55 protein-coding genes and 1 tRNA gene (2 of these 56 running past the window's edge) are annotated in these 55,463 nt (G+C 65.6%); 38 read left to right on the top strand and 18 right to left on the bottom strand.

Annotated elements, in window-relative coordinates; translation table 11 throughout:
- From IFT67_RS09850 to IFT67_RS09835, 4 genes are all read left to right on the top strand, one after another.
- Positions 1-239 carry the 3' portion of a DUF3572 domain-containing protein gene (locus IFT67_RS09850; RefSeq protein WP_192146899.1) on the top strand. It extends 46 nt beyond the left edge of the window, so only the last 239 of its 285 coding nucleotides appear in the window; its start codon lies off the left edge, out of view; the stop codon is at positions 237-239.
- A complete protein-coding gene (locus tag IFT67_RS09845; RefSeq protein ID WP_192146897.1) occupies positions 236-862 on the top strand; it encodes an HAD family hydrolase in 627 nt (208 codons plus the stop codon). The genes IFT67_RS09850 and IFT67_RS09845 overlap by 4 nt, the downstream gene beginning before the upstream one ends.
- A gap of 308 nt (positions 863-1,170) precedes the next feature.
- A complete protein-coding gene (locus IFT67_RS09840) occupies positions 1,171-1,635 on the top strand; it encodes a RidA family protein (RefSeq protein ID WP_192146895.1) in 465 nt (154 codons plus the stop codon).
- Positions 1,636-1,677: 42 nt separating this feature from the next.
- The gene (locus IFT67_RS09835; RefSeq protein WP_192146893.1) at positions 1,678-2,823 is read left to right on the top strand and encodes a GNAT family N-acetyltransferase; all 1,146 of its coding nucleotides are present in this window, start codon (positions 1,678-1,680) and stop codon (positions 2,821-2,823) included.
- On the opposite strand, the gene IFT67_RS09830 is transcribed toward IFT67_RS09835, so the two are convergent.
- Together IFT67_RS09830 and IFT67_RS09825 are read right to left on the bottom strand one after the other, a co-directional pair.
- On the bottom strand, positions 2,786-4,372 hold the full coding sequence (locus IFT67_RS09830; protein ID WP_192146891.1) for a hypothetical protein: 1,587 nt from the start codon (positions 4,370-4,372) through the stop codon (positions 2,786-2,788). The two genes, IFT67_RS09835 and IFT67_RS09830, sit on opposite strands and share 38 nt — an antisense overlap.
- A 122-nt stretch (positions 4,373-4,494) precedes the next feature.
- On the bottom strand, positions 4,495-5,712 hold the full coding sequence (locus IFT67_RS09825) for an argininosuccinate synthase (protein WP_192146889.1): 1,218 nt from the start codon (positions 5,710-5,712) through the stop codon (positions 4,495-4,497).
- A gap of 26 nt (positions 5,713-5,738) precedes the next feature.
- On the opposite strand from IFT67_RS09825, the gene IFT67_RS20405 reads away from it, so the two are divergent.
- Entirely contained in the window at positions 5,739-6,239 is a 501-nt protein-coding gene (locus IFT67_RS20405) for an EF-hand domain-containing protein (RefSeq protein WP_107963941.1), read from the top strand.
- A gap of 135 nt (positions 6,240-6,374) precedes the next feature.
- On the opposite strand, the gene IFT67_RS09815 is transcribed toward IFT67_RS20405, so the two are convergent.
- The 3 genes from IFT67_RS09815 to IFT67_RS09805 are packed head-to-tail and all read right to left on the bottom strand — an operon-like array spanning position 6,375 to position 9,156.
- Positions 6,375-7,601: an SAM-dependent methyltransferase gene (locus IFT67_RS09815; protein WP_192146887.1), complete on the bottom strand. Its 1,227-nt coding sequence runs from the start codon at positions 7,599-7,601 to the stop codon at positions 6,375-6,377.
- Positions 7,602-7,651: 50 nt separating this feature from the next.
- Complete coding sequence (locus tag IFT67_RS09810; RefSeq protein ID WP_192146885.1) at positions 7,652-8,413, bottom strand: molybdopterin-dependent oxidoreductase; 762 nt, start codon at positions 8,411-8,413, stop codon at positions 7,652-7,654.
- Positions 8,410-9,156 (bottom strand): cytochrome b/b6 domain-containing protein, encoded by a 747-nt coding sequence (locus tag IFT67_RS09805; protein WP_244647312.1) that lies wholly within the window; start codon positions 9,154-9,156, stop codon positions 8,410-8,412. Before IFT67_RS09805 ends, IFT67_RS09810 begins: the two co-directional genes overlap by 4 nt.
- A 51-nt stretch (positions 9,157-9,207) precedes the next feature.
- Here IFT67_RS09805 and IFT67_RS09800 point away from each other — a divergent pair, with 51 nt between their 5' ends.
- Both IFT67_RS09800 and IFT67_RS09795 read left to right on the top strand, forming a co-directional pair.
- Complete coding sequence (locus tag IFT67_RS09800; protein WP_120300627.1) at positions 9,208-9,825, top strand: flavin reductase family protein; 618 nt, start codon at positions 9,208-9,210, stop codon at positions 9,823-9,825.
- Between the two features lie 62 nt (positions 9,826-9,887).
- Positions 9,888-11,048 carry an MFS transporter gene (locus IFT67_RS09795; RefSeq protein WP_192146883.1) on the top strand — a complete coding sequence of 387 codons (1,161 nt, stop codon included), beginning with the start codon at positions 9,888-9,890 and terminating at the stop codon, positions 11,046-11,048.
- Between the two features lie 327 nt (positions 11,049-11,375).
- On the opposite strand, the gene IFT67_RS09790 is transcribed toward IFT67_RS09795, so the two are convergent.
- Positions 11,376-12,707, bottom strand: coding sequence for an MFS transporter (locus IFT67_RS09790; RefSeq protein ID WP_192146881.1), 1,332 nt, complete (start codon positions 12,705-12,707; stop codon positions 11,376-11,378).
- Between the two features lie 213 nt (positions 12,708-12,920).
- Between IFT67_RS09790 and IFT67_RS09785 the strand changes: the two genes are divergently transcribed.
- The 11 genes from IFT67_RS09785 to IFT67_RS09735 all read left to right on the top strand — a co-directional run bounded on the left by IFT67_RS09785 (position 12,921) and on the right by IFT67_RS09735 (position 23,142).
- Positions 12,921-14,147 carry a ubiquinol oxidase subunit II gene (locus tag IFT67_RS09785; protein ID WP_192146879.1) on the top strand — a complete coding sequence of 409 codons (1,227 nt, stop codon included), beginning with the start codon at positions 12,921-12,923 and terminating at the stop codon, positions 14,145-14,147.
- Positions 14,148-14,157: 10 nt separating this feature from the next.
- Positions 14,158-16,158: a cytochrome o ubiquinol oxidase subunit I gene (cyoB, locus tag IFT67_RS09780; protein WP_133020319.1), complete on the top strand. Its 2,001-nt coding sequence runs from the start codon at positions 14,158-14,160 to the stop codon at positions 16,156-16,158.
- A 4-nt stretch (positions 16,159-16,162) separates the two neighbouring features.
- Entirely contained in the window at positions 16,163-16,801 is a 639-nt protein-coding gene (gene cyoC / locus IFT67_RS09775; RefSeq protein WP_056054578.1) for a cytochrome o ubiquinol oxidase subunit III, read from the top strand.
- Positions 16,798-17,172, top strand: a complete 375-nt coding sequence (cyoD, locus tag IFT67_RS09770; protein WP_107963931.1) for a cytochrome o ubiquinol oxidase subunit IV — start codon at positions 16,798-16,800, stop codon at positions 17,170-17,172. The genes cyoC and cyoD overlap by 4 nt, the downstream gene beginning before the upstream one ends.
- Positions 17,172-17,888 carry an SURF1 family protein gene (locus IFT67_RS09765; protein ID WP_192146877.1) on the top strand — a complete coding sequence of 239 codons (717 nt, stop codon included), beginning with the start codon at positions 17,172-17,174 and terminating at the stop codon, positions 17,886-17,888. The genes cyoD and IFT67_RS09765 overlap by 1 nt, the downstream gene beginning before the upstream one ends.
- On the top strand, positions 17,885-19,198 hold the full coding sequence (locus IFT67_RS09760) for an ATP-binding protein (RefSeq protein WP_056063525.1): 1,314 nt from the start codon (positions 17,885-17,887) through the stop codon (positions 19,196-19,198). The genes IFT67_RS09765 and IFT67_RS09760 overlap by 4 nt, the downstream gene beginning before the upstream one ends.
- Positions 19,195-19,728 (top strand): response regulator transcription factor, encoded by a 534-nt coding sequence (locus IFT67_RS09755; RefSeq protein ID WP_133029569.1) that lies wholly within the window; start codon positions 19,195-19,197, stop codon positions 19,726-19,728. Before IFT67_RS09760 ends, IFT67_RS09755 begins: the two co-directional genes overlap by 4 nt.
- Positions 19,729-19,764: 36 nt before the next feature.
- Complete coding sequence (locus tag IFT67_RS09750; RefSeq protein ID WP_192146875.1) at positions 19,765-20,832, top strand: spore photoproduct lyase family protein; 1,068 nt, start codon at positions 19,765-19,767, stop codon at positions 20,830-20,832.
- 76 nt (positions 20,833-20,908) lie between these two features.
- Positions 20,909-21,703, top strand: coding sequence for a DODA-type extradiol aromatic ring-opening family dioxygenase (locus tag IFT67_RS09745; protein WP_192146873.1), 795 nt, complete (start codon positions 20,909-20,911; stop codon positions 21,701-21,703).
- Positions 21,704-21,713: 10 nt separating this feature from the next.
- Entirely contained in the window at positions 21,714-22,286 is a 573-nt protein-coding gene (locus IFT67_RS09740) for an NADPH-dependent FMN reductase (RefSeq protein ID WP_192146871.1), read from the top strand.
- A 1-nt stretch (position 22,287) separates the two neighbouring features.
- On the top strand, positions 22,288-23,142 hold the full coding sequence (locus IFT67_RS09735) for a pirin family protein (RefSeq protein WP_192146869.1): 855 nt from the start codon (positions 22,288-22,290) through the stop codon (positions 23,140-23,142).
- On the opposite strand, the gene IFT67_RS09730 is transcribed toward IFT67_RS09735, so the two are convergent.
- Positions 23,139-23,996, bottom strand: coding sequence for a peptidylprolyl isomerase (locus tag IFT67_RS09730; RefSeq protein WP_192146867.1), 858 nt, complete (start codon positions 23,994-23,996; stop codon positions 23,139-23,141). The two genes, IFT67_RS09735 and IFT67_RS09730, sit on opposite strands and share 4 nt — an antisense overlap.
- 88 nt (positions 23,997-24,084) lie before the next feature.
- Between IFT67_RS09730 and IFT67_RS09725 the strand changes: the two genes are divergently transcribed.
- Positions 24,085-24,175 (top strand) — tRNA-Ser (locus IFT67_RS09725).
- A gap of 215 nt (positions 24,176-24,390) precedes the next feature.
- Here IFT67_RS09725 and IFT67_RS09720 read toward each other — a convergent pair.
- Positions 24,391-25,095: an SDR family NAD(P)-dependent oxidoreductase gene (locus IFT67_RS09720; protein WP_192146865.1), complete on the bottom strand. Its 705-nt coding sequence runs from the start codon at positions 25,093-25,095 to the stop codon at positions 24,391-24,393.
- A gap of 322 nt (positions 25,096-25,417) precedes the next feature.
- Here IFT67_RS09720 and IFT67_RS09715 point away from each other — a divergent pair, with 322 nt between their 5' ends.
- A complete protein-coding gene (locus tag IFT67_RS09715) occupies positions 25,418-27,154 on the top strand; it encodes a hypothetical protein (protein WP_192146863.1) in 1,737 nt (578 codons plus the stop codon).
- Positions 27,155-27,302: 148 nt separating this feature from the next.
- Here IFT67_RS09715 and IFT67_RS09710 read toward each other — a convergent pair whose 3' ends face one another.
- Positions 27,303-27,587: a hypothetical protein gene (locus tag IFT67_RS09710; protein WP_192146861.1), complete on the bottom strand. Its 285-nt coding sequence runs from the start codon at positions 27,585-27,587 to the stop codon at positions 27,303-27,305.
- Between the two features lie 519 nt (positions 27,588-28,106).
- Here IFT67_RS09710 and IFT67_RS09705 point away from each other — a divergent pair.
- The 8 genes from IFT67_RS09705 (at position 28,107) to IFT67_RS09670 (ending at position 37,816) form a co-directional block, all read left to right on the top strand.
- On the top strand, positions 28,107-30,392 hold the full coding sequence (locus IFT67_RS09705) for a TonB-dependent siderophore receptor (RefSeq protein WP_197983022.1): 2,286 nt from the start codon (positions 28,107-28,109) through the stop codon (positions 30,390-30,392).
- Positions 30,389-30,703, top strand: a complete 315-nt coding sequence (locus tag IFT67_RS09700; protein ID WP_192146859.1) for a hypothetical protein — start codon at positions 30,389-30,391, stop codon at positions 30,701-30,703. The genes IFT67_RS09705 and IFT67_RS09700 overlap by 4 nt, the downstream gene beginning before the upstream one ends.
- On the top strand, positions 30,700-32,295 hold the full coding sequence (locus IFT67_RS09695) for a PepSY-associated TM helix domain-containing protein (protein WP_192146857.1): 1,596 nt from the start codon (positions 30,700-30,702) through the stop codon (positions 32,293-32,295). Before IFT67_RS09700 ends, IFT67_RS09695 begins: the two co-directional genes overlap by 4 nt.
- Positions 32,292-32,600 carry a DUF3325 domain-containing protein gene (locus tag IFT67_RS09690; protein ID WP_192146856.1) on the top strand — a complete coding sequence of 103 codons (309 nt, stop codon included), beginning with the start codon at positions 32,292-32,294 and terminating at the stop codon, positions 32,598-32,600. The genes IFT67_RS09695 and IFT67_RS09690 overlap by 4 nt, the downstream gene beginning before the upstream one ends.
- 3 nt (positions 32,601-32,603) lie before the next feature.
- Positions 32,604-33,257: a DUF4198 domain-containing protein gene (locus IFT67_RS09685; RefSeq protein ID WP_192146854.1), complete on the top strand. Its 654-nt coding sequence runs from the start codon at positions 32,604-32,606 to the stop codon at positions 33,255-33,257.
- A 111-nt stretch (positions 33,258-33,368) separates the two neighbouring features.
- Positions 33,369-33,746 (top strand): hypothetical protein, encoded by a 378-nt coding sequence (locus IFT67_RS09680; protein ID WP_192146852.1) that lies wholly within the window; start codon positions 33,369-33,371, stop codon positions 33,744-33,746.
- A 93-nt stretch (positions 33,747-33,839) separates the two neighbouring features.
- Positions 33,840-36,428, top strand: coding sequence for a PAS domain-containing protein (locus tag IFT67_RS09675; RefSeq protein ID WP_244647311.1), 2,589 nt, complete (start codon positions 33,840-33,842; stop codon positions 36,426-36,428).
- A 101-nt stretch (positions 36,429-36,529) separates the two neighbouring features.
- Positions 36,530-37,816, top strand: coding sequence for a methyltransferase family protein (locus IFT67_RS09670; protein WP_192146850.1), 1,287 nt, complete (start codon positions 36,530-36,532; stop codon positions 37,814-37,816).
- A 28-nt stretch (positions 37,817-37,844) separates the two neighbouring features.
- Here IFT67_RS09670 and IFT67_RS09665 read toward each other — a convergent pair whose 3' ends face one another.
- Together IFT67_RS09665 and IFT67_RS09660 are read right to left on the bottom strand one after the other, a co-directional pair.
- Positions 37,845-39,218 (bottom strand): glutamate--cysteine ligase, encoded by a 1,374-nt coding sequence (locus IFT67_RS09665; RefSeq protein WP_192146848.1) that lies wholly within the window; start codon positions 39,216-39,218, stop codon positions 37,845-37,847.
- Between the two features lie 64 nt (positions 39,219-39,282).
- Complete coding sequence (locus IFT67_RS09660; RefSeq protein ID WP_192146846.1) at positions 39,283-40,044, bottom strand: 16S rRNA (uracil(1498)-N(3))-methyltransferase; 762 nt, start codon at positions 40,042-40,044, stop codon at positions 39,283-39,285.
- An 84-nt stretch (positions 40,045-40,128) separates the two neighbouring features.
- On the opposite strand from IFT67_RS09660, the gene IFT67_RS09655 reads away from it, so the two are divergent.
- Both IFT67_RS09655 and IFT67_RS20985 read left to right on the top strand, forming a co-directional pair.
- Positions 40,129-40,470, top strand: coding sequence for a prolipoprotein diacylglyceryl transferase (locus IFT67_RS09655; protein ID WP_192146844.1), 342 nt, complete (start codon positions 40,129-40,131; stop codon positions 40,468-40,470).
- Positions 40,471-40,472: 2 nt separating this feature from the next.
- Positions 40,473-40,640, top strand: a complete 168-nt coding sequence (locus tag IFT67_RS20985) for a prolipoprotein diacylglyceryl transferase family protein (RefSeq protein WP_446740812.1) — start codon at positions 40,473-40,475, stop codon at positions 40,638-40,640.
- 87 nt (positions 40,641-40,727) lie between these two features.
- Here IFT67_RS20985 and IFT67_RS09645 read toward each other — a convergent pair whose 3' ends face one another.
- Positions 40,728-41,429, bottom strand: a complete 702-nt coding sequence (locus IFT67_RS09645) for an NAD-dependent deacylase (RefSeq protein WP_192146840.1) — start codon at positions 41,427-41,429, stop codon at positions 40,728-40,730.
- Between the two features lie 217 nt (positions 41,430-41,646).
- Here IFT67_RS09645 and IFT67_RS09640 point away from each other — a divergent pair, with 217 nt between their 5' ends.
- From IFT67_RS09640 to IFT67_RS09625, 4 genes are all read left to right on the top strand, one after another.
- Complete coding sequence (locus IFT67_RS09640; RefSeq protein ID WP_192146838.1) at positions 41,647-42,441, top strand: hypothetical protein; 795 nt, start codon at positions 41,647-41,649, stop codon at positions 42,439-42,441.
- A gap of 217 nt (positions 42,442-42,658) precedes the next feature.
- Entirely contained in the window at positions 42,659-44,176 is a 1,518-nt protein-coding gene (locus tag IFT67_RS09635; protein ID WP_192146836.1) for a fumarate hydratase, read from the top strand.
- A gap of 44 nt (positions 44,177-44,220) precedes the next feature.
- Positions 44,221-44,847 carry a hypothetical protein gene (locus IFT67_RS09630; RefSeq protein WP_342450597.1) on the top strand — a complete coding sequence of 209 codons (627 nt, stop codon included), beginning with the start codon at positions 44,221-44,223 and terminating at the stop codon, positions 44,845-44,847.
- 70 nt (positions 44,848-44,917) lie between these two features.
- The gene (locus IFT67_RS09625) at positions 44,918-45,403 is read left to right on the top strand and encodes a DUF2501 domain-containing protein (protein WP_192146834.1); all 486 of its coding nucleotides are present in this window, start codon (positions 44,918-44,920) and stop codon (positions 45,401-45,403) included.
- Between the two features lie 684 nt (positions 45,404-46,087).
- Here the strand turns inward: IFT67_RS09625 and IFT67_RS09620 are convergent.
- Positions 46,088-46,666 (bottom strand): hypothetical protein, encoded by a 579-nt coding sequence (locus IFT67_RS09620; protein ID WP_244647310.1) that lies wholly within the window; start codon positions 46,664-46,666, stop codon positions 46,088-46,090.
- Positions 46,667-46,778: 112 nt separating this feature from the next.
- Here IFT67_RS09620 and IFT67_RS09615 point away from each other — a divergent pair, with 112 nt between their 5' ends.
- Positions 46,779-47,156 carry a PRC-barrel domain-containing protein gene (locus IFT67_RS09615; RefSeq protein WP_107963156.1) on the top strand — a complete coding sequence of 126 codons (378 nt, stop codon included), beginning with the start codon at positions 46,779-46,781 and terminating at the stop codon, positions 47,154-47,156.
- A 51-nt stretch (positions 47,157-47,207) separates the two neighbouring features.
- Here IFT67_RS09615 and uvrB read toward each other — a convergent pair whose 3' ends face one another.
- On the bottom strand, positions 47,208-49,406 hold the full coding sequence (gene uvrB, locus IFT67_RS09610) for an excinuclease ABC subunit UvrB (RefSeq protein WP_192146832.1): 2,199 nt from the start codon (positions 49,404-49,406) through the stop codon (positions 47,208-47,210).
- A 166-nt stretch (positions 49,407-49,572) separates the two neighbouring features.
- Between uvrB and IFT67_RS09605 the strand changes: the two genes are divergently transcribed.
- Both IFT67_RS09605 and IFT67_RS09600 read left to right on the top strand, forming a co-directional pair.
- Positions 49,573-50,403, top strand: coding sequence for a ferredoxin--NADP reductase (locus IFT67_RS09605; RefSeq protein WP_107963158.1), 831 nt, complete (start codon positions 49,573-49,575; stop codon positions 50,401-50,403).
- Positions 50,404-50,575: 172 nt separating this feature from the next.
- Positions 50,576-50,962: a VOC family protein gene (locus IFT67_RS09600; RefSeq protein WP_056489810.1), complete on the top strand. Its 387-nt coding sequence runs from the start codon at positions 50,576-50,578 to the stop codon at positions 50,960-50,962.
- Between the two features lie 273 nt (positions 50,963-51,235).
- Here IFT67_RS09600 and IFT67_RS09595 read toward each other — a convergent pair whose 3' ends face one another.
- Entirely contained in the window at positions 51,236-52,399 is a 1,164-nt protein-coding gene (locus tag IFT67_RS09595) for an MBL fold metallo-hydrolase (protein ID WP_192238643.1), read from the bottom strand.
- A gap of 119 nt (positions 52,400-52,518) precedes the next feature.
- Here IFT67_RS09595 and IFT67_RS09590 point away from each other — a divergent pair, with 119 nt between their 5' ends.
- On the top strand, positions 52,519-54,099 hold the full coding sequence (locus tag IFT67_RS09590; protein WP_192146830.1) for an amidase: 1,581 nt from the start codon (positions 52,519-52,521) through the stop codon (positions 54,097-54,099).
- 33 nt (positions 54,100-54,132) lie between these two features.
- Here the strand turns inward: IFT67_RS09590 and IFT67_RS09585 are convergent, their stop codons facing one another.
- The 3 genes from IFT67_RS09585 to trmB form a co-directional block, all read right to left on the bottom strand.
- A complete protein-coding gene (locus tag IFT67_RS09585; RefSeq protein WP_192146828.1) occupies positions 54,133-54,528 on the bottom strand; it encodes a DUF4345 domain-containing protein in 396 nt (131 codons plus the stop codon).
- Positions 54,525-54,983, bottom strand: a complete 459-nt coding sequence (locus tag IFT67_RS09580; RefSeq protein WP_056053043.1) for a DUF2721 domain-containing protein — start codon at positions 54,981-54,983, stop codon at positions 54,525-54,527. Before IFT67_RS09580 ends, IFT67_RS09585 begins: the two co-directional genes overlap by 4 nt.
- A 153-nt stretch (positions 54,984-55,136) precedes the next feature.
- Positions 55,137-55,463, bottom strand: the final stretch of a protein-coding gene (trmB, locus tag IFT67_RS09575) for a tRNA (guanine(46)-N(7))-methyltransferase TrmB (protein ID WP_107963161.1). Its footprint extends 354 nt past the window's final position; 327 of the gene's 681 nt are visible here — the last part of the coding sequence; its start codon lies off the right edge, out of view — the gene reads right to left on this strand; the stop codon is at positions 55,137-55,139.

Raw genomic sequence — 55,463 nt, 5'->3', positions numbered from 1 at the left:
GCGCTTTGGTATGGACGCTGGGCGAACCCGACCGCGCGATGCGGCTGTTGTCGGTGACCGGCCTCGACCCGAGCGACCTGCGTGCGCGAGCAAGCGACCCGGCGGTTTTGTCGGCGGCGCTCGGCTTCCTCGAAAACCATGAGCCGGACCTGATCGCCTGCGCCGAATCGGTCGGGGTGAAGCCCGAGGCGCTGGTCCGCGCGCACGCCAGACTCGATCAAGGAGACTTCGAAGCATGAGGCCGCTGCTGATCAGCGATTGTGACGAAGTGCTGCTGCACATGGTCAAGCATTTCGGCGTCTGGCTCGACGAGCGCCACGACATCGACTTCCAGATCCAGCACGGCGATTTCTCGACTGCGATGACGCGTCGCGATGGTGGTCCGCCGCCGTCGCGCGAGGACATGTGGGCGATGCTCGGCGAGTTCTTTCCCGCCGAGATGCACCGCCAGACGCTGGTGCCGCATGCGGTCGAGGCGCTCGAGCGGCTGGCGCGGGTGGCGGACATCGTCATCCTCACCAACCTCAAGGACGAGTGCCGCCAGCCGCGGATCGAGCAGCTCGCCAAGTTCGGGATCGCGCACCGGGTCGAGTGCAATCAGGGCGGCAAGGGTACCCCGGTGTCGCGGCTGGTCGAGGAATATGGCTCGCCGGTGACGGTGTTCGTCGACGATCTCGCGGTGCACCACGAGTCGGTCGCCAAGCACGCGCCGGGGGTGCACCGGCTGCACATGGTCTCCGAGCCGACGCTGGCGGTGAGTGTGCCGAAGGCGCCCGAGGCGCACGCGCGGATCGACGACTGGCGCGAGGCGGCGGACTGGATTGCTGCGCGGTTCGAGGCGGGTTTGCCGGCGGACGCCTGAATCGTCTGTTCCCTCGCGAACGCGGGGGTCCAGGAGCCAAGAACGTCACCGTCTGTAACCCTGGGCTCCCGCCTTCGCGGGAGAACAGGAAGGGGCGCGGGCATCTCATCCGCCGAGAGCGCCGCACTCAAATCGTCCGTCATCCCGGCGGAGGCCGGGACCCATGCGCGCTACGCTTGTGACGGTGTACGTCAGCCAGTCTGGCTCCAGCGTGCGTGAGCATCACGGACAGGTGTTGGGGCCCGACCATAAGGCGGCACCTCGCCCCCACTTGACCCATCCCCCGCCGCTGTGGTGATACCTCCGCCATGACCGATCGTATCGACCGCAAGCTCGAAGAGCTGGGCCTCACCCTCCCGCAGGCTGCCGCACCCGTGGCGTCCTACGTCCCGACCGTGCTGGCGAACGGCATGCTCCACATTTCGGGCCAGTTGCCGTTCAAGGACGGTGCGCTGGTCACCGGTCGCGTCGGAGACGGCGTATCGCTCGAAGACGCGCAGGAGGCCGCCAAGCTCTGCGCGCTCATGCTCGTCGCACAGATGAAGGCGGCTCTCGGCACACTCGGCCGCGTCGAGCGGATCGTGAAGCTCGGCGTGTTCGTCAACTCGACCGGCGATTTCACCGACCAGGCGAAAGTCGCCAACGGCGCCTCGGACCTGATGGTCGCGTTGTTCGGTGATGCCGGCAAGCATGCGCGCGCGGCAGTGGGCGTTCCCGTCCTCCCGCTCGGCGCCGCCGTCGAGATCGATGCGATCGTGCAGGTTTCCGCCTGACCTCCTTGGAGGCGCGCCTTCGCGTCTCTACCTAACGCAGTGATGAATTCGGTCACTGCTCGCATCGCCCAAGGCGTCACCTCGATCGCGGCCGAGAATTGGGAGGCGTGCTCCGGCACCGCCAACCCGTTCGTCGGCCACGCCTTCCTCTCCGCGCTCGAAGCCTCGAAAAGCGTCGGTGGCCGCTCGGGCTGGCAAGCGCTGCCGGTGGTGGTCGACGGCGCCGACGGCAAACCGGCAGGAATCGCCCCCGCCTACGCCAAGAGCCACAGCCAGGGCGAATACGTCTTCGACCAGGGCTGGGCCGACGCGTGGGAGCGGGCAGGGGGGCAATATTACCCAAAGCTCCAGATCGCCGCGCCCTTCAGCCCGGTGCCGGGCCCGCGCCTGCTGCTCCGCGACCGCGACCAAGCCCCCGCGTTGATCGCCGCGCTGGAGGCCGTGACCGACCAGAGCGGGCTATCCTCCGCGCATGCCACCTTCATCGATCCCGACGAAGTGGCTCTGTTCGAGTCCGCCGGCTGGCTGATCCGCCAGGGCACGCAGTTCCACTGGAAGAACGAGGGGTACGCCAGCTTCGACGACTTCCTCGCCGTGCTCGCCAGCCGCAAGCGCAAGGCGATCCGCAAGGAACGCGCCGCCGCCGTCGAAGGGCTGACGATCCGCCACCTCGTCGGCGCCGAAATCACGCCCGAGCACTGGGACGCGTTCTGGGTCTTCTACCAGGACACCGGCAGCCGCAAATGGGGCCAGCCCTACCTGACGCGCGCGTTTTTCGACCAGATCGGCAAGACGATGGGCGACCGCGTGCTGCTCATCCTCGCCGAGCGTGATGGCGTACCGATCGCTGGTGCCCTCAACTTAGTTGGCGACGACACGCTCTACGGCCGATACTGGGGCGCGACGGAGGAGGTGCCGTTCCTCCATTTCGAGCTCTGCTATTACCAGGCGATCGACGCCGCCATCGCGCGCGGCCTGAAGACCGTCGAGGCCGGTGCGCAGGGCGAACACAAGCTTGCACGCGGCTATGCCCCGGTCGCGACCTATTCCGCCCACTACATCCCCGACCCGAGCTTCCGCCGCGCGATCGCCGACTATCTCGTCCGCGAACGCGAGGCCGTGGCCGAGCAGCAGGAGTATCTCGGCGAGCTTACTCCGTTCCGGCGGGGCGAGCAGCAGGCTTGTTGACGCGGTACAACAGGCTGGTGCCGTCGCGGCGGATCAGGGTCAGGTCGCGGACCAGCGCCGGATCGAACTTCTGCGGATGGATCAGCCAGACATAATCGAACGCGTCGCGGGGGAATTTCGCCAGCGCCAGCGAGATCGGCCGCCAGAACTGGCCGCGGCACTTGATGTCGCTGACGATCTCCGACGGATCATGCGCGAACCCTCGCGCGGCCGCGTAGTTCGTCGTCAGCAACTGCGCACCAGCCATCGACCATTGGTCGTTGGTGAAGGCGAGGCGCCGCTCCAGCAGTAGCGCGGGCACATGTTCGAGCCGCGAATAGGCCCAGTCGTCGCGACAGCGCCGCCCGACGAACGACACGACGCGCGACCGCTCGGGCACCGTATCGATCGCCGCGATCGCCTGGTCGTAGCTGCGATCGTACATCAGGTAGCTGACCGTCGTCCCTGCCAGCCGCACGCCAAAGAATGCAAAGCCCAGCACTGCGAGCACCGCCGCCCCGCGCAGCGAAAGACCATGCCGCGGCCGCAGAGCGATCACCGCGATCCCGAGCATGAACGGCGCGAGCCGCATGTCGGCATAGGCCGACCCGAAGACGATCCGCGGCAACAGGATATACACGATCGCCAGGAACAGCGCCGACAGGCTCAGGTTGCGCGAATATTCGATCGTCTGGTCGCGCACGCCGCGGAACAGGATCACGAACAGCACGGTGACCGACGCGATGTCGAACGTCATCCAGCGATCGCGCAGGACCATCGTGATCCAGTTCATCTTCCAGCGCCAGTTGAACCAGTCCTGCGTCTTGCCGCCGACATGATCGCCCGACCGCCAGACCACCATCATCACCATCGGCAGCGCGAGCGGCAGGCAGTTCAGCCCCGCCTGGATGCACGCCTTGAACCAGCCATGCGCCCAGCTCTTGGGATCGCTGTCGCGGCGGATGTCGTGCTGGCGGATCAGCTCGGCGGAGAAGGCGAGTACGCCCAGCACACCCCAGCCGAACGTATGGCACAGCCACAACAGGCACGAGACGGGTACGAAGATGATGGTCCGCAGCTGCCGCCGGTCGAGCCGCCCCATCCGCAGCCACAGCGCGAACAGGTTGAGCGCGAGCGCCATGCCCAGCGCGAAATTCACGAATCCGAACTGGAAGGGGTAGCTGTAGGCGAGCGGCAACGCGAATAGCGCGGTCGCGGGGATTCGCCCATGCACCTCGCGCGCGATCCACAGCAGCCCCGTCACGGTCAGCGCGGGAATCGCCATCACGATCAGCTTCACCGCCAGCTGCAACCCGAAGATCGGCGCGAGCGGCACGATCAGCAGGTCGATGCCAAGGTTGCCGATCATCTGCCAGCGGAAGTTATACCACTGGGAAAGCCAGGGATTGTCGGCGATCGCCAGCTGGACGCGGTACCGGCCCATATGTCCGGGCAGGTCGACCAGCGGCGGTATTTCCGGCCACAGCAACGGTATGATCGATGCGATCGCAACCGCGGCAACGAATGCGCGCGTCTGCCACCAATGCAGCTTTTCCCCCTGAGTAATCATATCGTCGAACCCTAGGGGCGGGTGGGCGCACTAGACAAGTGCGCCCACGACGAGTTGACGATCTTCCCTGCAAACTTCGGCATCGAACCGCGGTCCAGTTGGTGGCGGATTACTGGTCGCCCCTACTGATCACGCCGTCCGAGCAGGCGCAGGCGCAGTGCGTTCAGCTTGATGAAGCCCGCCGCGTCGCGCTGATCGTAGGCGCCCTGGTCGTCCTCGAACGTCACGACCTTCTCCGAATACAGCGAGTTCGGCGACTTGCGGCCGACCACGTACACGCCGCCCTTGTAGAGCTTCAGTCGGACGGTGCCCGAGACCTTCTCCTGGCTGTGATCGATCGCGGCCTGGAGCATCTCGCGCTCGGGGCTGAACCAGAAGCCGTTGTAGATCAGCTCGGCATAACGTGGTGCCAGCTCGTCCTTCAGGTGCGCGGCGCCGCGATCGAGCGTCAGCTGCTCGATGCCGCGATGCGCGAGGTGATAGATCGTGCCACCGGGAGTCTCGTACATGCCGCGGCTCTTCATGCCGACGAACCGGTTCTCGACGAGATCGAGACGGCCGATGCCGTGACGGCGACCGTATTCGTTGAGCGTCGACAGCAGCGTCGCCGGGCTCATGCCCTCGCCATTGATCGCGACACCGTCGCCGCGCTCGAAATCGATCGTGATGTACTCAGGGGTATCGGGCGCGTCCTCGGGGTTCACGGTGCGCGAGTAGACATAGTCGGGAACCTCGTCCCATGGGTTCTCGAGCACGAGGCCTTCGCTCGACGTGTGCAGCATGTTCGCGTCGGTCGAGAAGGGCGCCTGGCCGCGCTTGTCCTTGCTGACCGGGATCTGGTGCTGCTCGGCGAACTCGATCAGCTTGGTGCGGCTGGTGAGGTCCCACTCACGCCATGGCGCGATGACCTTGATGTCGGGCGACAGCGCATAATAGCCGAGCTCGAAGCGGACCTGGTCGTTGCCCTTGCCGGTCGCACCGTGGCTGACCGCGTCGGCGCCCACCATCTTGGCGATCTCGATCTGCCGCTTGGCGATCAGCGGCCGCGCGATCGACGTGCCGAGCAGGTACAGCCCCTCGTACAGCGCGTTCGACCGCATCATCGGGAACACGTAGTCGCGCACGAACTCCTCGCGCAGATCGTCGACGAAGATGTGCTCGGGCTTGACGCCCATCATCTCGGCCTTGGCGCGCGCCGGCTCGAGCTCTTCGCCCTGGCCGAGATCGGCGGTGAAGGTCACAACTTCGCAGTTATACGTCTGCTGGAGCCATTTCAGGATCACGCTCGTGTCCAGGCCACCGGAATAGGCGAGCACGACGCGGTTGATCTGATCGGTCACGGGCAGAATCCTTTGGGCAATATCCAATGCGGCGCCCCTATGCGCTGGGCGCGCGCCATGCAACCACGCGCGTTAATGGCGCGTACAACCGAACCGGTCTATCTGCGCCGCGCATCCTCTGGAGTTACTGCACCGTGCTACGCCAAAGCCTCACCCTTCTCGTCCTCGCCGGCCTTGCGACTCCGGCGCTCGCGCAGGAAACCCGCGCGTCCGCCTCGGCCAAGTTCAAGGCCGAGTTCGCCGCGTCGGATACCAACAAGGACGGCGTCCTCACGCGCGCCGAAGTACAGGCACGGATCGGCAACATGAAGGTCGGCGGGCAGGGCCGTCCAGATCCCGTTCACGCCAAGCGTCTCGCGGACCTGTGGTTCACGAGCGCGGACAAGAACAAGGACGGCAAGGTGACGCAGGCCGAGGCGCAGGCGTTGCTCGCGGCGACCTTCGCGAAGTACGACGCGAACAAGGACGGCAAGATCGGCGGCGACGAACGCGCTGCGGCGAAGGCCGATGTACAGGGTCCGCGCTGAGCCCAACTCCTGTCGTCATCCCCGCGGAGGCGGGGACCCATATTGGCTGACGTGTGCGGTTCCATCTCCGAGGCTAGCCAGTATGGGTTCCCGCCTTCGCGGGAATGACCACCGGAATGACGGGGTGGACGGGCGTCAGCCCTCGCGCAAAGCCCGCTCGCCCTCGAGCATATAATCGCGCGTCAGCGGCAGCGTCATCCGGCTCTTCGACAGCTGGATCTGGTAATTGACCATCCCCCCGGTCCGGAACGCCGCCGCGGCGCCCGCCAGATAGAACGTCCACATCCGGTAGAACCGCTCGTCGTACAGCGCGACGATCGCGTCCTTCGCCGCCACCGTCCGATCGTACCAGAGGTCGATCGTCAGCGCATAATGCACGCGCAGCACCTCGATATCGGTCGGGAAGAACTTCAGCCCCTCATACCCCTTCACGATCTCCGATAGCGCGGGGTTATACCCGCCCGGGAAGATGTACTTGGTCGTGAAGGTGTCGGTGACGCCCGGACCGCCCATCCGGCCGATCGTGTGGAGCAGCATCACGCCGTCGTCGGTCAGCAGGTCACGGCATTTGCGGAAGAACGCCTTGTAGTGCGCGGGACCGACATGCTCGAACATCCCGACAGAGACGATCCGGTCGAAACTTCCCGTCAGCGCGCGGTAGTCGATCAGCTCGAACTTCACCTTGTCGGCGACCCCGGCTTCCTCGGCGCGACGCCGTGCGACCTTCAACTGTTCCTCGGACAGCGTCACGCCGAGCACTTCGGCGCCGGTCTTCGCGTGCAGGTACAGCGCCATGCCACCCCAGCCGCAGCCGATGTCGAGCACGCGCATGCCCGGCTGGATCGCGAGCTTGGCGGCGATGTGCGCCTTCTTGTCGTCCTGAGCTTGCTCCAGGCTGTTGCCCGCGTCAGTGAAGTACGCGCAGGAATATTGCCGGTCCGCGTCGAGGAACAGGCCGTACAGCCGATCCGAAAGATCGTAGTGATGCGCGACGTTCTTCTTCGACCGGCGCGCCATGTTCACCCGGTCGACGCGGTGGACGACCTTGCCGAGCAGCTTAATCGGCAGCGAGGGATTGAGCCCGCCGCCACGCTCCCATGGACTGTTGCCCTTGAGCAGGTTGACCAGATCGCGAATGTCGCCGCGGTCGATTACCAGGCGCCCATCCATGAACGCCTCCGCGGCGCCGAGCGCCGGGTGCCGGACGATCGCGCCCGCGACTCCTGGCTGGGTCAGCCGGATCGTGACCGGGTTGTAGGCGGGGTCGGGCTTGCCGAAATGTTTGGTCGTGCCGTCTGCATGGATGAGCGTGAGTTCGCCGGTTTTAACCTGCCGGGCCAGGAAACGATCGAAAAGTGCCATGCCGCGTTAGCTAATGACTGGTACGGAATTGCGCTACCCCCGGCGGCCGATCAGATTCCGGCGTACCAGTCGTAATCGACGTTATCTTCCCAATACCCCCCCTTGCCCTTGCCGATACCGGCGAGGCTGGCGACCGCGTCGATCGCCATGACGTATTTGGCGTGCTTGTAGCCGAGCTGCCGTTCGACGCGCAGCCGGACGGGCGCGCCGTGCGCGACGTCGAGCACCTGATCGTTGAGCGCCCAGGCGAGGATCGTCTGTGGGTGGAATGCGTCGACCAAGTCGACCGACTCGTAATAGTTCGCGCCGTTGTACAGGTCGGCACAGGTGAACACGATGTAGCGTGCGGTGCTCTTCAGGCCGGCGGCATCGAGCAGCGCACCGAGCTTCGGTCCCTGCCACTTGCCGATCGCGCTCCAGCCCTCGACGCAATCGTGCCGCGTGATCTGCGCACGCGTGGGCATCTGGCGGAGTTGCGGGAGCGACACCGACAGCGGTCGATCGACCAGCCCGCCGACCTTCAGCCGATAATCCGCGAAGTTGTTGACCACCATCTCGGTGTAATCCGCCGTCCCCGGATTGCTCGTGCCGTTCGACCGGAAGATCGGCGACATCTGCGCGGGGCTGAACTCGGGCGCCAGCGCGTTGCGGTTGCTCAGCGCGCGCTGCAGCCCGCGGTTCATGTCCTCGCCCATAAACAGGATTTTCCGCGCCTCGGGGTTCGCGGCGATCTTGTCGCAGCCGGCCAGCAGCGCGCCTGCACCGATGGTCGCGCCCATGACGAGCGAGCGGCGGGTAATCAGCGAACTCATGCGACGTCCTCCGACGGGTGGGCGGGAACCTTCCAGCGCCCGGTAATCATCGACCGCACTTCGTTCCACGTCCCCGCCAGGATCACCAGCGCCAGATGCGCGACGATGAACAGTACCAGCCCGGTGGCGGCGATAAAGTGGATCGACCGCGCCGACTGCCGCCCACCGAACACCTCGAGCAGCCAGGGCCATGCCGCATCCATCCCCGGCGACATCGTCAGCCCGGTCAGGATCATTACTGGGATCAGGACAAAGATCGTCACCACATACGACAGCTTCTGAAGGATGTTGTACGCGCCCGGCCGCTTCGGATCGTGGAAGCGGAACGCCAGATGTTCCTTCACGTCGTGCGCCACTTCACGCGGCGAAAGCTCGGCGGCGCGCACGCGAAGATCGCGCTGGAAATGCTTGTTGATCAGGCTAACGATCATGAACCCGAGCAGCGCGAACGCGAGCACCAGCGCGAACAGCAGATGCCAGCGCCGCGACAGCGCCAGGTTATAGCTCGTCGGGATCGTCAGCAGGTTGAGTAGCGACACCAGCCAGCTCGGCCACTGGTCGAGCGTCGTCCACGCGGTATCGAAATTCGCGCCGTACCGTCCCCAATACAGCCGCGGATGCGCCTTTAGGATGCCGATGCCGCTGCCGATCATGATGAACATCGTCACCACCGTCACCCAGTGCCAGACGCGCGTCGCCATCCGGTGGCGTTTGATGACAATCGGGGCAGTGGGATCGTTCATGCTCGACCTTCGCTATAGGCAGTTAGACCGTGACCTAGCAGGAATACATGTATGACCGAATGGCATTCTTACGAGCCCGCGAACGGCCATCGCCTGCCGCACGATCCCCTGAACGCGATCGTCGCGCCGCGGCCGATCGGCTGGGTCAGCACGGTGTCCGCCGACGGCGTCGCCAATCTCGCGCCGTACAGTTTCTTCAACCTGTTCAACTACACCCCGCCGATCATCGGCTTCTCGTCGATGGGCTGGAAGGACAGCGTCGCCAATATCGAGGCGACCGGCGAGTTCGTCTGGAACCTCGTCACGCGCGATCTCGGCGAGGCGATGAACACGACATCGGCAAGCGTGCCGGCGGACGTCGACGAGTTCGCGCTGGCAGGGCTGGAGATGGCCGCCTCGACGAAGGTCAAGCCGGCGCGCGTGGCGGCTTCGCGCGCGCAGTTCGAGTGCAAGCTGACGCAGCTGATCCGGCTTGAGACGAAGGAAGGCCGCGAGCTCGACCAGTGGCTGGTGCTGGGCGAGGCTGTCGCGATCCACATCGATTCCGCGATGCTGGAGGACGGTGTCTACCAGACAGCCCGCGCGAACCCGATCCTGCGCGGCGGCGGCCCCGCGGATTACTTTGCGATCACGGAGGATTCCTTGTTCAAGATGCGTCGCCCGGGCTGATAGAGGCATTTGCTGCGACGCAGCATTCTGCGGCGGCTCTGGCCTTACGAAAGCGATACCCTATGAAACCTGTCGATACGCGCATGGCGTTGCTCGCGCTCGCCGTCGGCGGGTTCGCGATCGGGACGACCGAGTTCGCGGCGATGAGCCTGTTGCCGCAGTTCGCGCGCGGGCTCGGGATCGACGAGCCGACCGCGGGGCACGTCATCAGTGCCTATGCGCTGGGCGTGGTCGTGGGTGCGCCGACGATCGCGGTGCTGGCGGCGAAGATCGAGCGGCGAGTGCTGCTGATCGGGTTGATGACGTTTCTGGGGATCGCCAACGGCCTGTCCGCGCTGGCGCCGACCTATCATCTGATGCTGCTCGCCCGGTTCCTGAGCGGCCTGCCGCATGGCGCGTATTTCGGCGTCGGGTCGCTGGTCGCGGCGTCGATGGTGCCGCGCGAGAAGCGCTCGCGGGCGGTATCGCGGATGATGCTCGGGCTGACGATCGCGACGATTGCGGGGGTGCCGCTGGCGAACGGGATCGGGCAGTGGTTCGGCTGGCGCTGGGGGTTCGGGATCGTCGCGATCATCGCAGCCGCGACGGTGGCGATGCTGTTCAGGTTCGCGCCGGTGCTGCGGCCTGCCAAGGATGCGAGCCCGCTGGGCGAACTCGCGGCATTGCGTAACGGGCAGGTGTGGCTGACGCTGGCGATCGGCGCGGTCGGGTTTGGCGGGATTTTCTGCGTCTACACCTATCTCGCCTCGACGCTGACCGAAGTGACGGGCGTATCGTCCGCATTCACGCCGGTCGCGTTCGCGTTGTTCGGCGTCGGCATGACGATCGGGACTTTAGTCTGCGCCAAGGCTGCGGACGTGGCGCTGATGCCGGCGGCGGGGATCACCTTGCTGTTCGGGGCAGGGGCGCTTGCGCTCTACGCGCCGGCGACGCCGCACCTGTGGGCGATGCTGCCGGTGGTGGTGCTGATCGGCTGCGGGGGCGGGTTGTCGACGATCCTGCAGACGCGGCTGATGGATGTCGCGGAAGAGGCGCAGACGTTGGCTGCGGCGCTCAACCATTCTGCGTTCAATACGGCCAATGCGCTTGGGCCTTGGCTGGGTGGGCTGGCGATTGCGGGTGGGTATGGGTTGCCGTCGACCGGGTGGGTCGGGACGGCGCTGGCGCTTGGCGGGTTCGCGATCTGGGCGGTGTCCTGGGGACTGGATCGCCGGCGGGTTTGAGAAGGAGCACTAGCGAGTTTGAGTGCTCGCCGAATACTGTTCTCCCGCGAAAGCGGGAGGCTAGGGTTACGAATGATGGCGCCAGTGGCTCCTGGACCCCCGCCTTCGCGGGGGAACGGTCTGGTGGGGCGCCCGGGTTATCTCAATCACCACCACCCCGGCAAAGGCTGGGGCCCAATTGGGGGACGGTGCTAACTAAGGACAGCGTTCCGTTACTGCAGCCTTGCCAATTGGGCCCCGGCCTTCGCCGGGGTGGTGCTCTTCAGTTCGTGTGATGTTCGTGGGCGCGGAGAGGGGCTGAGCGGTAAGTCCGTCAGCCCCGACCAATCACCGCGCGATGTCCCGCTTGGCGAGCTGCTTGTTCAAACCCAGTGCGATCAGCGTGAACACCGCACCCGAGAACAGATACGCGCCGCTCGCCGCCAGCCCCAGCTTGCTCGTCAGCAGCAGAGCCGCCAACGGCGCGAACCCGGCACCGAACAGCCACGCCAGATCGGTCGTCAGCGCCGACCCCGTATAGCGATGCTGCGGCGACAGGCTCGAGGCGATCGCGCCCGATGACTGGCCGAACGACAGGCCGAACAGCAGGAAGCCGATGCCCATGAACAGGCGCTCGCCGATCTCGCCGCCATCGAGCAGCGACGGTGCGGCGATCGCGAACAGCGCGATCAGCACTGCGATCGTGCCGAGCATCGTGCGACGCCCGAACCGGTCCGCGAGCAGCCCCGATACCAGCATCGCGCCGATCCCGATGATCGCACCGATCACCTCGACCACGAGGAAGCGACCCGCCGATTCACGCGTGAACAGCACGACCCACGATAGCGGGAACACCGTGACCATGTGGAACAGCGCGAAGCTGGCGAGCGGCACGAACGAGCCGAGCCAGATCGCCTTCCACTGCGACTGCACGGTCTCGACGACCGGTGCCGGCTCCAGCTCGCGCTTGGCGTACATCTCTTCGAACTCTGGCGTCACGACCAGGCGAAGACGTGCGAACAGTGCGACGACGTTGATCGCGAACGCCACGAAGAACGGATAGCGCCAGCCCCACGAGAAGAAATCCTCGGTCGGCAACGCAGCGACGAAGAACGCGAACAGACCGCTCGCGACCAACAGGCCGATCGGCGCCCCCAGCTGCGGCAGCATCGCGTACCAGCCGCGATGCTTTTCCGGCGAGTTCAGCGACAGCAGCGAGGCGAGACCATCCCACGCGCCGCCAAGCGCGACGCCCTGGCCGATACGCAGCAGCGCGAGGATCGCGACCGACCAGTTGCCGACTTGGTCATAGCCGGGGATGAACCCCATCGCGACCGTCGAGGTGCCGAGCAGGAAGATCGAGATCGTCAGCTTGACGCTGCGGCCATAGGCGCGATCGACCGCGATGAAGATGATCGTGCCGATCGGCCGGGCGAAGAATGCCAGCGCGAACACCGCGAACGAGTAGAGCGTGCCCTGCAACCGGTCGACGTACGGAAACACCAGCGTCGGGAACACCAGCACCGAAGCGATCGCGAACACGAAGAAGTCGAAGAATTCCGAGGTGCGGCCGATCACCACGCCGATCGCGATCACGCCCGGCGTGACGTGCTCGCCGTCGCTGTGGATACTGCGAGCATCGGCTTCGAAGCTCGTCTCGGGGACTGTATTTGCACTCATTCTTCAACTCGCTCTTCAGGGCGCGAACCCGATGATACGCTGTTCCGGCGGATGCGGGCAGATATATTCCGCGCCAATCTCCCGCGCCCAATGCGGGCAGGGGTGATCTATGCTACTCCGGGCGACGATAAAGCCATGCCGATGTTGCAGTGCAGCGCCCATTGGACAAATTGTCCACTGTAGCGCGGCGAAAGCGAGGCGTAGGGGAACCGCATGATCGTTGAGAAAACCGTTTCCCGCGCGAAAAAATGGCTGGCAGTGCTGCCGCTTGCGCTGCTCACCAGCGGCTGCAACTGGGTCGTGATGTCGCCTTCGGGCGATATCGCAGTGCAACAGCGCGATCTCGTGCTGATCGCGACCGGGCTGATGCTGTTGATCATCGTGCCGGTGATCATCCTCACGCTGCTGTTCGCGTTCCGCTATCGCCAGTCGAACAAGACCGCGAAGTACGAACCCAACTGGGATCACTCGGTCGGTCTCGAGCTGTTGATCTGGGGCATTCCGCTGCTGATCATCATCGCGCTCGGCGCGCTGACGTGGACCAGCACGCATCTGCTCGATCCGTACCGTCCGCTCGGCCGGATCAAGCCCGACACGCCGACGCTCGCGAACAACGTGCCGGTCGGCAACCTGGTCGACAAGCAGCAGGCGGGTAACGGCGCCAACAGCGCCGGCAAGCCGCTCGAGGTTCAGGTCGTCGCGCTCGATTGGAAGTGGCTCTTCATCTATCCGGAATACGGCATCGCCACGGTCAACGAACTGGCCGCGCCGGTCGATCGCCCGATCCGCTTCCAGATGACCTCGTCGTCGGTGATGAACGCGTTCTACATCCCTGCGCTCGCCGGCATGATCTACACGATGCCCGGCATGCAGACGACGCTGAACGCGGTGATCAACAAGCCCGGCAACTACGAAGGCTTCTCGTCCAACTATAGCGGCGCAGGCTTCTCGGGGATGCGCTTCCGCTTCCACGGCGTCAGCGACGCGGGCTTCGAGGCCTGGATCAACCAGGTCAAGCAGCGGGGGGGCGGCCTCAATCGCGCGAGCTATCTCCAGCTGGAGAAGCCGAGCGAGAAGGTCCCGGTCCGCTATTACAATGCGGTCGAGGCGGACATGTTCAAGCTGGTCGTCGAACAGTGCGTCCAGCCCGGCAAGGTCTGCATGTCGCAGATGATGCACGGTGGCAAAGGCGGGGGGGACTCGCACGCCGGCATGGCGATGCCCGGGGTCAATGGCGGCAAGGGCCCGCAGGACACCGGTCATCCCGAAGGCGCCCTGATGAAGGACGCGGACGAAAAGGGAAGCGGCAACCACTGGACCGCGCCGGCCGACATCAAAAAGGATGGTGCAAACAGCGCCCCCGGCTCGCAGTCCAACCGCAATCACACGATGCTGACCCCCTCCACCATGCCGGGCACGCGCCCCGTCGCGAACGGCTAGAGAAACCATCATGAACGACACCCTGTTGAAGACTATCTTCGGCCGCCTGACCCTGGAGTCGCTGCCGCTGCACGAACCGATCGTCGTCGCCACCTTCGCGATGGTGGCGATCGGCGGGCTCGGGCTCGTCGCCGCGCTGACCTATTTCAAGGTCTGGGGCTATCTTTGGAACGAGTGGTTCACGAGCGTGGACCACAAGAAGATCGGGATCATGTACATGATCCTGGCGATCGTCATGCTGCTGCGCGGGTTCTCCGACGCGATCATGATGCGTGCGCAGCAGGCGATGGCGTTCAACGGGTCCGAAGGCTACCTGACCGCGCATCACTACGACCAGGTCTTCACCGCACACGGCGTGATCATGATCTTCTTCGTGGCGATGCCGATGGTCACGGGCCTGATGAACTATGTCGTCCCGCTCCAGATCGGTGCGCGCGACGTGTCGTTCCCGTTCCTCAACAATTTCAGCTTCTGGATGACCACGGCCGGTGCCGTGATCGTCATGATGTCGTTGTTCATCGGTGAGTTCGCGCGGACCGGCTGGCTCGCGATGCCGCCCCTCTCGGGACTGGCGTACTCGCCCGACGTCGGTGTCGATTACTATATCTGGGCCTTGCAGATCGCGGGCATCGGAACGCTGTTGTCCGGCGTCAATCTGGTCGCGACCATCGTCAAGATGCGTGCGCCCGGCATGACCATGATGAAGATGCCGATCTTCACCTGGACGTCGCTCTGCACCAACATCCTGATCGTCGCCGCCTTCCCGGTGCTGACCGCGGTTCTCGCGATGCTGTCGCTCGATCGCTACATCGGCACCGCGTTCTTCACGAACGACTCGGGCGGCAACCCGATGATGTACGTCAACCTGATCTGGATCTGGGGTCACCCCGAGGTCTACATCCTGGTCCTGCCGGCGTTCGGTATCTTTTCGGAGGTCACCTCGACCTTCTCGGGCAAGCGCCTCTTCGGCTACAGCTCGATGGTCTATGCGACGCTCGTCATCACGATCCTCGCCTATCTCGTCTGGCTGCACCACTTCTTCACGATGGGATCGGGCGCGAGCGTGAACTCGTTCTTCGGCATCACCACGATGATCATCTCGATCCCGACCGGGGCCAAGATCTTCAACTGGCTGTTCACGATGTACAAGGGCCGGATCCGGTTCGAACTGCCGATGATGTGGACAATCGCCTTCATGGTGACCTTCACGATCGGCGGCATGACCGGCGTGCTGCTCGCGGTGCCGCCCGCCGATTTCGTGCTGCACAACTCGCTGTTCCTGGTCGCGCATTTCCATAACGTGATCATCGGCGGCACGCTGTTCGGCATGTTCGCCGGCATCAACTACTGGTTCCCGAAGGCGTTCGGCTTCAAGCTGGACAAGAAGTGGGGCACGGTATCGTTCTGGTGCTGGGTGGTCGGCTTCTACTTCGCGTTCATGCCGCTCTACGTGCTCGGCCTGATGGGCGTGACTCGCCGGATGCGCTATTTCGACGATCCGAACCTGCAGATCTGGTTCGTCATCGCCGCCTTCGGTGCAGCCCTGATCGCAGCCGGCATCGGTGCCTTCCTGCTCCAGATCTTCGTCAGCATCCGCAACCGCGAAGCGCTGGCCGATCACAGCGGCGATCCCTGGGGTGGCCGTACGCTGGAGTGGGCGACCTCGTCGCCGCCGCCGGAGTACAACTTCGCGTTCACGCCGATCGTCCACGACCTGGACGCCTGGTACGACATGAAGGAGCGCAAGCACGAGCGGCCTGTGACCGGCTTCAAGTCGATCCACATGCCGAGCGGCACCGGCACGGGCGTCGTGCTCGCCGGCCTCAGCGTGGCGTTCGGGTTCGCGATGATCTGGTACATCTGGTGGCTCGCCGGGCTCACGCTGGTCGGCATCTTCGCGACGACGATCTTCCACACCTTCAACTACAAGCGCGACTTCCACATCCCGGTCGAGGACGTGATCGCCAGCGAGGACGCGCGCACCCGCCAGCTCGCGACCCAGGGAGCCTGACGCGATGTCCGCAATACCCATGAAGGACGGCCTGAACGAGACCGAGAAGGTCTCGTTCTACGAGCTGGACGAGCACGAGCATCCCGAAGGTAGCAGCACGATGCTGGGCTTCTGGATGTACCTGATGAGCGATTGCCTCATCTTCGCGGTGCTGTTCGCGGCCTATGCCGTGCTCGGCAACAGCTATGCCGGCGGGCCCAGCCCGAAGGAGATCTTCGAGCTGCCGCTGGTGGCGGTGAACACCGCGATGCTGCTGTTCTCGTCGATCACCTACGGCTTCGCGATGCTGTCGATGGAGGAAGGTCGCCAGCGCGTCATGCAGATGTGGCTGGCGTTCACCGGCCTGTTCGGCCTGTGCTTCCTGTCGATCGAAATGTACGAGTTCGCCACCCTCATCCATGAGGGTGCGGGCCCGACCCGCAGCGCGTTCCTGTCGTCGTTCTTCACGCTGGTCGGCACGCACGGCCTGCACGTCACGATGGGCTTCATCTGGCTCGTCACGCTGATGGTGCAGGTCCAGAAGCACGGCCTGATCGCCGCGAACAAGCGCCGCCTGATGTGCCTCAGCATGTTCTGGCATTTCCTCGACGTCATCTGGATCGGCGTCTTCACCTTCGTCTATCTGATGGGCACCCTACGATGAGCGACCCCCACGCAAACACGCACGACGCGCATGCGGATCATGACCACGCGGCGCACGGCACGCGCGGCAGCTACCTGAAGGGGTTCTTCCTCTCGGTCATCCTGACCGCGATCCCGTTCTGGATCGTCATGACCGACGCGTTCAAGGATCCGTCGACCGCCGCGCTCGTCGTGATGGTGTTCGCGGTCGCGCAGATCGTCGTCCACATGATTTACTTCCTGCACATGAGCGGCAAGTCGGAGGGCGGCTGGACGATGATGGCGCTGATCTTCACGATCATCCTCGTCGTCATCACGCTCAGCGGATCGATCTGGGTGATGTACCACATGAACACGAACATGATGCCGATGCAGGCCGCGGCAGACATGTGATGAGAACGCGACCGGGCCCTGCCGTCTATGTCGCAGGCCTGGTCGCGCTGCTGCTGTTCGCCGGGTTCATGGCGCTCGGCATATGGCAGGTCGAGCGCCGCACCTGGAAGCTCAACCTGATCGCACAGGTCGCGGCGCGCTCGCACGCTACGCCGGTCGCCCCGCCGGGGCCCGCGTCCTGGGGCGCGATCACCGCCACAACCGACGCTTATCGCCGCGTCCGGCTAGACGGCACCCTCGATAATTCGCGGGAGACGCTCGTGCGCGCCGCCACCGCGCTCGGCAGCGGCTATTGGGTCGTGACACCCTTGCGGACTGATCGCGGTTTCACCGTCCTCGTCAACCGCGGCTATGTCTCGCCCGAACAGCGCGCAGCGCATGCCAAGCCGACCGGCCCCATCACGATCACCGGCTATCTCCGCATCACCGAGCCCGGCGGAGGCTTCCTGCGCCACAACGATCCCGCTGCCGGCAAATGGTATTCCCGCGACGTCGCCGCGATCGCCAAGGCGCGCGGCCTGTCGAACGTAGCGCCCTATTTCGTCGACGCGGACAAGTCCGGCGCCGTCGCCCCGGTCGGCGGCCTGACGATCATAGCCTTCCCCAACAACCACCTCGTCTACATGCTGACCTGGTTCGCGCTCGCCGCGATGACGATCGGCGCGTTCGTCGTGTTCGTCCGTCAGGATGCGCGGAAGCGCCGGGGGGCGGAATGACCTCGGAGGCGGCACGCCAGGGGTGGCAGCGCTGGCTAGCGCTCGCGACCGCGCGCACCGACGCGACCGGCAACGCCAACATGCGCCAGCTGGTGACGCTGCGCTGGATCGCGGTCGCCGGCCAGTTCGTCACCATATTGTTCGCGCGCTTCGGCCTCGGCTTCGACCTCCCGCTCGTCCCCATGATGGCAGCACTCGCCGCAGCGGTTGGTCTCAACCTCGCGAGCATGCCGCTATACGGCTGGCGCAAGGGCGCGAACATCCAGCTCCTGCTCGCGCTGCTGTTCGATGTCGGCCTGCTCACCACGCAGCTCTATCTCGCCGGCGGCGCGACCAACCCGTTCATCTCGCTCTATCTGCTCCACGTCGTGCTCGGCGCGGTACTGCTCGATCGCTGGTCGAGCTGGGCGATCGTCGCCGTGACCGCCGCCTGCTTCGGCGTGCTCACGCTCTATTACCGCCCGCTGATCCTGCCCCCCGATTACAGCGGCGAGTATTTCCTGCTCTACACGATCGGCTCGCTGCTCTGCTTCATGCTGATCGCCACGCTGCTGATGCTGTTCATGACCCGCATCACCGGAAACTTGCGCGCCCGCGACACCCGCCTCGCCGACCTGCGCCAGCAGGCCGCCGAGGAGGATCATATCGTCCGCATGGGCCTTTTGGCATCCGGCGCCGCGCACGAACTCGGCACGCCATTGGCATCGATCGCGGTCATCCTCGCCGACTGGCGCCGCATGCCGACGCTCGCGCAGGACGCCGACCTCCAGGCCGAGATCGTCGAGATGCAATCCGAGGTCCAGCGCTGCAAGGCGATCGTCACCGGTATCCTCCTGTCGGCCGGCGAAGCGCGCGGCGAGGCGCCGGAGATCATGCCGCTCCACCAGCTCCTCGACGGAATCGTCGACGAATGGCGCGCGGTGCACCCGTCGGTCGATTTCGACTATACCACCCGAGTCGGCGACGATCCGCAGGTCGTCTCCGACCCCGCGCTCAAACAGGTGATCGCCAACGTGCTCGACAACGCCGCCGAAGCCTCGCCGCACTGGGTCGCCTTCCGCGGCGAACGCACCGACGGCGACCTCGCGCTGATCGTCCGCGACCGCGGCCCCGGCTTCAGCGACGAACGCCTCGCGAGCTTCGGCAAACCCTACCAGTCGAGCAAGCGCGAACCCGGCCACGGCCTCGGCCTGTTCCTCGCGGTCAACGTCATGCGCAAGCTTGGCGGCGGCGTCTCCGTCGTGAACTGTGAAGGCGGCGGCGCGGAAGTCACGATCCGGATGCCGCTCTCCGCGATCGCCCTGTCATGACGGACACCAAACTTCTGGCAATCGTCGAGGACGACGAGACGTTCGCCCGCACGCTCCGCCGCTCGTTCGAACGCCGCGGCTACGAAGTGATGCAGGCCGCCAGCCACGAGGAACTCGTCGAGCAACTGGCCGAGCGCACCCCGCGCTACGCGGTCGTCGACCTGAAGCTGGGCGGCGCGTCCGGCCTGGTCTGCGTCCAGACGCTCCACGCGCACGACCCCGAAATCCTCGTCGTCGTCCTCACCGGCTTCGCCAGCATCGCCACCGCGGTCGAGGCGATCAAGCTCGGCGCATCGCACTACCTCGTCAAACCCTCGAACACCGACGATATCGAAGCCGCGTTCGACCGCACCGAGGGCAGCGTCGACACCGAACTCTCCGAGCGCCCGACCTCGATCAAGACGCTCGAATGGGAGCGTATCCACACCACGCTCGCCGAAACCGACTTCAACATTTCGGAGACCGCACGCCGCCTCGGCATGCATCGCCGCACGCTCGCGCGAAAGCTCGAGAAACGCCCGGTGAAATAGCCGCAACGCTTCGCGGAAGGCGTGCGTTGTCGTTCGATGCCAGCGCAAAAATCCTCACGACTCTGGCAGCCAAAGCGACTGCTCGCGACCCCGTCCGCGCTGACCTGGGAACACGGTGCCGAGATCGCTGCGCGCGCCACCGCGCTCGGCGTGCCCGTCACGACGCTACCGAGCGACCGCCTCAAGCTCGACTTCCCCGAAGACTCCCGCCGCGCCTATGCCGAAGCCAAGGCAACGCTTGCGCTCGTCGTCGCGCCATCCTCGAAACGCAAGCTCCAGCCGATCGCCCCCAGCGCCGACTGGCGGATCGACCTCGCCGAGGGCTGCCCCGCGCATTGCGGCTATTGCTACCTGGCCGGTTCGCTCAAAGGTCCGCCGATCACGCGCGTCTACGCGAACCTCCCCGAGATCCTCGCCGAACTTCCCGCGCACCTCGGCCAAGGCACCGTCACCTCGCGCTTGACCGCCCGCGCGCATGAAGGCACGACGTTCGAGGCGTCCTGCTACACCGACCCGCTCGGCATCGAGCACGTCACCGGATCGCTCTCCGCGCTGATCGCGCATTTCGGCGCGTGGGAGGCGGACGTGCAGTTGCGCTTCACCACCAAATTCGACGCGGTCGAGCCGTTGCTGGCTCTAGACCACCGCGGCCGCACCCGCATGCGCGCCTCGATCAACCCCGCCGCCTATGCGCGCTTCGAGGGCGGCACCAGTCCGGTCGCAGCCCGCCTGCTCGCGCTACGAAGAATGGCGGACGCAGGCTACAAGATCGGCCTGACGGTCGCGCCGATCATCGCCGCCGATGGCTGGCGCGAGGCGTATGGCGAATTGCTGGCGGAGGCAGGCCGGGTGCTCGCCGACGTGCCCGACGTGACGATCGAATTGATCACCCACCGCTACACCCCCGGCTCGAAGGCCGTGCTTGAAACCTGGTATCCCGGCTCGTCGCTCGACCTCAGCATGGCCAACCGCACCGAGAAACGCACCAAGTTCGGCTCAGTCAAATATGTCTACGACGCCGACACGATGCGCGCGCTCCGCAGCTTTTTCCAGGATGAGATCGCCGCCAAGCTTCCCGAAGCGCGCATCCTCTATTGGACGTGACGCGCACGCCCATCGGCAACGCAGCGTTGCCATTCGCGGCCTTCCGATCGCCGCCACCGCCACCTACCTCGAGACTATGACAAACACCCGCCAGCCCACGCTCTTCATTCCGCACGGTGGCGGGCCCTGTTTCTTCATGGACGACCCCGCCGGGAAGTGGACCGGCATGGCCGCGTACCTCCGGTCGATCGCCACCTCGCTGCCCGAAAAGCCCAAGGCGATCCTCGTCGTCTCTGGCCACTGGGAAACGCGCGGCTTCGCGTTCACCGGCGCCGTAACGCCGCCGCTGATCTACGACTATGGCGGCTTCCCCGCCCACACCTACGAGTTGCGCTACGATGCGCCCGGCGATCCCGCCTTGGCTGCCCGCGCCGCCGACCTGCTCCGCGAAGCCGGCCTGACCGCCAATGTCGACCCGACCCGCGGTCTCGATCACGGCGTCTTCATCCCGATGAAGGTCGCGTTCCCCGACGCCGACATCCCGGTCGTCGAGATGTCTGTCGACCGGGATCTCGACCCAGGGCTTCACTCCACCGCCGGCCGCGCACTCGCCCCGCTGCGCGACGAAGGCGTCCTGATCGTCGGCTCGGGCATGAGCTTCCACAACATGCGCGGCTACGGCGACCCGCGTTTCACCGCACCGTCCGAAGCTTTCGACCAGTGGCTCACTGCGGCGGTCGAGGCCGAACCGACCGCCCGAGCAGAAGCGCTAGCCGGCTGGGCCGAAGCCCCCGCCGGCCGCCTCTCGCATCCGCGCGAAGAGCATCTCCTCCCGCTGATGGTCGCCGCCGGCGCTTCCGACCAAGCCGGCACGCAAGATTACAGCGAGCGCGTCCTGCAAACCGCAATCTCCGGCTACCGCTTCAACTAAAGGAATTCCCATGGCTCTTCCCGTCCTGCTCGCGATCTCCGGCAGCCTGCGCCGCGGCTCGTACAATACCGTGATCCTGACCACGCTTGGCGAAGCGATCACCGACAAGGCCGCGCTGACGGTCTTCGCGCTGAACGACGTCCCGCTCTACGACCAAGACGCCGACACCGACACGCCCCCCGCCGCCGTCGCAGCCCTGCGCGCGGCAATCGGCGCCGCCGACGGGATCGTCATCGCCTCCCCCGAATACAATCACGGCATGTCCGGCGTCCTGAAGAACGCGCTCGACTGGGCCTCACGCCCGCACGGCAAGGCGACGCTCACGGGCAAGCCTGTCTTCACGCTCACCTCGTCACCCGGCGCAGTCGGCGGCGCACGCGCGCACGCGCAACTGAACGAGACGCTGGCCTCGATCGGCGCCCGCACCGTCCTGCGCCCACAAGCCGTCGTCGGCGCCGTGCACGAGAAGATCGCCGACGCTCGCCTGACCGACCAGCGCACGCTCGACTTCCTCGTGGCCGGCATCGACGACCTGCTCGCCGACATCGCCCGGCCCACCGCTGCCGACCGCGAGGCCTCCTGACATGCGTCACGTCCTCAACCAGTATCCCGCCCAGCGCGACGACATCGCCGACTTGGTGACCCGACGCCCGCTACCGGGTCCCGGCTTGCCGCAGGTCGATCCGTTCCTGTTCCTCAACCATCACGGTCCGCAGACCTATCGTCCGGGCAATAGCGGCCTCCCGTTCGGCCCGCACCCGCACCGCGGGTTCGAGACGGTCAGCTTCATCATCGAGGGCGAGATGGCGCATCTCGATAGCGGCGGCCACGAGAGCGTCATCCGCGCAGGCGGCGTCCAGTGGATGACCGCCGGCTCGGGCCTGATCCATGCGGAAATCTCGCCCGCATCGTTCAAGCGCGACGGCGGCCCGCTGGAGATCCTGCAACTCTGGGTTAACCTCCCCGGCCGGCTCAAGATGACCAAGCCCGCCTATACCGGCCTCCAGCGCGAGGACATTCCCGCGATCCCGGTCGACGGCGGCACCGTGAACCTGATCTCGGGCACGTTCGCCGGACGACACGGCCCGATCGAATCCCTGACCGACGTCGCGATGATGACCGTCGAACTCGAAGCCGGCGCCAAGCTCGACCTGCCAGCCCCAACCGGCCGCGCGGTCTTCTTCTACGTCGTCGCCGGTGCCCCCACGGCCAACGGCACGCCGATCAAGCCGCATCACCTCGCCACGTTCGGCAACGAGGGCGACACGATCACCGTCACGACCGAAGCCCCCGCCACGATCCTCTACGGCCATGCCGACCCGGTCGGCGAACCCGTCGTCTCCCACGGTCCCTTCGTCATGAACACCCGCGAAGAGATCGTCCGCGCGATCGAGGACTATAACGCGGGCCTGTTCGGCAAGCCGCCCGTCATCCGCTAGGGCGCCTTGCGCACCGGGGGCAGCGCGGCACAGATGTCGGCGCCCCCGGCGGGCACGGTAAAGAACGGCCCCGCCCGGTTCTCCCGCGAGGCGATCCAGGCCACGAACCGCGGATTGTCCGCCGCGCGATATTCGAACCGCGGTCGCTCGGCGGCGGGCAGTTCGTTCGCAAGGCGAGCCGACACGATCGGGCTACGCTCCCCCTCGGTCTTGTAGAACCCCAGATCCCCCGTCCCGCGCGGCAACGACGACAGCCACTCGACCCCGTCGATCACGCGCCCGACCACCGCGATATTGCGGTCCAACGCACGCGGCGAATGCCCGATCACGGTATACAGCTCAGCGCCACTCCCCGTGCTCGGCGCCAGATCGCGCGCGACGCCGACCATGCCGTAGCAATGCGGCACCCACTCGGTCGCGCCATTGCCCGCCAGCGGCCACCCGTCGCGGCTATACCCCGCCCATTCCGCATAAGGATCGCGCTGGGACAGCCGCGCCACAGTGGTCGGCCCGGCATGCGAATATTCCGCCGGCGGGTTGGCCACGACACCAGCGACCAACGGCTTCTTCTCCGTCGCGTCACCCCATTGCGCGACATAATTGTCCTGCAAACGGTACACGCTCGTCCCCGCATCCCACCAATGCGCACGCGCCAACTTGCGTATGTTCGCGACGTGCACCGGCGCATAGCGAGGCGCCAGCCGCACGGTAAACCGGTGCCCATTGGTCAGGGTGAACACCATTAGTTCGTCGTCCGGGACCGCCACCCAGTCCGCCGGCAACGGATCGGACGGGAGCGTCGCGGCGGCCGGAACGGCCTGCGCAAGCATGGCGGCGAGAAGGATATTCAACATCCCCACAGACTGCCCGAGGCCGTCCCCGCACGCAATCGCTTGCGCGCGCGCGAAACCCGCACTAGCAGACCCGCTTCCAGAGCAATGCGGAGCGGTGGCCGAGTGGTCGAAGGCGCTCGCCTGGAAAGTGAGTATACGTCAAAAGCGTATCGTGGGTTCGAATCCCACCCGCTCCGCCACCCTGCCATCCCGGGGCGTCTCATCCATTTCCTGGCCATCGGCCGGGCCGTCGGTTGCGATGTGCCGCAGTCTCGCGTCGTTTCGTCGCGTCTCAGGCAGGCATCCATCTGCAGGAGCGCCCGATGCCGATCAGGCAGTTGGGATCCGGATCGAGCTAGCCTTTATCGTTTGGCTCGGCGATGTTGCGCAACCCGTGACGTCCACGAGCCGCGTTCTAATGGCCCGCTACCTGACCGCCATCGACATGCAGTATTTCGCCCGTCACGAACGTCGCGTCCTCCAGGTACAGGATAGCCTGTACCACGTCGGCGACGGTGCCCATCCGGCCCAGCGGGTGGTAGCGGCTGAGTCCGGCGCGCGTCTCGGCAGGATGCATCGGCGTTTCCATGATACCTGGTGAAATGGCGTTGGCGCGGATTCCCCGCGCGGCATACTCGATCGCAAGGCTGCGGGTTGCAGCAGCGAGACCACCCTTGGTCAACGATGCGAGAACCGAAGGGAACTCGCCGTTGGCGTGCTCGGCAAGCGTCGTGACGATCTGGACGATATGGCCACCACCACTGCGCAACATCGCGGGCAGGGCGTGCCGGGTCATGTGGAAGAATCCATCGAGGTTGGTCGCGACGATGCGTCGATACTGGTCGTCGGTATAGTCGGTAAACGCTTCGCCGATGAAGACGCCCGCGTTGTTGACCAGCGTGTCGATCCGACCGAACCGGTCGAGCGTGCGGGCAACCACCGCCTCGGCGGTCGCGGGATCGCCGACGTCGCCTGCCACGGTGAGCCAGTCCGCCTCGTCGGTGTCGGTGATGCTGCGCGATACGCCGACCACACGCCAGCCGCGTTCGCGATAACCGCGTGCGATGCCCGCTCCCAACCCTTGCGACGCACCCGTGACGATGGCGACCTTGCTAGACATGATTCTTCCTGTTTTCTGCCGCTGGAGGAGACGGTTTGCGGACGTTTTTCCTGATCGCCTCAACGCCGAACCTTGCTATTTGTGCCGGCAAAACAGGGGCTTGCACAAGATGCGTGCCATCGGTGTCGTAAACGACCGGGCGCTACGCGGCGCTTCCCGTGCGGCGTACTCCGGGACCGGGGAATGACCGCCTGACCGACCTGCACGTACGTTGAGTATCGGGATGATCGGTTGAACCGCTTTTCACGCTTTTAGCACGGCCGTTTTCGTGGTCTGAAGAGGGCGGTAGCGGGCAATGATCCGCGTGACCGGGGAGCGGCGGATGCGGACGATATTCTGGGCGGGCATACCAGCGCTCGCATGTGTAGCCGCTCCGCTCGCGGCGCAGATCGTTCCGCCGCCATCCTCCGGCCACGACATCGTCGTGCAGGGGCAGCGGGCGCGACCAAGCAACTGGCGTGAGGCGGAAACTCAGCACGTCATCGTGTTGAGTGATGGTCCCGAACGGGAAGTCACGCAGATCGCGCACAATCTGGAACGGCTGTATTTCCTGTTGTCCGTCCTGTTGAACCGTACCGATCGGACCGACGATACGACGAAGCTCCGGGTAACGCTGATCGGAGACGCAGCCGAATTCCAGGCGATGGACCTGCGGAACATGCGCTGGCAGCAGGGGCCCTTCAACGAGGCGTTCGACATCCGGCGTTATTATGATCCCCGTCAGGACGGCGCCGTGCTGGCAACCACCCGAATTGATCAACGGGTAGTGCTCCAGCAAGGCGTATCGGTCGCCAACGCCTTGCAAGGGCTGCAATTGCCTACGCCTGGCGGTCCCGCCGGCGGGGCGGGGCAGATCGGTCAGTCCGGACTGTTCGGTTTGCAGAGCAGTGCTGATCTCATCCGACCGATCAACGAGGAATCCGTGCCGCTGACCGCGGAGGGCATGATCTACGCCGGCTTTGCACAGCATTACCTGACGACGTTCTTTCCCGCTGCCTATCCCCGCTGGTATCTGGACGGCTTCGGTCAGTTGTTCTCGACGTTGGTCGTTCGTGGCGAAACAACGATGGAATATGGTCGCGCGCCCGCGGGAACGACCGCCGTTCTCCACCGGTTCGGCAACTTCGCGCTGACCGACGTCTTCAACGATACGTATCTCACACGGCCTGCGAACAAGACACGCTGGACACCGGTGCATGCATGGATGCTGACGCACTTCCTGTTCTTCTCGCCGACCCGCAACGGACAATTCCGCCAGTATCTGAAGGCGGTTGCGAGTGGAACGCCGTCGGCGGAGGCGGCTGCGGTGTTCGGCGACTCCGATGCGCTCGCAAAGGAGTTGCGCAGCTATTTCTACGCAAAAAAGCCGTTCGAACGTATGACCTATCCGGCGGAGCAGGCGGGTATGCCGATCGTGCACCGGCTGTCGCTTGGTGAGGCGGCGTTCGTGAAGGGGCGGCTTGAGCTCGGCTCGCGCGTCGAGGCGACCACCGGTCCCGCTCTCAAGCAGCGCGATACCTGGTTGCGGCGACTGCGCACGGATGCTGCGAAATTCCCGACCGACGAAGGCGCGCAAGTTCTGCTGGCAGAGGCCGAATGCCGCAGCGGCAATGGGGCGGAATGCCATGCCGCAGCGGATCGCGCCTTGGTCATTTCGCCCGGCAGCAGCGTGGGGCTGATGTGGAGCGGCGTTGCAATGACGCAGCAGGCGAAGGGCCTGAGTGGCAGCGAACGCACCGCGATGCTTCGGCAGGCGCGAAGCACGATCGCGCGAGCCAATCGCGCCGATACCGAAGCGTCGCCACCTCTTCTCGCTTATTATCGTAGTTTCGCCGATGTGGGAGAAAAGGCGCCGGCAATCGCCATCGACGGCCTCACCAAGGCGCTGATCGCTGTGCCGAACGCGCCAGCGACCCGGCTCGCGCTCGGGACCGAGCTAGCGTCGCGCGGGATCGTCCCGCTCGCGCGAAGCACGCTGATGCCGGTCGCGCGCGGAGGGTATGACTCGCCCGAACGCGCCAGCGCCATCGCGGTTCTGGACACTTTGCCGCGACCTTAACCACCATCGGTGCCCTTGCCGTTGCCGCGTACGACGAGTGGCGGTGTAAACGCGCGCATGGGCGAACAAGCGTGCTCAGGAATGTCGCCCGATCTGAGGACTGCGCCGGGCCCGCATTCCGATGCATTCGGGTCCGCTGCATCGGCAGCTAGGTCGCCGATGCCAGGATGCAGTATACGAGCACCGGCACGCCGATCAGCAGGATAATGAACAGAAGGTTGAGTTCCATCAATCGACCCAACCAGTTTGGCGGGCTTTCCCTCAGATCTTCCACGTCGGATTTGGAATAGTCCTGAACGACCTCCATCCGGAAGTCGTTGGAAAAGAAATGCTTCGGCCGCATTCTCAGAAAAGGTCGCGACGGATCGCTCGGATCCTGACGATCCTTACCGGAAGATGCGTGCTCGTCCGAATTTTGAATGTCGTCTGCCACTGTACGGTTTCCACTTACTCGAGATCATGGGCGCTTCGAGAGCGTCCCAAAGGTCAGATCGAATAAAGCCCGAACTCCAGCGGCGTCTGGCCGCGAGCTCGGGCTAACCGCGTGCGGCGAGTTGACCGGCGTGGTCGTGGAAACGTTTATGTGTCGCAGGAGCGTACATGAGAGTTACATCGTGGACCCGCGGTGTAATGTCAACGACCGTCGATCTGTTCACAACCGAGTCTCTGCATAGTGTAGCGGAACACGAGTTGGCCGTTCCCGTCTAACGCTCGTCTTTGAACGAACGTGATGGCGGGCCGCATTGGTCAACGGCTGGATAAGCCCAGCCCGTTTGCCTCCACGCATCCTGATCGATCCGATCGTTTCATCTTCTGTTGATGCCTGCGAAACGAGGTGCCTTCGGTCTCCGCAACATCGGCAAGGCACCACCCAAAGATGACAAAAACGTTAGATTGATAGTGACTCGCAAAAGCGACTCTTCTAGAGGGCTCCCGTCAACGGGGGTTCAGTATGAGTTTGTCGAGTATATTGTTGGCGAGTGCAGCACTGGTTGGGGCACCTTTGCCGGCATCGGCGGAAGAGCCGAAGACCGCGGAAGCCGCCAGCGGATCGGACGACGCGCAGAAGTCCGACGAGATCATGGTCATCGGCAAGAGCTATGGTCGCGCGGTCGGCAAGACCGTGACGCCGCTGAAGGACACCCCGAACACCATCACCGTGATCGATCGCGAGCAGATCGAGGCGCAGAATTTGTTCACGCTGGAGGACGCGCTGACCGCGACCAACGGCATCACCGTCAACGGCGTCGGCAGCGAGGACCCGTCGTTCTTCTCGCGCGGGTTCGCGATCACCAATTACCTGATCGACGGCGTCCCGAGCTTTGCGTTCAACTTCCCGTCCGCCGTGCCGGACCTGTTCTTCTACGACCGGCTGGAGGTACTGCGCGGCCCGGCAGGTCTGTTCAGCGGATCGGGCAATCCGGCGGGCAGCATCAACATGGTGCGCAAGCGGCCACTTGACGCGTTCAAGATGCAGGCGAGCGCCGGTGCCGGCAGCTACGACAATCTACGGTTCGAACTCGACGTCTCGACGCCGATCGGATCGAAGGCGGGCTTGCGCGTCGGTGCGATGGCGCAGGACCAGGACCAGTTCTTCGCCACCGCGCACCGCAATCGCATCGGCGGGTTCGCGGTCGGTTCGCTTGAGATCGGCGAGCGCACCACGCTGACGGTCGGCGGCTACTACGACCGCTTCCGTCCGGCGGTGCAGTCGGGGCTGCCCGGCATCATCGGCGGCGCGGACGGCAGCGACGGCAAGTTGCTGGACGTGAAGCGGTCGACCTATCTCGGCGCCGACTGGAACCGGTTCAACGCCGAGACCTGGACCGGGTTCGCCGAACTTGCGCACAAGATCAGCGACCGCTGGACGTTGCGCGCGACCGGGCTGTTCACCGACGTCGATCGCGTCGACATCTACAGCTATATCGGCAACCAGCCGGTCACCGCGACCAACGGCTCGACCAGCCACATCGCCTATCGCGGCGACAGCAAGCAGCAGACCCGCTCGTTCGACTTCAACGGCATCGGCAGCTTCCCGCTGTTCGGACGCGACCAGACGCTGATCCTCGGCACCGACTACCAAGCGAGTTCGGGTACGTCGTATTTCACCCGGCTGTCCAATTATGCGCGGATCGACGTGTATAATCCGGTGTCGCCGTTCGAGCCGCCGCTGAACCCGTATGGCGCGTCGCCCTATTATCCGGTGCAGGGGACGGGGGCGACCTGTCCCAGTTCCACCACCGCGATCACGCCCGCGCCCGCCAATTGCGCACTGCAGGTCTATGGCGGTTCCTCGACCGACGTCGAGCAATACGGCATCTACGGGCAGATGCGGCTGAGCCCGCTTGCCGGCCTGACGCTGATCGGTGGCGGCCGCGTGACGTGGTGGGATACCACGACGACCACGCTCCTGACGCCGACCAGGGTTCTGCCGCCGTCGACGCGCTACGGGATCGACAACCGCTTCACGCCCTATGCCGGGATCGTCTGGGACGTGACGTCGCAGCTCAATCTCTATGCGAGCTATGCCGACAGCTTCACGCCGCAGGCGGCACCGGTCGGCCGGGCACGCCCCGACGGGCAGCAGATCGAGCCGCTGGTCGGTGCGCAATATGAGGCGGGGACGAAGCTCTCGCTGATGAACGATCGCCTGCTGCTGTCGGCGGCGGCGTATCAGATCACGCAGACCAACCGGTTGTTCAACGATCCCGACATCCAGACCGTCGTGCTGCAGACCGGCAAGGTCCGTTCGCGCGGTATCGAGGCCGAGGCGACCGGCGAGATCCTGCCCGGCTGGCGGATCAATGGCGGCTACACCTACACCAAGACCAAGTATCTGGAGGACCAGACCACCGCGTTCGAGGGGCTGCCACTGGTGCCGATCGTGCCGAAGCACATGATCAAGGCGTTCACCAACTACGCGCCGGTCGACGGGCCGCTGGCCGGCGCGAGCCTCGGCGGTAGCGTGACGTGGTTCAGCTCGACCTTCGGCGGCAACGCGGCGGTATTCAACGCCGACGGCACGCTGCGCACCCGGTCCACCATCGTCCGCCAGCCGAGCTATGCGGTGCTCGACCTGCGCGCCGGCTACAAGTTCAACGAGCGGGTGGGTGTCTCGGTCAACGTCGCGAACGTACTCGACAAGAGCTATTACGCGCGCATCGCCGCTACCGGTCGCGGCAATTACTATGGCAGCCCGCGCACCGCGTTCGCGACGCTTCGGTACACATTCGAATGACGGCGGGCGACGCGCATGCCCGAGCGCGCTGGGCGCGACGTGGCGACATCGCGCTGCGCGTCGTCGCCGCGGTGCCACTCGGCTATGCGACCGCGAGCCTCTGGGCGATGGCGATCGCGCGGTTGTTGCCCGGTGATCGTGCCGAGGCGAGCGTCACCGCGTCGCTGATCGCGCTCGCCTTGTGCGCGCTCGCGGCGATGTGGGCATTCGCCGCGCGTAGCGGCTGGCGGGCGATCTGGACGCTGGCCATCGCCGCCGGGATCGCCGCGTCGATCGCATGGGTCTCGATCGACGCGACGGGGCGGTTATGAGCAAGGGCTTTCGACAGTCGCAGGCGTTCCTGCATACGTGGTCCGGGCTGCTGCTCGGCTGGATCCTGTTCCTCGTGTTCGTCGCGGGCACGATCGCGTTCTGGCGCGAGGGTCTCAACCGCTGGATGCGGCCCGAGATCGCGCGCGTCGAACAGCCGATGCGCGTGCTGGCCGGGTCGCAGGCATTCCTCACCGGCAAGGCGCCCGACGCCAAGAGCTGGATCATCCCGGTGGCGACCGAACGATCGCCCGGCGCGCAGGTCTTCTGGGTGCCGCAACCCAAGCCCGGCGAAGAGCGCGGCAGGCGGGGCCGGCGAGGGCGCGGCGACACGCAGGCGCTGATCGGCGCCGACGGACAGGTCGCGCAGGCGCGTGAGACGCGGGGCGGGGAGTTCTTCTACCGGTTCCACTTCGATCTCCATTACATGCCGGTGATCTGGGCACGGTGGCTGGTCGGGTTCGCGACCATGATGATGTTGGTCGCGATCGTCAGCGGGATCGTCACGCACAAGAAGATCTTCAAGGATTTCTTCACGTTGCGCCGAGCCAAGGGCCAGCGCTCCTGGCTCGACGGGCATAACGCGACCGCGGTGCTGGCGCTGCCGTTCCACCTTATGATCACCTATACCGGGCTGGTCACGTTGATGACGCTGCTGATGCCGTGGGCGGTCGTCGCCAATTATACCGATCAGAATACCGTGTTCGCCGCGCTGTTCCCGACCGCCAATGTGGTCGAGCGGACCGGCCGTCCCGCGCCTTTGATCGATCTGCGACGGATCGCCACCGACGCCGAACGCCGGCTCGGTGCGCCCGCCAGTTTCATCGAGGTCAGCGATCCCGGCGACGCCGCCGCACGGATCACGATCAGCCAGAGCGCCAATTCGATGCTGTCGTCGCGGACGCCGCGGCTGACCTATGACGGCGTGACCGGGCGCCTCGTCTGGCGTTCGCCGCCACCCGGCGCCGCCGCCGAGACCGCGGGCGCGATGGTCGGGCTCCACGCCGGACGGTTCGCAGGCACCGGCGGGCGCTGGCTGTATTTCCTGTGCGGAATTGCCGGCACGCTGATGGTCGCCAGCGGCCTCGTGCTGTGGACCGTCAAACGTCGCGAGCGCCTGCCCGACCCGACCCGGCCGCATTTCGGGTTCCGCCTCGTCGAGCGGCTCAACGTTGCGGTGATCGGCGGCTTCCCGCTCGCGATCGCGTGCTTCTTCTGGGCCAACCGCCTGGTGCCGGTAACACTCGGCGCGCGCGCGGATTGGGAGATCCACGTGATGTTCATCGCCTGGGCTATCGCCGCGGTAACGGCGTTCATCGTCAGGCCGGCGCGCGTGTGGCCGGCGCTGTTCGCGACGACCGGCGCGCTGCTCGTCGCGTTGCCGGTGTACGACGTCGTCGCGACCGATCGCGGGCTGTTTGCATCGCTGGCGATCGGCGACCTGATGATCGCGGGCATCGACGCGACGATCGCCGTGTTCGGGATCGCGTTCCTCCTGCTCGCCCGCCGCGTCGCGCGCTATCGCCCGACTGCGAAACGCGCTCGCAAGGTCAAGGCCGCTACCACCGCCAAGGTTCTGGAGCCCGCCGAATGAGCGTCCTGTCGCTTATGTTCGCCACCGCCGCGTTCGTCCTGCTTGGCCTCGCCACCGATGCGCATCATCGCCGCCGGTTCGGCGCGTGTCCGGACGCGCGGCGCCGCCGAATGCTGCGGACCGGCGGCTGGTTGGCGCTCGTCGCGAGCATCGTGCCCGCGATCCTAGCTCGAGGCTGGATCTTCGGGCCGATACTTTGCGTGGGCGCGATCATGGCCGGCGCCGGGATCGCCTTCCTCACGCTCAATTTCATCCCCGCCCGTGCCGACCCGCGGCCCTCGCGATCCTCCGTCAAAGGACTCTAGCCTATGCGTACCCTGTTCGCGGCGCTCATCCTCTGCCTTCCCGCAACCGCGCAGGCTCACGAAATCTGGATCGAACGCGACGGCACCGGCCCTGCGCGGATCTATCTGGGCGAGCCGGGCGAACCGATGCCGCCCGACGGCGATCCCGAGTTCGCCAAGCTGAAGGCGCCGCGGATACTCGCGCAGCCAGGCGCGGTCCTGACGCGGCGTACCGGGTTCCTCGAGACGAACCTGCCGGCCGGCGACGTCCGCGCGTGGGACGATACGGTGTTCGCACCCTGGGGGCCGGACGGGAAGAAGGAGGGCGTGGTCTATTACGCGCGCGCCGGTCGTGCCGAGGCGAAGGCCAGGCTGCCGTTCGAGCTCGCGCCGGTCACCGCGAACGGGTCGCGCTTCGTACTGACGCGCGACGGCAAGCCGGTGCCCGGCGCCACCGTCGCGCTGTACGCGCCCGATCGTTCGAAGACCGACCTGACGACCGATAAAGCCGGCACCATAGAAACGGGCAAGACTGACGAGACGGGCAAGTCGGGCGTCGCCAAGCCGGGACGCTATCTCCTGGTCGCCAGCAAGAAGGAGGACGGCCCGATTTCGCTGCCCGGCGGCGTCGCGCAGGCCGTGTACCGGATCACGACGACGTCGTACGTCGTACGGTAGGGCTCCGGGTGCAGGATCGATTGGCGATTGACGGCCGATCCGGCGTCACCGAAGCCGCGATCGGAATGCGGCAAGCGAATTTTGCCGATCGAGCGTGAACGGAGTCGAGGCGTGGCCGTCAGATCATCGAAGGGAACACCGGCGAAGCCGTGGGACGGCGCGGTCGTCCGCACATGGCTGGAAAGCCGGGTGGTCGCCGCGCGGGGCGATCAGGTCGTGGCGGAGCGCGGTGGCCGGGAACTTCAGGACGATTGCGACAAGGCAAGCGCCGAGGAGATGGTATGCGCGATGATGAAGGCCGGAAAGATCGCCGATCTCCAGGCGTCGTTCTCGGACACGCTGCTGCTGTTCCTCGACCGCGACGAGTATATCTGGCGCGGCGTATATAACGACACGCGGTTCGACCGGCACGTGCGGTCCTATGCCAAGAAGCTGCTCAAGATGGCCAAGACCAACGACGGCTTCGAAAACACCACGCATTACCAGTGATAATGCGCATCCGGAGACGGCGCGCTACGTTGCGGTGAACCGAAGCGCGACCTAAATGTCAGGGACTTAGCGCCAATCCATGGGAAGCCGGCCTTGACTGACATCACCGACCGCGTTGCCCCTGTCGTACCGAAGATGACGGCCGATGCCGAGCGGATCGCGGCGGAACTGATCGGCCAGGACGTCGGAACCGATCCGTTCGTCGCCGCGGTGCGGGCTACGCGCATGCCGATGATCATCACCAATCCGCGGCTGCCCGACAATCCGGTCGTGTTCGTGAACAACGCGTTCTGTCGCCTGAGCGGGTATGAGCGCGACGAGATACTCGGGCGTAACTGCCGCTTCCTGCAAGGGCCGGAAACCGACGAAGCGACCATCCAGCGCATCCGCGACGCGGTGAGGCGGGTCGAGCCTTTGGAGATCGACATCCAGAATCACCGCAAGGACGGTGAACTGTTCTGGAACCGTCTGCTGCTGGCGCCGGTCTACGACACCGAGGGCGTGCTGGCCTATTTCTTTGCCAGCCAGGTCGACGTGACGATCGAGCGGGAGCGGCTGCACGGCCTGGAGGTCAGCAACGCCTCGCTGATGGCGGAACTCACCGACCGGCTGCGGATGCAGGAGGAGCATGAGCGCGAACTGGCCTTCACGCTGAAGGCGGCACGGTTCGGCACTTGGAGCCTGGAAATCCCTACCAACCGCCTGACCGCGTCGGAAACCTGCAAGGAGATCTTCGGCCGCCCCGTGCACGAACCTTTCACCTATGAAGACCGGCTGGAAGCGATCCACCCGGATGACCGGCAGAAAAGCGTCGCCGAGGTGGAACGCTGCATCGCGGAGGGGACTGACTACGGCGTCGTCTACCGCATCATCCGGCCGGACGGCGAGATGCGATGGATCGGCTCGCGCGGGCAGCCCTTCTACAATGCGCAACACGAGGCACTGCGCATCGCTGGCGTCTCGACCGACATAACCGACCAGCGGCGTGACGACATGATGCGCGCCGCGCTCGTCGAACTGTCCGACGTGTTCCGCGATACCGACGAGCCGGACGATATCTCGTTCGCGGCGGCGCGGATCATCGGCAATACGCTGGGCGTCAGCCGCGCGGGCTATGGCCAGGTCGATACGCAGGCCGAAACCATCACGATCGCGCGAGACTGGAATGCGCCCGGAATCACGTCGCTCGCGGGCGTGCTCAATTTCCGCGATTACGGCTCGTACATCGAAGACCTCGCCCAGGGCCGCGACGTGGTGTTCGACGATGCGCGGATCGACCCCCGTACGATGGCGAACGCCGCCGCGCTCGAGGCGATCAGCGCCCGCGCCGTCATCAACATGCCGTTGACCGAGAACGGTGATCTCGTTGCCTTGCTGTACATCAATCACGAAGCGCAGCGTCACTGGCGCGAGGATGAGCTCGCGTTCATTCGCGACGTTGCCGAGCGCACGCGGATCGCGACCGAACGGCGACGCGCGGAACAGGAGCTCGCGGCACTCGCCGCATCGCTCGAACAGCAGGTGACGGCGCGGACCAGCGAGCTACAGAACGCCGAAGACGCGCTGCGCCAGTCGCAGAAGATGGAGGCGGTGGGCCAGCTCACCGGCGGCGTCGCGCATGATTTCAACAATCTGCTGACCGTCATCCGGTCGGCGACCGATCTGCTCAAGCGCCCGGATCTCAGCGACGATCGGCGCGCGCGCTATATCGAGGCGATTTCGGACACCGCCGATCGCGCGGCGAAACTGACCGGCCAGTTGCTCGCCTTCGCACGCCGGCAGGCGCTCAAGCCCGAGATCATCGATGTCGGCCAGAGCCTGCGCGTGATCTCGGACATGCTGGGCACGCTGACCGGATCGCGCATCGTGATCGGCATCGACGTGCCGGACGACGCGTGTTTCACCAACGTCGATCCGAGCCAGCTCGATACCGCGCTGGTGAACATGGCGGTCAACGCGCGCGATGCGATGGACGGGGCGGGGCGGATCGACGTCGCCGTGCGGCACGCCGCGTTCATTCCGGCGGTCCGTTCGCATCCGATGGTCCGTGGACGGTTCGTCGCGATATCGATGACCGACACGGGATCGGGCATCGAACCCGACAAGCTCGAACGCATCTTCGAACCGTTCTTCACCACCAAGGGCGTGGGGCAGGGGACCGGGCTCGGGCTCAGCCAGGTGTTCGGGTTCGCCAAGCAATCCGAGGGCGACATCACGGTCGAAAGCCAGGTCGGCGTCGGCACCACCTTCACGCTGTATCTCCCCGCAGTCGATCAGGGGGAGTCCACCGAAGCGGACGACGCTGTGGAGGATCTGGCAGACGGCCATGGTACTTGCGTCCTCGTCGTCGAGGACAATCGCGAAGTGGGCACGTTCACCACCCAGTCGCTCGCCGAACTCGGCTATGTGACGGTCTGGGCCGCCGACGCTCAGGAGGCGCTGGTCGAACTCGAGCGGGATGCATCGCGTTTCGACATCGTGTTTTCGGACGTCGTGATGCCGGGGATGAACGGCATCGAACTCGCCGAAGCGATCCGCGAGCGGTATCCCCGCCTGCCGGTGGTACTGACATCGGGGTATAGCAACGTGCTCGCGCAGAACGGGACGCACGGCTTCGACCTGCTGCACAAGCCGTATTCGGTCGAGCAATTGTCGCGCGTGCTGCGCAAGGCGACGGGCTGAGGCTGAGCGGGCAGGCGGGGCGGGCAGGCTGAGCGGGCAGGCAGGCAGGCGGCGCATCATGCTTCATGGCTTGCTTACCAATCCGCGCTACTGAGTATCCCATGCTTCAGGACGCCGCGCTTTCCGATATGGCCGAGACCGACCCCGAGGCTGATCCACGTCCTCGGTCGGCGGTCAGCCACGGTGCAGGCCTTTCAGGGCTGGTCGGCGTGCTGGCGTGGCTCGGGATCGCGCGCTGGTACGGGATGGACGGGCCGTATTCCGCGCTTATCAACGTGGTCGCGTGCGGACTGCCGATGGTGGCCTGGTCGCTGCTGGTCGACAAGGTCCACCGGAGCCCGAGCACCGGGATCGACTGGTCGACGGGCAAGCCGTGGCGCGAGACGCTCGACACCAGCCTGACCAAGCTCGCCGGGTTGTGGGCGACCTGGGCGGGGATCGCGGTCATTTACGGCGCCGGGCGGTTTTACTGGCAGGGCAATTTCGCGTTTGCGATGTGGTGCTTCACCAACGCCGCGCCGATCCTGTTCGTCGCCTCGATCCCCTACGTGCTGTGGATCGACCGGTATCTCGTCGCGCCGCGCGACGGCGCCTGGCATCTCGGCGCGTGGTTGACCGGGCAGGCAGGCGTCGAACGCGAGGCGATCTATGGCCATTTGCGCGCATGGGGGGTGAAGACGTTCTTCCTCGCCTTCATGCTCGCGATCGTGCCGCCGGGATTCGGCGATTTCGTCCGTGGCGATCTGCGCGCGGTGCTGCACGATCCGGTGTCGCTGTCGAACTGGCTGGTGACGCTGATGTTCCTGATCGACGTGGCGTTCGCGACGATCGGCTATCTGCTGACCTTCCGCCCGCTCGATTCGCACATCCGCAGCGCCAATCCCTACGCGGCGGCGTGGATGCCTGCGCTGATGTGCTATCCTCCGTTCATCCTGATGAACACCGGCGGTCCGCTCGATTACCATCCGGGCACGTCGGACTGGGCGTATTGGTTCCAGTGGCATCCGGTGCTGCTGGCGCTGATCGGGACGGTGCTGGTGGCGCTGACCGCGATCTATGCGTGGGCGACGATGGCGTTCGGCTTCCGCTTCTCGAACCTGACCAACCGCGGCATCCTGACGCACGGGCCCTACGCGGTGTCGCGGCATCCGGCGTATCTGTCGAAGAACCTGTTCTGGTGGATCTCGACGATCCCGATCCTGACGGTCGGCAGCATGGTCGATGCGGCGCGCGCGACGCTGTTGTTGGCGGCGGTCAGCGGCGTGTATTACTGGCGCGCGAAGACCGAGGAGCGCCATCTGAAGCTCGACCCCGATTATCGCGCCTATTTCGACTGGATGTCGCGTAACGGCGTAGTGCCACGGCTGTTCGCGAAGCTGCGCGGCTGATTCCCTCCCGCAAGTGGGAGGGGAGCAGTCAGAAGCTGGCCTCGTCGTAGACCTTCGAGACATCGCCGTTCCAGACGCCGTTATATCGCTCGAGCAACACTTCCGCCGGCACCTTGCCGCTCCGCACGATCTCGCGCAGCGGATCGAGGAAGCCTGTCTCGTTATCGCCAGCCCGGTTGAACCGCGCGCGTGCCGACAGCCCCGCACCCGCTAGGTCGAGAACCTCGCCGGCGATATCGCGCAGCTTTCCGCCACCGGCGATCGGCGCGTTCAGCCCCAGCTTCGGCACCGCGTCACGCAGAGCCTGACGCTCGTCGATCGTCCAGTCCTTGACCAGGTCCCACGCCGCATCGAGCGCACCCTGATCGTAGAGCAGCCCGACCCACAGCGCCGGCAGCGCGCAGATCCGGTTCCACGGCCCGCCATCGGCGCCGCGCATCTCGAGGAACGTCTTCAACCGCACCTCGGGGAACGCGGTCGACAGATGATCGGTCCAGTCGTCGAGCGTCGGCTTCTCGCCCGGCAGCACCGACAATTCGCCCTTCAGGAAGTCGCGGAACGACAGCCCGGCGGCATCGATATACTTGCCCTCGCGGTAGACGAAGTACATCGGCACATCGAGCGCGTACTCGGCGTAGCGCTCGTAGCCGAAGCCATCCTCGAACACGAACGGCAGCATGCCGGTGCGGTGCGGATCGGTGTCCGACCAGATATGGCTTCGATACGACAGCATGCCGTTCGGCTTACCCTCGGTAAACGGCGAGTTCGCGAACAGCGCGGTCGCGAGCGGCTGGAGCGCGAGCCCGACGCGGAATTTCTTCACCATGTCCGCCTCGGACGCGTAATCCAGGTTCACCTGGATCGTGCAGGTCCGCAGCATCATGTCGAGACCCATGCTACCGACGCGCGGCATGTGCCGCAGCATGATCGCATAGCGCCCCTTGGGCATCGTCGGCAGTTCGGCACGCGTCTTGTCCGGCCACATGCCGAGCCCGAGGAAGCCGATGCCGAGCTTCTCGCCCGCGGCCTTCACCTGCTCCAGGTGACGTCCGGTCTCGGCGCAGGTCTCGTGCAGCGAATCGAGCGGCGCGCCCGACAGTTCGAACTGGCCCGCGGGCTCCAGGCTGATGCTGCCGTCGGGCCCCGACATGGCGATCGCGTTTCCGCCCTCCATGACCGGCTTCCAGCCATATTGCTCCAACTCGCCGAGCAACGCGCGGATGCCACTGGGCTCATCATACGACGGGGCGTGGTGATCGCCGTTCGCATAGACGAACTTCTCGTGCTCGGTGCCGATCCGCCACGCATCCTTCGGCTTTTCGCCGCCCGCGAAGCTGGCGATCAACTGGTCGCGCGACTCGATCGTCGGGCTGGTCTTTTTCGGAGCGGGAATCGTCGTCATCGCCGCGCCTTACGCGTCGATGAACGAGGGTGCTAGAGGGGATTCGGACCAATCGGTACCGATGTCATACACCCGCCCGATCGGCGCCCCAATCGCCAGCCGCTGCCATCCACAAGGCAACCGCCGCCCCCGCCGCGGTTTCGGCTCGCAGGATGCGCGGCCCCAGCCCGATGCCGACCGCGTTCGGATGCGCACGGATCGCCTCCCGCTCGTCCGCATCGAAGCCGCCCTCGGGCCCAATCAGGATCGCCGCCGGGCCGGGTCGCCCCCGCATCGCTTCCAATGCCGGCACGCCGCCGGTCTCGTCGGCAAAGAACAGCGCGCGATCAACGGGCCAGTCGCGCAGCAACGCGGCGAGCTTCAACGGCTCGGCTACCTCGGGCAGCGCGGTGCGCCCGCATTGCTCGGCCGCCTCGATCATCTGCGTGCGCAGGCGTTCGGTATTGGGCTTGTCGACGATCGTCCGCCGCGTGACCACCGGCACCAGCCGCGCGACGCCCAGCTCGCACGCCTTCTCCGCCATCCAGTCGACGCGGCCCTTCTTGAGCGGCGCGGCGCACAGCCAAAGATCGGGCACGTCCTCGCGCGGCCGCAGCAATTCGGTAACGTCGAGCACCAGATCGCGCTTGCCGACGCTCGCCGCGATGCCGAGCCATTCCCCGGTCCGATCGTCGAACAGCTTCACCGGATCATCGATCTTCATTCGCATCACGCCCACGAGATAATGCGCCGCCGGTCCATCGACATGAAGGGGACCAGCCGAGAGCGGCGAATCGACGAACAGGCGCGGCGTGGATTGCGGCGGCCAGGCGGGGGTTGCAGGCATGCACGGCCCTTAGCAAATCCTCCCGCAGACGGGGAGGGGCGGCGGCGCCCGGATGCTAAGCCGTTTCCTCTTTCCCCGGTCGCGTTGGATTTCAGCCTGTTCTACCGGCCGGAAATCTGGCGCGATCCGATGGACGTACTGAAACTCTGGCAAGGCGGGATGTCGCTGTATGGCGGGTTCCTCGGAGTGATCGTCAGTTTGGTCGTGTTCACCTGGCGCCGTCGCCTCTCGCTGCTTCGCGTCTGCGATTATGTAGCGTGCGCGACGACGTTTGGGCTCGTGCTGGTACGGATCGCCAATTTCGTGAACGGTGAGTTGTGGGGCCGGCCGAGTTCGCTGCCCTGGGGGGTCATCTTCTCCGGCACGCAGGACGGCATCCCCGCCATCCGAGCCAGCTATACGAGGCCGCGCTCGAGGGCGGCGTGACCATGATCGTGCTCGCATATCTGTTCTGGCGCACCGACGCTCGGTTTTGTCCGGGACGGCTGCTCGGCACCGGACTGATCCTCTACGGCACCGCGCGGTTCCTGCTCGAATTCGTCCGCCAGCCCGACGCCGGACTCGATCACCTGTGGTGGGGACTGACGATGGGGTAAACGCTGAGCGTACCGATGATCGTGGCGGGTATCTGGTTCTGGGGGCGGTCCAATACGCGATCGTCCGTCACGCCCGCGCCTGCCTGACTATCGGCCGAGCACCTCCTCAACCCAAGCCGGCACCAGCACCCCAGCCGCACCGATCCGCGTCTGCTCGAAGAACACGCTCCCCATCGAAGGATCGAGGTTCAGTTCCAGCGTCCGCGCCCCATGATACGCAGCGGTCTGCACGAACCCCGCCGCCGGATACACCGCGCCCGACGTGCCGATCGACACGAACAGATCGGCCTTCGCCAGCGCGGCCTCGATCCGCTCCATCTGGTACGGCATCTCGCCGAAGAACACGATGTCCGGCCGCAACGCCGCCGCCCCGCACGCGCCGCAAACCGACCCCTCAGGCAACGCCCTCGTCCAAGGCTCACGCGCGCCGCACACGGCACACAAGGCCGACAACAACTCGCCATGCATATGCAGCATCCGCGTCGCCCCCGCTCGCTCGTGCAAATCGTCGACATTCTGCGTGACGATCAGCAGCTCGCCCTCCCAAGCCGCATCCAGCCGCGCCAGCGCATGGTGCGCCGCGTTAGGCTGGACCGTCGCCAGAGCCGCGCGTCGCAGATCGTAGAACCGGTGCACCAGTTCCGGATCCGCCGCGAGCGCCTCGGGGGTGCACACGTCTTCGACACGGTGCCCTTCCCACAAGCCGCCCGGCCCGCGGAACGTTGCGATCCCGCTCTCCGCCGAGATGCCCGCGCCCGTCAGGACGACGATGTTTCTTATATCCTGCATCAGCACATTCTAGGCGGGGCAGCGCCGCGCGGAAAGCCGAAGTCGGCCTCCCGCCGCCGAAATGGCCTTCCGGTCGCCCGCACGCCCTGTCCATGCGATGCGACCGATTGTCCCTTCCGGCGTTGAGATACATCGACCATATCATCATGGCCGTCTGCGAACCGATCGCCGGTGCCGTCTCGGCGCTACGCTTTGATATTGTGAAGGATTTACTGCGATGTTGACGAAAAAGCTGATGCTGCTGAGCGGCGTGGTCGCGGTCCTCGCCGGCTGTGGTCAGACGACTTCGACGGACTCGAACACCACGACTGCGAACATCGCCATGGGCAACACCAGCGCAACGGCGAGCGCGACCCCGGCTGTCAACCGCGTCCGCGGCGTGATCACCGCAATCGGCGCCGACGCGCTCACCGTCCAGACCTATGACGGCAAGTCGGCCACCGTGCCGCTCGACGCCAACACCAAGTTTGCCTGGGTGGTGAAGTCCGACCTGTCGACGCTCAAGGACGGCGACTTCATCGGCACCGCGACGACCGGTCCCGACGACGCGCTGCGCGCGGTCGAACTGGTGATCTTCCCCGAGGCGATGCGCGGCACCGGCGAGGGTCATTATCCCTGGGACGTCCCCGGCGCGGTCGCGGCTGCAGGCGGCGGCACGAACGGGTCCAGCGCAATGACCAACGGCACCGTCGACGGGCAGAGCGCGATGACCAACGGCACTGTCGATGGCCAGAGCGCGATGACCAACGGCACGGTCGCGCAGCAGAGCGGCATGACCAACGGCACCGTTACCGGCGGCGCAGGCAAGCCCGGCGAGACCAAGCTGAGCATCTCGTACAAGGGCGGCAAGGCACAGGTCGTCGTTCCCGTCGGCACGCCGATCGTCCGGTTCGAGCCGGCCCAGCGCACGGTCCTTGCCAAGGGCCAGAAGCTGTTCGCGATCATCTCGCCGGGCTCCGCGGGCGCCAGGTCGGTCGCGGTCGGCAAGGACGGCCTGACGCCACCAATGTAATCGAACTAACAGTTTGATATAACTAGGAAAGGCCGGGGTGGCGCTGAGGCCATCCCGGCCTTTTCCATTTGGCGGCACCGGATACGCCAGGGCACGTTGGTGTGACCTTATCGTAACCTTTGGCCGTTTGCGCCCCGATCACCGCAACGACCCCGTCTTCAAAAATCACGCGATCGCCGCTAAGACGTCTGCAAACCTGTATCCGTAAAGGCGCTGCATGACCGTCATCACCGAAGCCGACCTGATCGAAAGCGTCGCCGACGCACTCCAGTTCATCAGCTACTACCACCCGATGGATTACATCCGCGCGCTGGGTGTCGCGTACGAGGCCGAGCAGAGCCCCGCCGCCAAGGATGCGATCGCGCAGATCCTCACCAACAGCCGGATGTGTGCGGAGGGCCATCGCCCGATCTGTCAGGACACCGGGATCGTCACGATCTTCGTCAAATGGGGCCAGGATTGCCGCCTCGAGTCGACCCGCTCCTTGCAGGAGGTCGTCGATGAGGGCGTGCGGAAAGCCTATCTCAACCCCGAGAACAAGCTGCGTGCGTCTATCCTCGCCGACCCCGCCTTTACCCGCCGCAACACCAAGGACAACACGCCGAGCGTGATGCATGTCGAGATGGTGCCCGGCAACACCGTCTCGATCGACGTCGCGGCGAAGGGCGGCGGCAGCGAGAACAAGTCGAAGTTCAAGATGATGAACCCGAGCGATTCGATCGTCGACTGGGTGCTCGAGATGATCCCGCAGATGGGCGCGGGCTGGTGCCCGCCCGGCATGCTCGGGATCGGCATCGGTGGCACCGCCGAGAAGTCGATGATCCTCGCCAAGCAGTCGCTGATGGGCTCGATCGACATGGCGCAGCTGAAGGCGCGCGGGCCGAAAAACGACATCGAGGCGCTGCGGATCGAGATCTACGACAAGGTCAATGCGCTCGGTATCGGCGCGCAGGGCTTGGGCGGGCTGTCGACCATCCTCGACGTCAAGATCTTCGACTGGCCGACGCACGCCGCGTCGAAGCCGGTGGCGATGATCCCCAACTGCGCCGCCACGCGCCACGCGCATTTCACGCTCGACGGCTCGGGCCCGGTGTATCTCGAAGCACCGAAGCTTGAGGAATGGCCGGATGTGAACTGGACACCCGACAAGGCCGCGATCCGCGTCGATCTCGACACGCTGACGCCCGAAATCGTGCAGACCTGGAAGCACGGCGACCGCCTGCTGCTCAACGGCAAGATGCTGACCGGGCGCGACGCGGCGCACAAGCGGATCAAGGACATGCTCGATGCGGGCGAGCCGCTGCCGGTCGATTTCAGGGGGCGCGTGATCTATTATGTCGGCCCGGTCGATCCGGTCGGCGAGGAAGTTGTCGGCCCGGCGGGACCCACTACGGCGACGCGCATGGACAAGTTCACGCGGATGATGCTCGACCAGGGCCTGCTGGCGATGGTCGGCAAGGCGGAGCGCGGCGCCGATGCGACCAAGGCGATCGCCGAGGCCAAATCGGCCTATCTGATGGCGGTCGGCGGGGCGGCCTATCTGGTCGCCCGCGCGATCAAGGGTTCGAAGGTCGTCGGCTTTGCCGATCTCGGAATGGAAGCCATCTACGAGTTCGAGGTTGCAGACTTCCCGGTCACCGTCGCGGTCGATTCCGCGGGCGAGAACGTCCACCAGCTCGCGCCTTTGGTCTGGCGCGAGAAGATTGCGCGTGAAGGGTTGCTCACGCCGGCATGACGATGCGAGCAAGCAGAAGGGGGCCGGCGCCCGTCCGGCGGATCGTGGCCATCCTCCTTCTGCTTGCCGTCGCGGTCGTTTACGCGCCGCAGTTGCTAGCGTTTCCGTATAAACAGCACGTCGGCACCGTCACCATCTATGCCGAGCGCCCGATCGATCCGCGGATCGCGAGCGAACTGGCGCGCGCGGAAGGATTGCTGCGCGCCAGTCCGATCTACACCGGTCCGCTCGATCGATCGTTGTTCCTGACGGACGGTGGCTGGCGGTGGCGCCTTCTGGCAATTCAGTCCCCGGGCGCCTTTGCATTCCGCCGGCCGTTCAGTTCGGCGATCGTGTTCAACCGCAGCGACGTCGCCGCCGACCGCGTGACGAACGGTCGTGCGATCGGCGGCACTCGCACGCTGTCCGGCGTGATCGCGCACGAGACGACGCACATCATGATCGCCAACCATCTTGGCGAAGTGCGCAGTGCTATGCTTCCGACTTGGCAGCAAGAGGGGTATGCGGATCATGTCGCGCGCGCGAGCAGTCTGACGGACGCGGAGGCCGCCAGCCTTCGACAGACCGATCCGGCTGCGCCGGCGCTGGTATATTACGATGCTCGCCGACGGGTGGCGGCGGCGTTGGGCGCCAAGCGCGGATCGGTCGACGCGTTCTTCGCGGGCGGCTGAACGAAGCCGAGCCCGGAACGCACTCTGGCCAGTCCTGTTGGTAATACGACCTTATCGGAGCACGCTTATCATGCCCAAGACCGCAATCGCCCTCGTCGCAGCCTTCGCCCTCGCGACAACGGCGTCGGCCCAGACCACCGCGCCACAATCGGCGTCGACTCAGGGTGGCCTGGGCAGCCTCGGGGGACTCGGCGGTCTGCTAGGTGGCGCGTTGCCGAACGTCGGATCGATCGGCGCGGGCAATGCTGCCGGGTTGCTCGGCTATTGCCTGAAGAACAATCTGCTCGGGCAAGGCGGTGCACTTGGCGCCTTAACTGGCGGGCGGAATGCAGCGTCACGAACGGGCAGCGCGAAGGCCCCGGCCACCGGCGCGCAGTCGATCCTCCAGCGCCTGACCGGACGTCAGGGCGTGCAGACTTCGCCGGGCTATGCCGCGGGGCAAGACGGGGAGGTGCAGGCGCCGAACGGCCAAGCGTTTTCGCTCGACGATCTCGGCGGGCAGGTGAAGACGCGGATGTGCAGCATCGTCCTCAACCGGGCGAAGTCGTTCCTGTAGGGCGGCGGTCTTGGGCGGCCGGCGCCTCTACGGGGCAATGCGCCGCCTGTGCACCTGAACCAGCATGTTTCCCCGCGAAGGCGGGGATCCAGACTGGGCTCCCGCCTTCGCGGGAGAACAAGGACGTGCGCTGCCCCTTCGATCTGTCACGGACGGCGGCGTGCCAAACGTCCCGGAATCTCTGGATAGTTTCGGCCATACAATGCCGCAAAACTTAACCGATCAAGTACGTAGCGCTGTGGAGTCTGGAACTGGCCTCACATTAGGCGGCGCGGGCCGGGCAATGGTTTTGCCCCGAGCGCAGCATGCCAACACGCCCCGTAGTTCTCACAAACGAAAAGAGGCTGCCGGATCATCTCACGACGAACCGACAGCCTCCTGACATGGTCAGCGGCCGGAGAGCTCCAGCCCGGAGGACCATGCGTACCGCTTATCCTGTGACACACGCGTTGACTGGGAGAGGATACTCCCCACGCATGTCGGCGGCGTTAGCGGTGCGTCCCCCGAACGAACCGAACCGAACTCACTGCTGAACCATGAGACATCGGATCACCTCCTTTCGCTTGTTGAAACAACGCGGCCAAGCCTGACCGCAACGCCAATGTGTGCCGACCGCGCCTACGATACAAGCCTTGTTTTACGGAAGTTTTCGGGCAATCCTGTGCGACTGCCACTTCACCGAAATCAGCCGCGGCAATCCTCGGTGACGCGCTCGATCTCAGCCCAGGCGGGCACGACGAGCGGCGGTAGGCCGGCCTGCTGGACGACGAACCGCCCGCGACTGAACCCCATCGCCTCCAGCAACGAATCGTTCGGCATCAGTGCGGCCGCGACATAAGGTGGCGTGCCCCCGGTCGGCTGTACCGACACCGCGCGCGTCACGCTCGACGTGCGGATCGTCAGCGGCGTCGGCGTGCTGCCCGCGCGCGACAGATAGACCTGGCGCGCCGCCGTGTCGCAGCGCAGCGTCAACGACGCATCGGCATTGGCCGGCCCGAACAATGCGATCGAACCGCGCGCGTCACGGCGATACACCCACGTCCCCGGCGAATACGGCCAGTCACGCCAGTCCGCGGCAATCGGAACGGGGCGGGGCGCTGGCGCCGGGGGCGGGGCCACCGGGCGTGGAGCGGGTGGCTCCGTACGGGGCGGCGCGACGCAACCGGCGATCGACGCGAGCGTGGCCAGGCCGGCAAGTCGCGCCAGAACGAGGGGGCTGGCAAGCGATCGCAAGCCGACGAGGGAAGGGGACGGAGTGCGCATCGCATCGCTATGCGGCACCCCCGGCGGTCGCTCAAGTACGACGAAGCGCGCTAGCCGGGAACCGCCGCACGGTGATACCGGTTCAGCGACGGAAGAAATCAGGAGAACGTCCATGTCCGATACCGCCGCCCAGACGCCGACTCAGCTGCTCGTCCAGTCGAACATCTCCGGCACGATGAAGGTCGAGAGCCGCGACGGCGACAATGTCGGCTCGGTCCACGCGTTCATGGTCCACAAGGGCACCGGCCGCGTCACGCACGCGGTGCTCAGCCTCGGCGGCTTCCTTGGCATGGGCAAGAGCTTCTACCCGTTGCCCTTCTCGCTGCTTCAGTTCGACGCGGTCCGCGACCTCTACGTCGTCACGATCGACAAGCGCGTCCTCGAAGGCGGTCCGAGCTGGGCGAATAATGCACCGGTCTTCGACCAAGCCTATGCCGACCGCGTCGCTAGCTACTACGGGTCGAACAGCGAAGATCTCGTCGTCGGCTAGGCTACGTTTCGACCGGTGCGGGTAAATTGCCCGCACCGGTAACTTTCGCGGTCACCGCGACCGCGATCCCCCCATCCGCATCTTCTGGCTCTTGCCGTAGCGCGTTTTCCGCGTGCCCGGCTTGCCCTCGTTCGAACGTCCCATGACCGGCGCCTTTTGCTGGTCGACCGGCAGGCCCAGCTCCTCGTTTTCCAGCTGGCGGATTTCATCGCGAAGACGCCCGGCGGTCTCGAACTCGAGATCGCTCGCCGCCTTGCGCATCTGCTTTTCGAGATCCTCGATATACGCGCGGAGGTTGTGGCCGACCATGTGAGGCCGGTCCTCGTCGATCGGGATCGTCACCTGATCCTGGCTCGCGACGTGCGCGATGATGTCGCCGATGTTGCGGCGGATCGTCGTCGGGGTGATACCGTGCTCGGTGTTGTACGACACCTGCTTCTCACGCCGACGCGAGGTTTCGTTCATCGCGCGCTCCATCGATCCGGTGACGCGGTCGGCATACAGGATCACGCGGCCGTCGACGTTGCGCGCCGCGCGACCGATCGTCTGGATCAGCGACGTTTCGGAGCGCAGGAAGCCCTCCTTGTCCGCATCGAGGATCGCGACCAGCCCACATTCGGGGATGTCGAGCCCCTCGCGCAGCAGGTTGATGCCGATCAGCACGTCGTACACACCGAGCCGCAGGTCGCGGATCAGTTCGATGCGCTCCAGCGTCTCGACGTCGCTGTGCATGTAGCGGACCTTGATCCCCGCCTCGTGCATGTACTCGGTCAGATCCTCGGCCATGCGCTTGGTCAGCGTGGTGACCAGCGTGCGGTAGCCGAGCGCCGTGGTCTTGCCGACCTCGACGATCAGGTCCTGGACCTGTTCCTCGACCGGCTTGATCTCGACGGGCGGATCGATCAGCCCGGTCGGGCGAATGACCTGTTCGGCGAACACGCCGCCGGTCTGCTCCATCTCCCAGCTGCCGGGGGTCGCCGAGACATAGGTCGTCGGCGGGCGCATCGCGTCCCATTCGTTGAAACGTAGCGGACGATTGTCGATCGCGCTCGGCAGGCGGAAGCCATACTCCGCGAGCGTCAGTTTGCGACGGTGATCGCCGCGCGACATGCCGTTGATCTGGCCGATCGTGACGTGGCTTTCGTCGACGAACAGCAGCGCGTTGTCGGGGAGATATTCGAACAGCGTGGGTGGCGGCTCACCCGGCATGCGGCCGGTGAGGAAGCGCGAGTAATTCTCGATCCCTGCGCAGCTACCAGTCGCGGCGATCATCTCCAGGTCGAAATTGGTGCGCTGCTCCAGCCGCTGCGCCTCCAGCAGCTTGCCCTCCAGCACCAGTTCCTTCAGCCGCTCGGCCAGCTCGTGCTTGATCGCCTCGCCCGCCTGCTTGAGCGTCGGGCCGGGGGTCACGTAATGCGAGTTCGCGTAGACGCGCACCGAGTTCAGCGACGCGACCTTCTTGCCGGTCAGCGGATCGAACTCGATGATCTCCTCGATATCGTCGCCAAAGAACGAGATGCGCCACGCGCTGTCCTCGTAATGCGACGGGAAGATCTCAAGCGTATCGCCCTTCACGCGGAAATTGCCGCGCTGGAACGCCGCGTCGTTGCGCTTGTACTGGAGCGCGACGAGCTTTCGCACGATCTCGCGCTGGTCGACCGTCGTGCCCTTTTTCAGGTCGAAGATCATCGCCGAATAGGTCTCGACCGAGCCGATGCCGTACAGGCACGACACCGACGCGACGATGATCACGTCGTCGCGTTCGAGCAGCGCGCGGGTGGCGGAATGCCGCATTCGGTCGATCGACTCGTTGGTCGAGGATTCCTTCTCGATGTACGTGTCCGAGCGCGCGACATAGGCCTCGGGCTGGTAATAATCGTAATAGCTGACGAAATATTCGACCGCGTTGTCGGGGAAGAACGATTTCATCTCGCCATACAGCTGCGCGGCCAGGATCTTGTTCGGCGCGAGGATCAGGGCAGGGCGCTGGACGCGGTTGATGACGCTGGCCATCGTGAAGGTCTTGCCCGAGCCGGTGACGCCAAGCAGCACCTGGTCCTTCTCGCCGTCGCCGATCGCGGAGACGAGTTCGGCGATCGCGGTAGGCTGGTCGCCCGCCGGTTCGTATTCGCTGACGAGGTTGAATCGCTTGCCGCCCTCGACCTTGTCGGGACGCGCGGTCGGGCGGTGCGGCACGAAGGTGTCGCCGGTTTCGGGCTCGGCGAGGCTGGTGCGGATCTGAATGGCCATCGAGGGGGAATATGGGGAACATGGCCTGAGTCGGCAACGGCCACGGGACCTGTTTGGCCGATGCCAAGTTTAGCTGTTGTTGACCCGTCCGGCTCGCGCCCATAATGCGACCGTTTCGCAAGCCATCGATCCGCCAGCGCCCGCGCGCAGGCCAAGGAATAGACGCATGACCGCCCCGACCGTCGAAGCAACCCGCGCGCCCGCGCTGATCCCCGAGACCCCCGCGTTCCTCAACGCCAAGGTGCTGTGGGTGCGTCACTGGAACGAACATCTGTTCAGCTTCGCGATCGAGCGCCCGTCGACTTTCCGTTTCCGCTCGGGCGAGTTCGTGATGATCGGTCTTCCCCAGGAAGGCGGCAAGCCGATCATGCGCGCCTATTCGATCGCGTCCCCGCATTATTCGGAGGAGCTCGAGTTCCTGTCGATCAAGGTCGAGGACGGCCCGCTGACCTCGAAGCTTCAGCTGATCCAGCCCGGCGACGAAGTGTATCTCGGCAAAAAGCCGACGGGTACGCTGGTGCTCGACGCGCTGCTGCCGGGGAAGCGGTTGTTCATGTTCTCGACCGGTACCGGCCTCGCGCCGTTCCTCAGCCTGATGCGCGATCCCGACGTGTATGCGGCGTATGAGCAGGTGATCGTCGTGCACAGCGTGCGGCGCGTGAGCGATCTCGCCTATCACGACGAGATGGTCGGGCTGCTGGCAGAGGACCCGCTGATCGCCGACGAGGCGCAGACGCAGTTTCATTACATCCCGACCGTGACGCGCGAGCCGTTCCGCACCACGCGGCGGATCGGCGCGCTGATCGAGGATGCGTCGCTGTTCGGCCACCCGGTCCGCGGCGAGCAGAAGCTCAACCCCGAGACCGACCGCGCGATGCTGTGTGGCTCGACCGAGATGATCAAGGAATTCGCGGTGATGCTCGAGGCGAATGGCTTCGAGGAGGGCGCGAATTCGAAGCCGGGTACGTTCGTGATTGAGCGCGCTTTCGTCGGCTGATCCACGGCCGCAACGCTAGCTGTTCCCCCGCGAACGCGGGGGCCCAGGGATTACATCACCGTTGAATGCCGGGAGGGTTCGGGCCTGGACCCTCGCCTTCGCGGGGGAACAGCTAGTTGCGTCCCCCGCGTAACCCGCCGATATCGCTCCTTATTCATAAGAGGAGAGACCCATGATCGGTTACGCGACGCTCGGCACCAACGACATCGACTCGGCGCTCGCGTTCTACGACGCGCTGTTCGCGACGGTCGGCGGCAAGCGCCTTATGCAGATGCCCGACGCCCGCCAGTTGACCTTCTACGGCGCGGGCCCCGACAAGCCGATGCTGGTGATCGGCAAGCCCTATGACGGCGCGGCCGCGACCGCGGGCAACGGCACGATGGTCGCGCTGGCAGCGGATTCGCGCGAGCAGGTCGACCAGGTCTACGCCAAGGCGATCGAACTCGGCGGCGCGGACGAAGGCGCTGCCGGCACGCGCGGACCCGAGGAAATGGGCTTCTACGGCGCGTATTTCCGCGATCCGGACGGTAACAAGCTCTGCGTGTTCAAGATGGGGTGAGGTGCGGGCGCGATTGAGGAAAATACCACCCCGGCGAAGGCCGGGGCCCAATTGGAAAGGTGGCAGTAACGAGGGGCTGTCCACCGTTAGCAGCCTTCCCCAATTGGGCCCCGGCCTTTGCCGGGGTGGTTGGATGTGGAGCCGGCGTTACGCTTCTCTCTCGTTGTTCTCCCGCGAAGGCGGGAGCCCAGTCTGGGTCCCCGCCTTCGCGGGGAAACAGGCTTACTTGGTCGCAGGGGATACGCGCCGAACAACTCCGGGGTGACGGAAGAATTAACGGAGTGCGCGAACCTGCGGCGTATCGAGACACTGCAACAAGGCCGCCCGAGCCATCGGCGTTACCGTCACCGGCTTTACATACCCCGCAACCTCCGTCGGCCGCCCGATCGTCACGGGCGCGAACTCAGTCTGCCCCGTGCACCGCATCGCCGCCGCCAGCAGTTTCGGCGGCGTATCATACCCCTCGAACGACAGCCGGAACGTCCCCCAGTGAATCGGGATCGCGTGCGCCGCGCCCAGTCGGCGATAGACCTCGACCGCATCGACCGGCCCGATATGGCTGCCCGACTCCATCTGCCCGTCGACGAACCGGAACGCACCGATCGGGATCAGCGCCAGCCGAACCGGCCCGAGCGCCGCCGCTTCGACCGGCCACTGGCCGTCGCCCATCCCGGTATCGCCCGCAAAGAACACATTCCCGCCCGGCAGCGTCACGACGAAGCTCGACCACAAAGCGCGGTTGCGATCGGTGAACCAGCGGCTGCCCCAATGATGGTTGCGCGTCACGACGACGTCGATGCCAGGCCTGATCGCCACCCGCTGGCCCCAGTCGAGCGCGGTCGCCTGCGCGCCGGTCTGGCCGATCACGCTGTCGTTGCCCAAGCTCGTGACGATCCGCGGCCGATCGCGCTGCCAGAGCCGCTTCAGCGTCGCCTTGTCGAGATGGTCGTAGTGATTGTGACTGACCAGAACGACGTCGATCTTCGGCAACGCATCGAACGCGATCCCCGGCTCGGCGACACGACTAGGGCCCGTGCCGAGCGGCCCGGCCTTCTCCGCCCAGACCGGATCGGTGAGGATGTTGAGCCCCTGCGTCTGGATCAGCACGCTGGCATGGCCGACCCACGTCACGACCATCCGCTCGCCCTCGACGCGCGCGGGCGGCGCGATGCGGTTCACTGCGACCGATGTCGGCCACGCAGGCCGCCCATCGCTGCCGGTGAAATAGCGCCAGAAGAAGCTCGCGCGACCACCGCCGGCGGGCTGGATCTGCTGCGTGTCGGCGTCGTTGTCGGGGTTGGCGAAGTGCGCACCATCGAAATGGCCGGTCGCTGGTCCGCGGTAGTAGATGCGGTCGAGGAAGCGTGGGACGATCGTCACCGCCAGCGCGACGACCACGACCGCCAGCAGCACGATGCCCCCGACGATCTTCAACACGAGACGCACGCCATTCCCCTATCCGTTGCCGATCCGTAACGCATCGTGTCGAGCATCGTTCAGACCGCTTGGCGCAGGCCCGCAACCCCGATAGCCTCGCGCCAAAGGGGATTCGCAAAATGCGTAAGGTTATCATCGGGCTATTGCTCGCAACCGCCGTTCCAGCCGTCGCGAGCGCAAAGACGGTCGCGGTCGAGGAACAGTCGATCGATCAGCTCCAGACGGCTATGGCGTCCGGCAAGGCGAGCAGCGTCGACCTCGTCCGCGCCTATCTCGCGCGGATCGCTGCGATGGACCGCAAGGGCCCCACTCTCCGCGCCGTCATCGCGCTCAACCCCGACGCGCTGGCGCAGGCCAGGGCGCTCGACGCCGAGCGCAAGGCCGGGCGCATCCGCGGGCCGCTCCACGGCGTGCCGGTGCTGATCAAGGACAATGTCGAGACCGCGGATGCGATGCCGACCACTGCGGGCAGCCTCGCGCTGAACGACAATCTCACGCGTCGAGACGCACCCGTGGTCGCGCAACTCCGCGCAGCAGGGGCGGTGATCCTGGGGAAGACCAACCTCAGCGAATGGGCGAACATCCGCTCGACCCGGTCGATGAGCGGCTGGAGCGCGGTTGGTGGCCTGGTCAAGAATCCCTACGCGCTCGACCGGACCGCGTGCGGATCGTCGAGCGGCTCGGGCGCGGCGATCGCGGCGAGCTTCGCGGCGGCGGCGATCGGCACGGAAACCGATGGCTCGGTGGTGTGTCCGTCGTCGCTCAACGGGCTGGTTGGGCTGAAGCCGACGCTCGGCCTCGTCAGTCGGACGCACGTCGTACCGATCAGCCACAGCCAGGATACGCCGGGGCCAATGGCGCGAAGCGTTCGCGACGTGGCGACGCTGTTCTCGGCGATGATCGCGGCCGATCCTGCCGATGCCGCGACCGCGGGGGCAGGGGCTTACAAGCGCGACTATGCGGCCGGGCTGTCGACCAGCGCGCTGTCGGGCCTGCGCATCGGCGTGATCCGGCCGGAGATGACCGCGGACCTTGCCGCGAAATACCAGGCCTCGCTTGATGTGCTGAAGGCTGCGGGCGCGGTGCTGGTCGAGGTCAAGCAGCCCAAGCTCGATGGGCTCGGCGAGGCGGAACTCGTCGTGCTCCAGACCGAGTTGAAGGCCGACCTCGACACCTATCTCGCGACCACGCCAGCGGCGGTCGGCACGCGGACGCTTGATCAGGTCATCGCGTTCAACACCGCCAACGCGGCGACGGAAATGCCCTTCTTCGCGCAGGAGACGTTCGAGGCTGCGGCGAAGACCAAGGGGTTGAACGATCCGGCGTACAAGGCAGCGCGCGCGAAATCGCTGCGGCTGGCGGGTACGGAGGGGATCGACGCGATGCTCAAGGCGGCGGGCGCTACATTACTGGTCGAGCCAACCTACGGCCCCGCTTGGCTGAGCGAGCCTGTGTACGGCGATCAATACGGCGGCCCGAGCTCGAGCGGACTGCCGGCGGTGGCGGGGTATCCCAACCTGACCGTGCCGATGGGGCTGGTCCGCGGACTGCCGGTCGGGTTGTCGTTCATCGCGACGAAGTATGGCGACGCAGCGGTGCTGGGTGCTGGCTATGCGTACGAGCAGCGGGCGAAGGCGCGGGTCGCGCCACGGTATCTTTCGACCGCCGATGTCGGTCCGGGCCTGGACGCCGCACGCTGATCGATCGATCCTCCCCCTGGCGGGGGAGGATCGTCAGGCTCGGGTAGCCCGCTTGGCGAAATTCCACTGCCAGAGCATCAGCAACGGCACGACCACCGTCTCCATCGCCAGCCCGAGTACATGGCCCTGCGACGGCACACCGACCGCCAGCAACGAAATCCCGCGCGACAGTCCGCCAACGAAGATCAGCCCGCCAAGCAACCGAAACCGCGGTCCCTTGCGCTCGATATCGGGAATGCAGCTGACGAAGCCCAGACCGGTCGCGAAGAAGATCCCCGAGATATACCGGAAATGGCTGTCGAGATCGCGTGGCACCTCGGTGAGATGGCCGAACGGCGTGGGGCCCTGCAGCACGCCTTGGCCACCGACGATCAGCGGCAACAGGCACGCGAGGGCGATCACCGCCTGCAACACGCGTTTCTCGATCATAACAGGTCCTTCAGCAACTCCGGCCGGATCCGGAAGGCCCGCAACGACATCCGGACCTCGAAGATAAACGAGACAAGCGCTGCGATCAGCAGGATCATCGCGAGGATGAAGCACAGCGCGACCGCGGTGCCGAAATGAAGCTTGGCGAGTTCGGCGATGAACAGCAGCGCGATTAGCACGCAGGTCATGATCGCGCTCGACACCGCTAGGAACAGCGCCGCGTTAATGATCGTCATCCGGCGGTCGAGCAATCGCAGCTCCCAGCCGTAGCGCGTGCGATCGGCTGCGGAAAAATTGGGGTGCAACTGCTCCAGTTTCCGCGCGCGATCGATCACGCGCGACAATCGTCCGGCGAGTACGTTGAGCAACTGTCCGATGCCCGCCAGCATGAAGACCGGCGCAAGCGAAAGCTGGATCGTCTGGGCGATCGTCGAAATGGCGGGGATCGTCGGCATGTCGGCACCATGTGGGAAAATATGCCGGATAGGAAGATCGTGAGCGTCGACCGACCGGTTGAGGGTCGAAGTCTTGCGGTCGCCATCTCGGATCAATGCGCCCTGAAGTCGCGGCTTTTCGATACCAAGATCAATGGCTTTCCCGGTATCCGGTCAGATCCGAATATACCGGTAATACCAGACCTCGTGCCCCTGCCGCCGCGCTTTCCGCTCGTACCGCGTCTCGGGCCAGTCGTCGGGGCGGGTCAGGAAGTCGTGCGGGGTGTTTGCCTGCCATTCGAAATCGCGGCGGGCGTTCATGATCATCATCGACCAGCGGCAATAGGTCGGATCGTCGGTGCCGAGCCGGAATTCCGCGCCCGGCTTCAGCTTGGCGGCGATCGTGTCGAGCGGACCGTGGTTGACCATGCGGCGCTTGGCATGGCGCGCCTTCCGCCATGGATCGGGATGCAGCAGGTACAGCCGGTCCAGGCTCGCGTC

Origin of the sequence: Sphingomonas sp. CFBP 13728, assembly GCF_014841895.1 — a bacterium.
Lineage (GTDB): Bacteria > Pseudomonadota > Alphaproteobacteria > Sphingomonadales > Sphingomonadaceae > Sphingomonas.
Note: the sequence above shows the minus strand (reverse complement) of the source record. Positions and strands in the feature narration are given on the sequence as shown.

Bases quoted from the DNA above. Each gene is read 5' to 3' on its own strand.
- IFT67_RS09845 (WP_192146897.1), top strand. From the start codon at position 236: ATGAGGCCGCTGCTGATCAGCGATTGTGACGAAGTGCTGCTGCACATG.
- IFT67_RS09840 (WP_192146895.1), top strand. From the start codon at position 1,171: ATGACCGATCGTATCGACCGCAAGCTCGAAGAGCTGGGCCTCACCCTC.
- IFT67_RS09835 (WP_192146893.1), top strand. From the start codon at position 1,678: ATGAATTCGGTCACTGCTCGCATCGCCCAAGGCGTCACCTCGATCGCG.
- IFT67_RS09830 (WP_192146891.1), bottom strand. From the start codon at position 4,372: ATGATTACTCAGGGGGAAAAGCTGCATTGGTGGCAGACGCGCGCATTC.
- IFT67_RS20405 (WP_107963941.1), top strand. From the start codon at position 5,739: ATGCGGCGCCCCTATGCGCTGGGCGCGCGCCATGCAACCACGCGCGTT.
- IFT67_RS09815 (WP_192146887.1), bottom strand. From the start codon at position 7,601: ATGGCACTTTTCGATCGTTTCCTGGCCCGGCAGGTTAAAACCGGCGAA.
- IFT67_RS09810 (WP_192146885.1), bottom strand. From the start codon at position 8,413: ATGAGTTCGCTGATTACCCGCCGCTCGCTCGTCATGGGCGCGACCATC.
- IFT67_RS09805 (WP_244647312.1), bottom strand. From the start codon at position 9,156: ATGAACGATCCCACTGCCCCGATTGTCATCAAACGCCACCGGATGGCG.
- IFT67_RS09800 (WP_120300627.1), top strand. From the start codon at position 9,208: ATGACCGAATGGCATTCTTACGAGCCCGCGAACGGCCATCGCCTGCCG.
- IFT67_RS09795 (WP_192146883.1), top strand. From the start codon at position 9,888: ATGAAACCTGTCGATACGCGCATGGCGTTGCTCGCGCTCGCCGTCGGC.
- IFT67_RS09790 (WP_192146881.1), bottom strand. From the start codon at position 12,707: ATGAGTGCAAATACAGTCCCCGAGACGAGCTTCGAAGCCGATGCTCGC.
- IFT67_RS09785 (WP_192146879.1), top strand. From the start codon at position 12,921: ATGATCGTTGAGAAAACCGTTTCCCGCGCGAAAAAATGGCTGGCAGTG.
- cyoB (WP_133020319.1), top strand. From the start codon at position 14,158: ATGAACGACACCCTGTTGAAGACTATCTTCGGCCGCCTGACCCTGGAG.
- cyoC (WP_056054578.1), top strand. From the start codon at position 16,163: ATGTCCGCAATACCCATGAAGGACGGCCTGAACGAGACCGAGAAGGTC.
- cyoD (WP_107963931.1), top strand. From the start codon at position 16,798: ATGAGCGACCCCCACGCAAACACGCACGACGCGCATGCGGATCATGAC.
- IFT67_RS09765 (WP_192146877.1), top strand. From the start codon at position 17,172: ATGAGAACGCGACCGGGCCCTGCCGTCTATGTCGCAGGCCTGGTCGCG.
- IFT67_RS09760 (WP_056063525.1), top strand. From the start codon at position 17,885: ATGACCTCGGAGGCGGCACGCCAGGGGTGGCAGCGCTGGCTAGCGCTC.
- IFT67_RS09755 (WP_133029569.1), top strand. From the start codon at position 19,195: ATGACGGACACCAAACTTCTGGCAATCGTCGAGGACGACGAGACGTTC.
- IFT67_RS09750 (WP_192146875.1), top strand. From the start codon at position 19,765: ATGCCAGCGCAAAAATCCTCACGACTCTGGCAGCCAAAGCGACTGCTC.
- IFT67_RS09745 (WP_192146873.1), top strand. From the start codon at position 20,909: ATGACAAACACCCGCCAGCCCACGCTCTTCATTCCGCACGGTGGCGGG.
- IFT67_RS09740 (WP_192146871.1), top strand. From the start codon at position 21,714: ATGGCTCTTCCCGTCCTGCTCGCGATCTCCGGCAGCCTGCGCCGCGGC.
- IFT67_RS09735 (WP_192146869.1), top strand. From the start codon at position 22,288: ATGCGTCACGTCCTCAACCAGTATCCCGCCCAGCGCGACGACATCGCC.
- IFT67_RS09730 (WP_192146867.1), bottom strand. From the start codon at position 23,996: ATGTTGAATATCCTTCTCGCCGCCATGCTTGCGCAGGCCGTTCCGGCC.
- IFT67_RS09720 (WP_192146865.1), bottom strand. From the start codon at position 25,095: ATGTCTAGCAAGGTCGCCATCGTCACGGGTGCGTCGCAAGGGTTGGGA.
- IFT67_RS09715 (WP_192146863.1), top strand. From the start codon at position 25,418: ATGCGGACGATATTCTGGGCGGGCATACCAGCGCTCGCATGTGTAGCC.
- IFT67_RS09705 (WP_197983022.1), top strand. From the start codon at position 28,107: ATGAGTTTGTCGAGTATATTGTTGGCGAGTGCAGCACTGGTTGGGGCA.
- IFT67_RS09700 (WP_192146859.1), top strand. From the start codon at position 30,389: ATGACGGCGGGCGACGCGCATGCCCGAGCGCGCTGGGCGCGACGTGGC.
- IFT67_RS09695 (WP_192146857.1), top strand. From the start codon at position 30,700: ATGAGCAAGGGCTTTCGACAGTCGCAGGCGTTCCTGCATACGTGGTCC.
- IFT67_RS09690 (WP_192146856.1), top strand. From the start codon at position 32,292: ATGAGCGTCCTGTCGCTTATGTTCGCCACCGCCGCGTTCGTCCTGCTT.
- IFT67_RS09685 (WP_192146854.1), top strand. From the start codon at position 32,604: ATGCGTACCCTGTTCGCGGCGCTCATCCTCTGCCTTCCCGCAACCGCG.
- IFT67_RS09670 (WP_192146850.1), top strand. From the start codon at position 36,530: ATGCTTCAGGACGCCGCGCTTTCCGATATGGCCGAGACCGACCCCGAG.
- IFT67_RS09665 (WP_192146848.1), bottom strand. From the start codon at position 39,218: ATGACGACGATTCCCGCTCCGAAAAAGACCAGCCCGACGATCGAGTCG.
- IFT67_RS09660 (WP_192146846.1), bottom strand. From the start codon at position 40,044: ATGCCTGCAACCCCCGCCTGGCCGCCGCAATCCACGCCGCGCCTGTTC.
- IFT67_RS20985 (WP_446740812.1), top strand. From the start codon at position 40,473: ATGATCGTGCTCGCATATCTGTTCTGGCGCACCGACGCTCGGTTTTGT.
- IFT67_RS09645 (WP_192146840.1), bottom strand. From the start codon at position 41,429: ATGCAGGATATAAGAAACATCGTCGTCCTGACGGGCGCGGGCATCTCG.
- IFT67_RS09640 (WP_192146838.1), top strand. From the start codon at position 41,647: ATGTTGACGAAAAAGCTGATGCTGCTGAGCGGCGTGGTCGCGGTCCTC.
- IFT67_RS09635 (WP_192146836.1), top strand. From the start codon at position 42,659: ATGACCGTCATCACCGAAGCCGACCTGATCGAAAGCGTCGCCGACGCA.
- IFT67_RS09625 (WP_192146834.1), top strand. From the start codon at position 44,918: ATGCCCAAGACCGCAATCGCCCTCGTCGCAGCCTTCGCCCTCGCGACA.
- IFT67_RS09620 (WP_244647310.1), bottom strand. From the start codon at position 46,666: ATGCGCACTCCGTCCCCTTCCCTCGTCGGCTTGCGATCGCTTGCCAGC.
- IFT67_RS09615 (WP_107963156.1), top strand. From the start codon at position 46,779: ATGTCCGATACCGCCGCCCAGACGCCGACTCAGCTGCTCGTCCAGTCG.
- uvrB (WP_192146832.1), bottom strand. From the start codon at position 49,406: ATGGCCATTCAGATCCGCACCAGCCTCGCCGAGCCCGAAACCGGCGAC.
- IFT67_RS09605 (WP_107963158.1), top strand. From the start codon at position 49,573: ATGACCGCCCCGACCGTCGAAGCAACCCGCGCGCCCGCGCTGATCCCC.
- IFT67_RS09600 (WP_056489810.1), top strand. From the start codon at position 50,576: ATGATCGGTTACGCGACGCTCGGCACCAACGACATCGACTCGGCGCTC.
- IFT67_RS09590 (WP_192146830.1), top strand. From the start codon at position 52,519: ATGCGTAAGGTTATCATCGGGCTATTGCTCGCAACCGCCGTTCCAGCC.
- IFT67_RS09585 (WP_192146828.1), bottom strand. From the start codon at position 54,528: ATGATCGAGAAACGCGTGTTGCAGGCGGTGATCGCCCTCGCGTGCCTG.
- IFT67_RS09580 (WP_056053043.1), bottom strand. From the start codon at position 54,983: ATGCCGACGATCCCCGCCATTTCGACGATCGCCCAGACGATCCAGCTT.